At 73.4% G+C, this 56,141-nt stretch carries 49 protein-coding genes and 1 pseudogene (1 of these 50 running past the window's edge); 24 read left to right on the top strand and 26 right to left on the bottom strand.

The features are described 5' to 3' along the window. Both ACIRYZ_RS34585 and mscL read right to left on the bottom strand, forming a co-directional pair. Nucleotides 1-611, bottom strand: the 5' portion of a protein-coding gene (locus ACIRYZ_RS34585; protein WP_393033629.1) for a DUF6643 family protein. The gene continues 184 nt to the left of window position 1, outside the view; 611 of the gene's 795 nt are visible here — the first part of the coding sequence; its start codon is at nt 609-611; its stop codon lies beyond the left edge, outside the window. 459 nt (nt 612-1,070) lie between these two features. Beyond that, a complete protein-coding gene (gene mscL / locus ACIRYZ_RS34580; protein WP_402952049.1) occupies nt 1,071-1,520 on the bottom strand; it encodes a large conductance mechanosensitive channel protein MscL in 450 nt (149 codons plus the stop codon). Nucleotides 1,521-1,957: 437 nt separating this feature from the next. Here mscL and ACIRYZ_RS34575 point away from each other — a divergent pair, with 437 nt between their 5' ends. From ACIRYZ_RS34575 to ACIRYZ_RS34565, 3 genes are all read left to right on the top strand, one after another. Then, nucleotides 1,958-3,163, top strand: coding sequence for a glycosyltransferase family 4 protein (locus ACIRYZ_RS34575; protein WP_402952047.1), 1,206 nt, complete (start codon nt 1,958-1,960; stop codon nt 3,161-3,163). Nucleotides 3,164-3,267: 104 nt separating this feature from the next. Further along, nucleotides 3,268-3,942 carry a thiol:disulfide interchange protein DsbA/DsbL gene (locus ACIRYZ_RS34570; RefSeq protein WP_402952045.1) on the top strand — a complete coding sequence of 225 codons (675 nt, stop codon included), beginning with the start codon at nt 3,268-3,270 and terminating at the stop codon, nt 3,940-3,942. Between the two features lie 73 nt (nt 3,943-4,015). Next, nucleotides 4,016-4,891: an alpha/beta fold hydrolase gene (locus ACIRYZ_RS34565; RefSeq protein WP_402952044.1), complete on the top strand. Its 876-nt coding sequence runs from the start codon at nt 4,016-4,018 to the stop codon at nt 4,889-4,891. 28 nt (nt 4,892-4,919) lie between these two features. On the opposite strand, the gene ACIRYZ_RS34560 is transcribed toward ACIRYZ_RS34565, so the two are convergent. Beyond that, on the bottom strand, nt 4,920-5,666 hold the full coding sequence (locus ACIRYZ_RS34560) for an SAM-dependent methyltransferase (protein ID WP_402952043.1): 747 nt from the start codon (nt 5,664-5,666) through the stop codon (nt 4,920-4,922). Nucleotides 5,667-5,775: 109 nt separating this feature from the next. After that, nucleotides 5,776-6,915: a glycosyltransferase gene (locus ACIRYZ_RS34555; RefSeq protein WP_402952095.1), complete on the bottom strand. Its 1,140-nt coding sequence runs from the start codon at nt 6,913-6,915 to the stop codon at nt 5,776-5,778. 66 nt (nt 6,916-6,981) lie between these two features. Here ACIRYZ_RS34555 and ACIRYZ_RS34550 point away from each other — a divergent pair, with 66 nt between their 5' ends. After that, nucleotides 6,982-7,752, top strand: coding sequence for a glutamate racemase (locus ACIRYZ_RS34550; RefSeq protein WP_402952041.1), 771 nt, complete (start codon nt 6,982-6,984; stop codon nt 7,750-7,752). A 708-nt stretch (nt 7,753-8,460) separates the two neighbouring features. Here the strand turns inward: ACIRYZ_RS34550 and ACIRYZ_RS34545 are convergent. After that, on the bottom strand, nt 8,461-9,591 hold the full coding sequence (locus ACIRYZ_RS34545; protein WP_402952039.1) for a polysaccharide deacetylase family protein: 1,131 nt from the start codon (nt 9,589-9,591) through the stop codon (nt 8,461-8,463). Nucleotides 9,592-9,932: 341 nt separating this feature from the next. Here ACIRYZ_RS34545 and ACIRYZ_RS34540 point away from each other — a divergent pair, with 341 nt between their 5' ends. After that, nucleotides 9,933-10,205 carry a hypothetical protein gene (locus tag ACIRYZ_RS34540; protein ID WP_387629943.1) on the top strand — a complete coding sequence of 91 codons (273 nt, stop codon included), beginning with the start codon at nt 9,933-9,935 and terminating at the stop codon, nt 10,203-10,205. Between the two features lie 278 nt (nt 10,206-10,483). Beyond that, entirely contained in the window at nt 10,484-10,972 is a 489-nt protein-coding gene (locus tag ACIRYZ_RS34535; RefSeq protein ID WP_402952037.1) for an NUDIX hydrolase, read from the top strand. Nucleotides 10,973-10,986: 14 nt separating this feature from the next. Here the strand turns inward: ACIRYZ_RS34535 and ACIRYZ_RS34530 are convergent, their stop codons facing one another. After that, entirely contained in the window at nt 10,987-11,526 is a 540-nt protein-coding gene (locus ACIRYZ_RS34530) for a PTS-dependent dihydroxyacetone kinase phosphotransferase subunit DhaM (protein WP_402952035.1), read from the bottom strand. 364 nt (nt 11,527-11,890) lie between these two features. On the opposite strand from ACIRYZ_RS34530, the gene ACIRYZ_RS34525 reads away from it, so the two are divergent. The 4 genes from ACIRYZ_RS34525 (at nt 11,891) to ACIRYZ_RS34510 (ending at nt 15,028) form a co-directional block, all read left to right on the top strand. Beyond that, complete coding sequence (locus ACIRYZ_RS34525) at nt 11,891-12,121, top strand: DUF397 domain-containing protein (protein ID WP_402952094.1); 231 nt, start codon at nt 11,891-11,893, stop codon at nt 12,119-12,121. Between the two features lie 795 nt (nt 12,122-12,916). Beyond that, nucleotides 12,917-13,411, top strand: coding sequence for a hypothetical protein (locus ACIRYZ_RS34520; RefSeq protein ID WP_380613342.1), 495 nt, complete (start codon nt 12,917-12,919; stop codon nt 13,409-13,411). Nucleotides 13,412-13,489: 78 nt separating this feature from the next. Beyond that, the gene (locus tag ACIRYZ_RS34515; RefSeq protein WP_350526312.1) at nt 13,490-13,573 is read left to right on the top strand and encodes a putative leader peptide; all 84 of its coding nucleotides are present in this window, start codon (nt 13,490-13,492) and stop codon (nt 13,571-13,573) included. Between the two features lie 168 nt (nt 13,574-13,741). Continuing rightward, nucleotides 13,742-15,028, top strand: coding sequence for an acyl-CoA dehydrogenase family protein (locus tag ACIRYZ_RS34510; protein WP_402952033.1), 1,287 nt, complete (start codon nt 13,742-13,744; stop codon nt 15,026-15,028). 58 nt (nt 15,029-15,086) lie between these two features. Here ACIRYZ_RS34510 and ACIRYZ_RS34505 read toward each other — a convergent pair whose 3' ends face one another. Next, complete coding sequence (locus ACIRYZ_RS34505; RefSeq protein WP_402952031.1) at nt 15,087-16,298, bottom strand: phosphotransferase; 1,212 nt, start codon at nt 16,296-16,298, stop codon at nt 15,087-15,089. A gap of 478 nt (nt 16,299-16,776) precedes the next feature. On the opposite strand from ACIRYZ_RS34505, the gene ACIRYZ_RS34500 reads away from it, so the two are divergent. After that, nucleotides 16,777-18,258 carry a hypothetical protein gene (locus ACIRYZ_RS34500; RefSeq protein ID WP_402952029.1) on the top strand — a complete coding sequence of 494 codons (1,482 nt, stop codon included), beginning with the start codon at nt 16,777-16,779 and terminating at the stop codon, nt 18,256-18,258. Nucleotides 18,259-18,315: 57 nt separating this feature from the next. Here ACIRYZ_RS34500 and ACIRYZ_RS34495 read toward each other — a convergent pair whose 3' ends face one another. Continuing rightward, nucleotides 18,316-18,840 (bottom strand): hypothetical protein, encoded by a 525-nt coding sequence (locus ACIRYZ_RS34495; protein ID WP_402952028.1) that lies wholly within the window; start codon nt 18,838-18,840, stop codon nt 18,316-18,318. A 287-nt stretch (nt 18,841-19,127) separates the two neighbouring features. Between ACIRYZ_RS34495 and ACIRYZ_RS34490 the strand changes: the two genes are divergently transcribed. After that, a complete protein-coding gene (locus tag ACIRYZ_RS34490; RefSeq protein WP_402952026.1) occupies nt 19,128-20,627 on the top strand; it encodes a HEAT repeat domain-containing protein in 1,500 nt (499 codons plus the stop codon). Between the two features lie 101 nt (nt 20,628-20,728). Here the strand turns inward: ACIRYZ_RS34490 and ACIRYZ_RS34485 are convergent, their stop codons facing one another. The 3 genes from ACIRYZ_RS34485 to ACIRYZ_RS34475 form a co-directional block, all read right to left on the bottom strand. After that, on the bottom strand, nt 20,729-21,571 hold the full coding sequence (locus ACIRYZ_RS34485) for an undecaprenyl-diphosphate phosphatase (protein ID WP_402952092.1): 843 nt from the start codon (nt 21,569-21,571) through the stop codon (nt 20,729-20,731). A 248-nt stretch (nt 21,572-21,819) separates the two neighbouring features. Then, complete coding sequence (locus ACIRYZ_RS34480; RefSeq protein ID WP_402952025.1) at nt 21,820-22,533, bottom strand: class I SAM-dependent methyltransferase; 714 nt, start codon at nt 22,531-22,533, stop codon at nt 21,820-21,822. 64 nt (nt 22,534-22,597) lie between these two features. Then, a complete protein-coding gene (locus ACIRYZ_RS34475; RefSeq protein WP_402952023.1) occupies nt 22,598-23,149 on the bottom strand; it encodes a PadR family transcriptional regulator in 552 nt (183 codons plus the stop codon). Nucleotides 23,150-23,299: 150 nt separating this feature from the next. Here ACIRYZ_RS34475 and ACIRYZ_RS34470 point away from each other — a divergent pair, with 150 nt between their 5' ends. Both ACIRYZ_RS34470 and ACIRYZ_RS34465 read left to right on the top strand, forming a co-directional pair. Then, on the top strand, nt 23,300-24,070 hold the full coding sequence (locus ACIRYZ_RS34470) for an alpha/beta fold hydrolase (protein WP_402952021.1): 771 nt from the start codon (nt 23,300-23,302) through the stop codon (nt 24,068-24,070). A gap of 59 nt (nt 24,071-24,129) precedes the next feature. Further along, nucleotides 24,130-25,065: pseudogene (locus ACIRYZ_RS34465) on the top strand (aminoglycoside phosphotransferase family protein). A gap of 82 nt (nt 25,066-25,147) precedes the next feature. Here ACIRYZ_RS34465 and ACIRYZ_RS34460 read toward each other — a convergent pair. The 4 genes from ACIRYZ_RS34460 to ACIRYZ_RS34445 all read right to left on the bottom strand — a co-directional run bounded on the left by ACIRYZ_RS34460 (nt 25,148) and on the right by ACIRYZ_RS34445 (nt 28,113). After that, nucleotides 25,148-26,011 carry a biotin-dependent carboxyltransferase family protein gene (locus ACIRYZ_RS34460; RefSeq protein WP_402952020.1) on the bottom strand — a complete coding sequence of 288 codons (864 nt, stop codon included), beginning with the start codon at nt 26,009-26,011 and terminating at the stop codon, nt 25,148-25,150. Between the two features lie 36 nt (nt 26,012-26,047). Continuing rightward, a complete protein-coding gene (gene pxpB / locus ACIRYZ_RS34455) occupies nt 26,048-26,674 on the bottom strand; it encodes a 5-oxoprolinase subunit PxpB (protein WP_402952018.1) in 627 nt (208 codons plus the stop codon). Continuing rightward, a complete protein-coding gene (locus tag ACIRYZ_RS34450; RefSeq protein WP_402952017.1) occupies nt 26,671-27,447 on the bottom strand; it encodes a LamB/YcsF family protein in 777 nt (258 codons plus the stop codon). The genes pxpB and ACIRYZ_RS34450 overlap by 4 nt, the downstream gene beginning before the upstream one ends. A gap of 141 nt (nt 27,448-27,588) precedes the next feature. After that, nucleotides 27,589-28,113, bottom strand: coding sequence for a hypothetical protein (locus ACIRYZ_RS34445; RefSeq protein ID WP_402952015.1), 525 nt, complete (start codon nt 28,111-28,113; stop codon nt 27,589-27,591). Nucleotides 28,114-28,480: 367 nt separating this feature from the next. Here ACIRYZ_RS34445 and ACIRYZ_RS34440 point away from each other — a divergent pair, with 367 nt between their 5' ends. The 4 genes from ACIRYZ_RS34440 (at nt 28,481) to ACIRYZ_RS34425 (ending at nt 36,438) form a co-directional block, all read left to right on the top strand. Further along, nucleotides 28,481-30,037: a hypothetical protein gene (locus ACIRYZ_RS34440; RefSeq protein WP_402952013.1), complete on the top strand. Its 1,557-nt coding sequence runs from the start codon at nt 28,481-28,483 to the stop codon at nt 30,035-30,037. Between the two features lie 132 nt (nt 30,038-30,169). After that, entirely contained in the window at nt 30,170-31,045 is an 876-nt protein-coding gene (locus ACIRYZ_RS34435; RefSeq protein ID WP_387627527.1) for a hypothetical protein, read from the top strand. A gap of 43 nt (nt 31,046-31,088) precedes the next feature. After that, complete coding sequence (locus ACIRYZ_RS34430; RefSeq protein WP_402952011.1) at nt 31,089-35,654, top strand: hypothetical protein; 4,566 nt, start codon at nt 31,089-31,091, stop codon at nt 35,652-35,654. 19 nt (nt 35,655-35,673) lie between these two features. After that, nucleotides 35,674-36,438, top strand: a complete 765-nt coding sequence (locus tag ACIRYZ_RS34425; protein ID WP_402952009.1) for a metallophosphoesterase — start codon at nt 35,674-35,676, stop codon at nt 36,436-36,438. Here the strand turns inward: ACIRYZ_RS34425 and ACIRYZ_RS34420 are convergent. The 3 genes from ACIRYZ_RS34420 to ACIRYZ_RS34410 all read right to left on the bottom strand — a co-directional run bounded on the left by ACIRYZ_RS34420 (nt 36,435) and on the right by ACIRYZ_RS34410 (nt 38,667). Continuing rightward, the gene (locus tag ACIRYZ_RS34420) at nt 36,435-37,349 is read right to left on the bottom strand and encodes a hypothetical protein (RefSeq protein ID WP_402952007.1); all 915 of its coding nucleotides are present in this window, start codon (nt 37,347-37,349) and stop codon (nt 36,435-36,437) included. The two genes, ACIRYZ_RS34425 and ACIRYZ_RS34420, sit on opposite strands and share 4 nt — an antisense overlap. A 49-nt stretch (nt 37,350-37,398) precedes the next feature. Then, nucleotides 37,399-37,788, bottom strand: a complete 390-nt coding sequence (locus ACIRYZ_RS34415) for a hypothetical protein (RefSeq protein ID WP_402952006.1) — start codon at nt 37,786-37,788, stop codon at nt 37,399-37,401. A 183-nt stretch (nt 37,789-37,971) separates the two neighbouring features. Then, nucleotides 37,972-38,667 (bottom strand): FadR/GntR family transcriptional regulator, encoded by a 696-nt coding sequence (locus ACIRYZ_RS34410; RefSeq protein WP_402952005.1) that lies wholly within the window; start codon nt 38,665-38,667, stop codon nt 37,972-37,974. A gap of 252 nt (nt 38,668-38,919) precedes the next feature. On the opposite strand from ACIRYZ_RS34410, the gene ACIRYZ_RS34405 reads away from it, so the two are divergent. Together ACIRYZ_RS34405 and ACIRYZ_RS34400 are read left to right on the top strand one after the other, a co-directional pair. Beyond that, entirely contained in the window at nt 38,920-39,474 is a 555-nt protein-coding gene (locus tag ACIRYZ_RS34405; RefSeq protein WP_402952004.1) for a gluconokinase, read from the top strand. A 73-nt stretch (nt 39,475-39,547) separates the two neighbouring features. After that, on the top strand, nt 39,548-40,945 hold the full coding sequence (locus tag ACIRYZ_RS34400; RefSeq protein ID WP_402952003.1) for a gluconate:H+ symporter: 1,398 nt from the start codon (nt 39,548-39,550) through the stop codon (nt 40,943-40,945). A 64-nt stretch (nt 40,946-41,009) separates the two neighbouring features. Here ACIRYZ_RS34400 and ACIRYZ_RS34395 read toward each other — a convergent pair whose 3' ends face one another. Then, nucleotides 41,010-41,633, bottom strand: coding sequence for a TetR/AcrR family transcriptional regulator (locus tag ACIRYZ_RS34395; protein ID WP_402951996.1), 624 nt, complete (start codon nt 41,631-41,633; stop codon nt 41,010-41,012). A gap of 76 nt (nt 41,634-41,709) precedes the next feature. Here ACIRYZ_RS34395 and ACIRYZ_RS34390 point away from each other — a divergent pair, with 76 nt between their 5' ends. Further along, nucleotides 41,710-42,939 (top strand): amidohydrolase family protein, encoded by a 1,230-nt coding sequence (locus tag ACIRYZ_RS34390; protein WP_402951994.1) that lies wholly within the window; start codon nt 41,710-41,712, stop codon nt 42,937-42,939. 164 nt (nt 42,940-43,103) lie between these two features. Here ACIRYZ_RS34390 and ACIRYZ_RS34385 read toward each other — a convergent pair whose 3' ends face one another. The 5 genes from ACIRYZ_RS34385 to mmuM form a co-directional block, all read right to left on the bottom strand. Further along, nucleotides 43,104-44,699, bottom strand: a complete 1,596-nt coding sequence (locus tag ACIRYZ_RS34385; protein ID WP_387627543.1) for an FAD-dependent oxidoreductase — start codon at nt 44,697-44,699, stop codon at nt 43,104-43,106. A gap of 174 nt (nt 44,700-44,873) precedes the next feature. Further along, complete coding sequence (gene glpK / locus ACIRYZ_RS34380; protein WP_387627545.1) at nt 44,874-46,394, bottom strand: glycerol kinase GlpK; 1,521 nt, start codon at nt 46,392-46,394, stop codon at nt 44,874-44,876. Nucleotides 46,395-46,515: 121 nt separating this feature from the next. After that, entirely contained in the window at nt 46,516-47,244 is a 729-nt protein-coding gene (locus ACIRYZ_RS34375) for an MIP/aquaporin family protein (RefSeq protein WP_402951992.1), read from the bottom strand. 283 nt (nt 47,245-47,527) lie between these two features. Further along, the gene (locus ACIRYZ_RS34370; RefSeq protein ID WP_387627549.1) at nt 47,528-48,292 is read right to left on the bottom strand and encodes an IclR family transcriptional regulator; all 765 of its coding nucleotides are present in this window, start codon (nt 48,290-48,292) and stop codon (nt 47,528-47,530) included. Between the two features lie 169 nt (nt 48,293-48,461). After that, a complete protein-coding gene (gene mmuM, locus ACIRYZ_RS34365) occupies nt 48,462-49,406 on the bottom strand; it encodes a homocysteine S-methyltransferase (protein ID WP_402951990.1) in 945 nt (314 codons plus the stop codon). Between the two features lie 162 nt (nt 49,407-49,568). On the opposite strand from mmuM, the gene ACIRYZ_RS34360 reads away from it, so the two are divergent. From ACIRYZ_RS34360 to ACIRYZ_RS34350, 3 genes are all read left to right on the top strand, one after another. Further along, the gene (locus tag ACIRYZ_RS34360) at nt 49,569-50,501 is read left to right on the top strand and encodes an NUDIX hydrolase (protein ID WP_402951988.1); all 933 of its coding nucleotides are present in this window, start codon (nt 49,569-49,571) and stop codon (nt 50,499-50,501) included. 49 nt (nt 50,502-50,550) lie between these two features. Next, on the top strand, nt 50,551-51,099 hold the full coding sequence (locus ACIRYZ_RS34355; RefSeq protein WP_402951986.1) for an NUDIX domain-containing protein: 549 nt from the start codon (nt 50,551-50,553) through the stop codon (nt 51,097-51,099). 129 nt (nt 51,100-51,228) lie between these two features. Beyond that, a complete protein-coding gene (locus ACIRYZ_RS34350; protein ID WP_402951984.1) occupies nt 51,229-53,292 on the top strand; it encodes an acetoacetate--CoA ligase in 2,064 nt (687 codons plus the stop codon). Nucleotides 53,293-53,392: 100 nt separating this feature from the next. Here the strand turns inward: ACIRYZ_RS34350 and ptsP are convergent, their stop codons facing one another. Together ptsP and ACIRYZ_RS34340 are read right to left on the bottom strand one after the other, a co-directional pair. Next, entirely contained in the window at nt 53,393-55,063 is a 1,671-nt protein-coding gene (ptsP, locus tag ACIRYZ_RS34345) for a phosphoenolpyruvate--protein phosphotransferase (RefSeq protein ID WP_402951982.1), read from the bottom strand. 103 nt (nt 55,064-55,166) lie between these two features. Beyond that, a complete protein-coding gene (locus tag ACIRYZ_RS34340; RefSeq protein WP_393039676.1) occupies nt 55,167-55,616 on the bottom strand; it encodes a PTS glucose transporter subunit IIA in 450 nt (149 codons plus the stop codon). Nucleotides 55,617-56,141: the final 525 nt, after the last annotated feature.

The raw sequence follows: 56,141 nt of genomic DNA, 5'->3' as shown, positions 1-56,141 counted from the left end.
CCGCCGAAGGACTGCTGCCCGCCGAAGCTCTGCGGACCGCCCTGCGGCTGGCCGCCGGGCTGGCCGTGGCCGAAACCGGCCGGGCCGCCGGTCGGCTGCGCGCCGAAGGTCTGCGGGCCGCCCTGGCCGATGAAGGTGTTCTGGCCGCCGAAGCTCTGGCCGCCGGTCGGCTGGTAGCCGCCGCTGGCGGTCTGCGCGAACGCGGGGGCGCCGGGCTGCGGTCGCTGGTACGGCTGGGGGGCGCCGTAACCCGGGACCGCCGGCTGCGGGGCGGCGGCGTACGCCGGAGCGGGCTGCGCCGGGATGTACGCCGTGGCGGGGCCGGCGGAGGGGCCGCTGCTCGGGCCGGGGCCCAGGGCGAGGCGGGCGGGCGGCAGCGCGGGGAGGTTGCTGCCGGCGCTCTCGTACCCGTTGCCGTACCGGTTCTCGTAGGACGGGCCGACGCCTGTTCCGTATCCGGACGACAGCGCCGGTGGCAGGGCGGCCGGCACGTTGATGGGTGCGATCTGGGGGACGCCGCGCTCAGCCACAAGGCTGTCGTAAATCGGCGTGCCGGAGGAGAAGGACGGAGAGGGGTAGCCGACTCCGTCGTAGGAGCGGGGCGAGGTCATGGGGCATACGGTAAGCCCACAATGCGCCTGCTGAGGAGAGTGGGAGGGGGAGCAGTTCGAGTGTTTACACAGTCTTCGCTCGCACAAAGGTTTCGAAAGTAGGAAGAACGGACATATCGGCATCCAGTTCCGGACAGCTCTGACACCCCGTCAGTGATCGAACAGCACCCGGACGCGGCCGCCACGGGACCTTGTGGTTACCGGGCGGTAGACGGCTGTGGACGCTGCGGAGAAACTTTTGCGGACGGGGCGTGCGCCGGCGCATTCGAGCCCCTGTCGGCGGCAGGACGGGGGCTCGTGAATGTTTCGGGAATAAATTTCCCGTCAGAGCCCAGAGCGGGCGATCCGGACGTCGATCCGGGGGCGGGCCGGACGTCGATCCGGGCGCCCGGACCTTGATCCGAACCTCGATCCGCAGGGTGAGCCGGGCTGATGAGCCGGACGACGCCTGCGGGGCCGTCAGCGCGACTGCAGCGCCTGGCTCTGCGCGGGCAGGCCCGGCCGGGCGGCGACCTCGGAGGTGCAGAAGGAGCAGCGGATCGCGGCGGCCGGGATCGAGCTCAGGCACTCCGGGCAGTCCACCTTGGCGGCCGGCGCGGGCTCGGCCGCCTTGAAGCGCGCCTGCAGCTTGCCGACCGGCACGACCACGGCGAAGTAGATCACCGCGCTGACCAGCACGAACCCGATCAGCGCGTTGACGAAGAGGCCGTACGGGAACTTGGTGCCGCCCACCTCGAAGGTCTTCTGGGTGAAGTCGCCGACCGCCCCGGCGGCGACCCCGACCAGCGGGGTGAGGAAGGCGCTGACGAACCCGGTGACGACGGCGGTGAAGGCCGCGCCGATCACGATGCCGACCGCGAGGTCCACCACGTTGCCGCGCAGCAGGAAGCTGCGGAATCCCTTGAACACCGGGTGACTCCAAAACCGAACGGGGAAGGGGGAGATGGGGCGGCACGGGGCAGCCCCGGCCGGACATCCTGCCGAGCGGTCCGGGTCGAGGTCCAACCGCGTTCACCCGATTCGCGTAACCGGCCGACCTGCCGGGCTCGGCGGCGCCCGGCCGTACCCGGCCCTCCCGGTCGGCGCGCGGGCGGCTCAGCCTTCCGGCCTGTCGGCGTCCGGGACGGTGAACCGGTGGGCGTGAGCCGGTACTTGAGGCGGCGTGCGGCGGAGTGGAGGGCGGTCGGTCGGAGCCGTCGGGGGCGAGACGGGGCGCACAGCGGTCGCAACCGGCGCACGACGGCGGGTCTTCAGCGCACATCGGGTGTACGGGCGCGGGCGCACGGGCCACCGCCAGGTTGCGCGAAGGGGCTGTACCCGGCGTGGTGCTGTGCCAAGGTCTGTCCATGCCCGACCATACGGCGGCCGATTCGGCCGGAGCCCGCCCGCGTGTCCTGCACCTGATCAGCGACTCGCGCCGGGGCGGCGCCCAGAACTTCGCCCGTGACCTCCACCGGGAACTGCGCCGCCGGGGTCAGGCCTCCGCGCTGTGCGCCCTCGCCCCGCACCCGGCCTTGCCACCCGCCCGGCCGGGTGCGGCCGCTCCGGGAGTGTGCGCCGCGGGCACGGCCCTTCCGGGGGACTGCGGCGAGGAGTGCCCCGACACCGCCGGGCTGCGCGCCGCCGCCGTCCTCGGCCCCGGTCGGCTGCGCCCGGGCACCCTGCGGGCGCTGCGTTCCGCCGCCCGCTCCGCCGACGTGGTGCTCGCCCACGGCTCCGACACCCTGGCCACCTGTGCCCTCGCGCTGGCCGGTACCCGCACCCCCTTCGTCTACGTCTCGGTCGGCCACCCCCGCTACTGGACCGCCAACCGGCTGCGCAGGCTGCGCGGCGCCACGCTGATGCACCGCGCCGCCGCCGTCACCACCCTCACCGACGAGGCGCGCGAGGTCCTGGAGGAGCAGTTCCGGCTCCCCGGGGGCAAGGTCCGGGTGATCCCCAACTCCCGTGCCGCCGAGAGCTATCCGCCCGCCGACGGCCGGGCCGAACGGCGCGCCGCCCGGCACGCCCTGGGCCTGCCCGCGGACGTCCTGCTGGTCGCCTGGATCGGCGCCATAGCGCCGGAGAAGCGGCTCGACCTCGCCCTCGACGTGCTCGACCGGCTGCCCGACGTCCGGCTCGCCGTCGCCGGGGACGGCCCGCTGCGCGAGACCCTGGCCCGCCATCCGGCCGCCGCCCGCGCCCACTTCCTCGGCCCCCTGCCCGACCCCGTCCCGCTCTACCGGGCCGCCGACGCGCTGCTGCTCACCAGCGACAGCGAGAGCGTGCCCGGCGCGCTGATCGAGGCGGCGCTGGCCGGGGTGCCCGCCGTCGCCACCGACGTCGGCTGGGTGCGCGAGGTGGTCCGGGACGGCGCCACCGGCGCACTGGTCGCCCCCGGGGACCCGCTCGCCCTGGCCGAGGCGCTGGCCAAGGTACTCGCCTGCAACCGCGCGGGCCTCGGCGCGGCCGCCCGGGCGCACGCGCTGGAGCACTTCGAACTGGGCGCGGTGGTGGACGACTGGCAGCGGCTGGTCGCCGAGGTGTGGACCGGAGCTCCCACCTCGCACTGACGGGTGGCTCCGACGTGGTCCGAGCTGCGCCGTCCGGGCGAATCCGGGCCCGCCGACCCCTGACGACTCGTCGGTAACGAGCCGTCACCAGCAGACTTCCCGATGTGAACTCGAAGTCGCTGCTGCGGTCCACCGTCCTGCTCGCCGTCGCCGCCGGGATCGCCGCATCCCCCGTCCAGGCCGGAGCGGTGTCCCACCAGCCCCCGTCCGAGGGGGTCCAGTTCGTCAGGCTCGACCACCCGCAGCCGGTGCGTGAAAGTGCCCGCACCGAGGCGGTCGAGTTCTTCTGGTACGACTGCGGCCACTCCCAGAAGTTCGAACAGCCGTTGCAGGCCTGGACCGAGAAGCACCGAGCGGACGTCGCGCTGCGCCGCGTCCCGGCGATCTGGCCGGGCAGCTCGGACGAGGGTGCCCAGCGTGCCCACGCGCGCCTGTACTACACGCTGGAGCGCCTGGGTCTGGTCGAGCGCCTTCAGGCCGGCGCATTCCGCTCGATCCACGACGACCGGGCCGACCTCACCACCGAGTCGGCCGCCGCCGACTGGGCGGTGCGTCACGGTGTCGACGCCCAGCTGTTCGGCCGGACCTACCGCTCCGCCGAGGTCGGGCAGTCGGTGGACGACGCGGCCGCCCAGTTCGTCCGGTACGGCATCAACGAGCTGCCCACCGTGGTCGTCCAGGGCGAGTACCGCACCTCGCCGACCAAGGCCGGCGGCGTCGACGCGATGCCCGAGGTGCTGGACTACCTGGTGCAGCAGGAGCAGCTGCCGAAGCACTGAACTCCTCCTCGCGTCGGTGATGCATGGTCAGCTAGCCCTTGACTAACCATTTAAATATCATTTAATGGTTAGTATGAGCGAGCTGACAATCCCGCACGTCCACCACCGCCACATCGACCTCGACGGCCTGCGCGTCTTCTACCGCGAAACCGGTCCGGCCGACGCCCCCGTCCTCCTGCTGCTGCACGGCTTCCCCTCCGCCTCGCACCAGTACGCCCGGCTGCTCGACGCACTCGGCGCCCGCTACCGGCTGATAGCCCCCGACTACCCCGGCTTCGGCCACAGCGACAGCCCCGCGCCCGACGCCTTCCACTACCGCTTCGACACCCTCGCCGACGTGGTCGAACGCTTCTGTCTCGCACTCGGCTTGGACCGCTTCGCGCTGTACGTCTTCGACTTCGGTGCACCCGTCGGCCTGCGCCTGGCCACCCGCCGGCCGGAGTGGATCACCGGCCTGGTGGTCCAGAACGGCAACGCCTACGAGGAGGGACTCTCCGACCAGGCGCGGGAGTTCATCGCCAACAAGCGCGGCGTCCCGGGCGCCGGGGACGTCGCCCGCTCGATCCTCACCCTGGACGTCACCCGCAGCCAGTACGAGGGCGGCACCGGCGACCCGAGTCTGGTCGCCCCCGACGGTTGGACGCTCGACCAGCACTTCCTCGACCTGCCCGGCCGCAAGGACATCCAGGTCGAACTGGCCCTCGACTACTTCTCCAACGTCGAGCTCTACCCCGAGTGGCAGGCCTGGCTGCGTGCCAATCAGCCGCCCACGCTGGTGCTTTGGGGGCTTGGCGACCCGTTCTTCACCGAGGCCGGCGCCCGTGCCTATCTGCGCGACCTGCCCGAGGCGGAGCTGCACGTCTTCGACACCGGGCACTTCGCACTGGAGGAGAAGCTGCCCGAAATCGCCCCGCTGATCGACGACTTCCTCGCCCGCACCCAGAAGTAGGCTGAAGTAGCGCTCTCCGTGCAGTGGTTCAGTCGCGGCGCAGCAGGTAGGTGACGAAGCCGAGCATCCCCCGGTACCCGTGCAGCCACTCGGCGCGGTGGCGGTCCGCGGCCTCGCGGGCGGCCACCGCGCCCGGGTCGTCCGGGTGGTCCAGCGCCCACTCGGCCAGCGAACCCGTCCAGGAGAACTCGTAGTCGTCCCACTCCCGCGCGGTACTGACGTGTCCGAACACCGGGGTCCAGCCGTCGGCGAGCACCCGGTCCGTGGTGGTCGCCAGGTCCGCGAAGTCCTCCCGGACGGCACCCAGCCCGTCCAGCGCGGCCTGGGACGGCTCGCGCTCCCAGAACCCCTCGCCGACCAGCAGCCGGCCGCCCGGGGCCAGCAGTTCCCGGGCGGCCGCGAGCGTCGGCAGCAGCCCGTCGAATGCGTGGGTGGCGCCCACGCACAGCACCAGGTCGAAGGGCTCCTTGGCGGTGAACTCCCGGGCGTCCAGGTGGTGCAGGCCGATCCGCCGGACCACGCCGAGCGCGGTGGCCGTCTCCCGGGCCCGGGTCAGCGCCTCCGCATCCAGGTCCACCCCCACCGCCCGCCAGTCCGGCCGGGCGGCCAGCGTCCGCAGCAGCCAGGCACCCTCGCCGCAGCCCAGGTCCAGCGCCCGGCCGGACTCCTGCCCGGCGAGCGCGCGGTCCAACAGCCGGGCCACCGACCCGTCCGCCAGCGGTGCCGCGATCGGGTGGTGGGCGTGGGCGAGGCGGGAGAGCTGCTGACGGTCCATCCGAGCAGTATGGATCCGTCCGGCCCGGAGCGCCCGGGCTTTCCTCATGCCCGCTCCTCGCGCCCCCGACACCCGTGCCGGCTTCTCACGCGCTTCTCACGTCCGCTTCTCACGTCCGCGAGTAGGTCCGGCCCTTCCAGGCCGCGCCCCGGCCGCGCCAGTGCTGCACCGCCGAGTCCACCGTCATCAGTAGGTACAGCGCGGCCGTGAACGGCAGGAGCAGCACGGCCGCGGCCGGCTGCCCGTAGTACCGGACCATCGGCAGGTACGTCCCCGCCATCAGCGCCCAGGCCGCCCCGCCCGCCGCCGTCACCGCCGGCGCCCCGGCCACCAGCCCGGCCACCGCCGCCACCGGCGGCACCAGGTACACCAGCGTCAGCCCCAGCACCGTCCCGAGCAGCAGCGGCGGCGAGTGCTTCAACTGGGCGTACGCGCTGCGCGACACCATCCGCCACAACTGCTCCAGCCGCGGGTACGGACGGACGCTGTCCACCTCGTCGGCCAGACCCAGCCAGGTCCGCCCGCCCGAGGACTTCACCGCCCGGGCCAGCGACACGTCGTCGATCACCGCGCCTCGGATCGCCGCCACCCCGCCCGCGCGCTCCAGCGCCTCCCGCCGCACCAGCGAGCAGCCGCCGGCCGCGGCCGCCGTCCGGGAACCAGGTCGGTTGCTCCAGCGGAACGGGTAGAGCTGGGCGAAGAAGTAGACGAAGGCCGGGACGATCAGCCGCTCCCAGCCGGTCGCCACCCGCAGCCGGGCCATCTGCGACACCAGGTCGAGCCCGTTGCTCTCGGCGGCGGCCACCAGCTCGGCCAGCGAATCCGGGCCGTGTGCGATGTCCGCGTCCGTCAGCAGCAGGTACTCGACGTCCGGACCGACCAGGTCCACCCCGTGCCGCAGCGCCCACAGCTTGCCCGTCCAGCCCGGCGGCAGCGGGGGAGGGGCGGTCACCGTCAGCTCCAGCCCGTCCATCGTCCGCAGCCCCGCGGCCAGCGCGCCGGTGCCGTCCGAGCTGTGGTCGTCCACCAGGATCACCCGCGCCCGCCCCGGGTACTTCTGCGCCAGCAGCGTCGGCAGGCTCAGGGGCAGCACCGCCGCCTCGTCCCGGGCCGGCACCACGACCGCCACCTGCGGCCACCGCACCGGCGGACGACGCGGCGGCAGCCGTACGTCGGTGCGCCAGAACAAGCCGTGGCAACACGCCAGCCAGAGCCAGACCAGCAGGGAGAACGCGGCGATCCACAGCAGGGCGGTCACCCCGGCAGTCTGCCGCAGAACCGGCTCCGGCGGGCGCATCGACTAAAGTCTTGCCCTGTGAAGATCGCACTGATGGACTCCGGAATTGGTCTGCTGGCCGCCGCCGCCGCCCTTCGGAAGCTGCGCCCGGACGCCGATCTGGTGCTCTCCTCCAACCCGGCCTCGATGCCGTGGGGACCACGCACGCCCGAAGAGATCACCGAACTGGCCCTCGGCTGCTGCCGGGCCGCCGCCGCGTACGAACCCGACGCCCTGGTGATCGCCTGCAACACCGCCTCGGTCCACGCGCTCGCCGCCCTGCGCGCCGAGCTGGAGCCCGGACTGCCCGTCATCGGCACCGTCCCGGCGATCAAGCCCGCCGCCGCGCTCGGCGGCCGCGTCGCCATCTGGGCAACCCCGGTCACCACCGGCAGCGCTTACCAGCGCGGCCTGATCCGCGACTTCGGCGGCACCGCCGAGGTCACCGAGGTCGCCTGCCCGGGCCTCGCGGACGCCGTCGAGCACGGGGACGACGACGCCATCACGGCCGCCATCGCGGACGCCGCCGCCCGCACACCGGTGGGCACCGACACCCTCGTCCTCGGCTGCACCCACTACGAACTCGTCGAGGACCGCATCCGCGCCGCCGTCGCCCCCACCGCCTCCCCGGCCCTCACCCTCCTCGGCTCCGCCGACGCCGTCGCCGCCCAGGCCCTCCGCCGCATCGGCGACCCCACCGGCGCCGGAACCGGCACCCTCACCGTCCTCCACGCCGGCAGCCCCGCGACCCTCCCCGCCGCCGCGGCCCTCTACCCCCAGGGCCTCACCCTCGCCACCCTCATCCCCTGACCGAAAGCCGCCCAGGCCGACGTCTCGTGCAGCGCAGACCTCTCGCCCGGCGCCTGTCGCCCAGTGCCTGAGAGCGCTCAGGAAGTCGGCCTGATCGACTTCCTGCGCGAGGTGGTTTCTCCGTCCGTGTCCGACACCGCGCGGAAGCGGGCGCTGCCCGCACGCGGGGCCGCTCGGGCGCGGCCCCGTGGCTGAGCGGCACCACCGTCCGGCTTCCGCCCCGCACGGACGGCACCCGGTCGGGCGGACCCTTCTCGCTGTGGCTCCCCAGCCGGCCGGCAGGTCCTCGACCACTCGCGCGGGCCTTCTTCAGTGATGCTCGGGGCCGCGCCGACCTGGCTCTCCTCCAGGCATGGCCGTTCGGGCCCAGCCTGTGCCCGAGCGGCACAACCTCCGGGGCCGGCTGCCCGCCACCGCGCGCAGGAGTGGCACAGCCGAGCCTCCCCGACGGGCACCGGAAGTCGGCCCGGCCGACTTCTCATGTAGTGCCAGAACTCTCACCCAAGGCCTGAGACGGCACGGGCGTCCTTGTCCTGCCGCCAGCGGCGCTTACCACTCGCGAGCGCGTAGAAGTCGGCCCGGCCGACTTCCTGGGCGGCCGGTGGCCGTAAGCGGATTGCCTGCCCGGCAAGGTGCGTGCCAGGGCGAGGCGGGCGCGTCGGGTGGGGAAGCCGGTCCCCGGGGCTTTCCCACCCGACGCGCGTGTCGTCAGGCGACCGCTTGGCGGCGCCAGCGGCGGTAGGCGGGTTCGAGGCCGGAGAGGATGGTGTCGAAGCGGCGGATGCTGGTGGTGGAGTCGACCTGGAGGCGGCTGATCTGGAGGGGGTGGGTGGGGAGGCGGGGGCCGAGGCGGTGGTCGGAGAGGAAGCCGAGGCGGTAGCCGAGCTCCTGCAGGACGGTTTCGGCACGGGGGTCGTGGCCGCCGTCGGGGTAGGCGAAGGCGGTCGGGGGTTCGCCGAGCCAGTGGGTGAGGGCCTCGTGGGCGCCGGTGATCTCGGCACGGACGGTGGCGTCGTCGCAACGGCCGAGGCACGGGTGCCCGTGGGTGTGGTTGCCGATGGCGACGCCGCCGTCCCGCAGGGCGAGCAGGTCGGCGGGGGTGAGCTGCTCCTGGCGGGGTGGCCGGCGGTCCGCGCTGACCCGCAGTTCGTGCAGGCTGCGGCGCCGGTCCGGGTCGGGCATGGCCTTGAGCCGGGGGAGCAGCTGGGAGGGGTGGCCGCAGTCGAGCGAGCGGGCGCGGCCGCCGTGGCGGGCGAGGAAGTCGGCCTCGTGCCACCAGAAGGGGCGTTCGGTGCCGATGAGCTCGGAGATGACGAAGGCGGTCGCGGGGATGCCGCGCGCGTCGAGGGCGGGCAGGGCGTGGGTGAGGACGCTTCGGTCGGCGTCGTCGAAGGTGACCAGGACGCTGCGCGGCGGCAGCGGCCGCCGCTCGGTGACGGCCTGGAGCACGGCTTCGAGCGAGACGGGGGTGGCCAGTCTCCGCAGCCGGTCGAGCTGGGCGCCGAAGGATCGGTGGTCGGTCACCCCGTGGTAGGCGAGGACGGCGAGTCGCTGGGCGGCCCGGGCCCGGAACAGGGGTTGCACGGGGGCGAACCGCAGCCATTCGCCCCGTGCGTCCTGGTGTTCCGTCTCGGCATGCTCCGCGGTGGCGGACGCCTGGTGCCGGTCGGTGCCGTGGTGGTCGGCGCCGTGTCGGTCGGCCACCTGGTGATCGGCCCCCCGGCGGCCGGTTCCGTGGTGGTCGGCCGCCCACCCGGTGGGCGGCGGCAGCGCCCGCACGCCGGGCACGGGCCTGGCGCGGGCGATGGAGATCGGTGTGGTGGACTGGGTTTGCGGCAACGGTTCCCCCTCGGTCGCCGAGCGGCGTGGCGGTCCCGCCGGAGGACGGAGCCCGGCCTCCGACTCCAGGGGGCGGCGGCTCCGTCCCCTGGATATTCCGGTTCTCGGTGGGGGGTTCTCACCCGTCCCGAGAACGGCTCCTGGATCACTCGATGCCATTGAGACCGCTGCCCTACCGGGATGGTTGTACCGGGGGGACGAGGATTTTTCGTGGACTGATTGTGGAGCATGAACACGCGGGCCGCAGGCAGGAGGACCCGCGTTCGGCCGGTTGCCCCGCGTGCCGTAATCCTCACTCGCCGCGGGCTGCCCGCCGCGCGTGCCCGGGGTACCTTGGGCTCATGGCAGATGCGGACCGTGATCCCGTCCACCCACACGGCGCGACCCGGATGGCCCGCGCATGCAGCGGCGGAGCCCTGGTCACCCACCAGATCCCGCTGGCGGTGGTCGGCTTGGCCTGTCTGGCGCTGGGCATCGTCGTGGCCGTGATCGTTCCGGACAGTGACGGACCGGCCTGGGCGATGGCGGTGGCCGGCTGCCTGGCGGCCGGCGTTCTGCTGCTCGGCCGGATCGCCTTCGGCGTGTTCCGCGACCGGCGCCGCGCCGCGCTCTAGCGGGAAGCGAGTGGGAGGCCGGCGGTAACTGCCGAGCGATAGATCAACAGATCGAGTGAAATTGGTCAGATCGACCGAATTTCGTCCTGTCCGACAATCTCCCGCCCTTCTTTCACGATTCCCGGACAATCGCTTCATCCTGCCCTTACTGTGAATACATCCTTGTGGCTCGGGGCGCCACGGAGGCGGGCGATGAGTGGTGGCGCCCGTACCTGGACTGCTCCTACGGAGACTGCCCCCACGGAGACCGGCCGAGGTGGCCCGCTAGGCTGCGCCGCATGGCCATTCCCCCCTTCCTCGCCGAACTCCGCTCCGTGGTCGGCACCCGGCCGCTCTGGCTGAGCGCCGTCGTCGCCGTCGCCGTGGACGACCAGGGCCGGGTGCTGCTCGCCCGCCGGGCCGACGACGGCCGATGGGCGCCGGTCGGCGGCATCCTCGACCCGGGTGAGCAGCCCGCCGACGGTGTGGTGCGCGAGTGCCTGGAGGAGACCGGCGTGGTGGTCGTGCCCGAGCTGCTCGCCTCGGTCACCGTGTCTCCGCAGGTCACCTACCCGAACGGCGATGTGACGCAGTACCTGGTGCTGACCTTCCGCTGCCGGGCGGTCGGCGGTGAGGCGCGGGTGAACGACGACGAGTCGCTGGAGGTGGGCTGGTTCGGACTGGACGAGCTGCCGCCGATGATCGACACCGAGCACGAGCGGCTGCGCCACGCCCTGGAGTGCCGGGGCCCGGCGATCTTCAGCTGGGACGGCAAGGAGCGCCCTTAGGGCTTGTCGGCCCCTCAGGCCTTGCCCTGCCGGTAGGCCTCCTCCGCCGCGTCCAGCACCGCCGCCAGGTCCCCGCCCGCCGTGGCGGTCGCCGTGGCGGCCACCGCGCCCTCCACGAACGGCGCGTTCGCGAAGCGGACCGGGAAGGGCAGGCCGTGCTCGTCGGCGTCCGAGAGCAGGGCCCGGACGGTGTTGACCGCCCCGCCCAGGTCGGCGAGCACCACCACCCCGTGGCCCTGGTCGACCCGGCGGGTGGCGGCGGCCACCAGCACCGCGCTGATGCCCGGTCCGTCGGCCGGATCGCCACCGGTCGCGGCGACCGGCGCGGGGGAGTCGGATCCGGTCAAAGCGAGTGCCAGGTTGCGTACGGCGGTGGCCAGTTCCTGGCTGTGCGAGACCAGGACGATCCCGACCCGGCCGTGCCCGGACGGCCGGGCGGGGGTGGGCCGGGGCAGCGGGGAGGGGGCGGGTGGGGTGCGTGGCGCCGGAGGATGGGCCGAGGGGGCGTCGGAGATGGGGATGACGTCGGCGCGGGTTCCGTCCCGGCGGCTCATCGGCTGCTCCTTAAGGCTGGGTCGTGGACTGGGGGCTGGGTTCGGGGCCGTACGCGCGCCCTGGCAGCACTCTGGCAGCTGCCCCCGGCGCCCGCCGGTCGGGACACGCCTCGGCCGCGTCCTGGACGAGTCCGGCGGAGCCGCTGTGACGCCCCGGGGCCCCTCCGCGCCGCGGAGCTTCTACGTCGCCCTGAGGCCCCTCGACCGTTCCTCCGGCCGGCCTCCTCCGAGGCCCGCCTCCCCTCCCGGAGGGAGTCCTCGTCAACCCGCTGACCGGGCCCGGGAGGTATGGCTAGGCTGGCTCCGGAATGCCGTCGGGAGGAGATCGTCAGTGGCAGTCAACAGCGGTACGGACACCGAGGTAATCGGCGCGCAGCCGGAGCTGGCGCCGAGCGGGAAGCCGAAGGTGGACTTCACCGGGGCGGAGTGGCTGTGCAGCAGCCAGGGCGTCGGAGACGTCCAGATCGCGTTCGTGGACGGGTACATCGGGATGCGCGACGGCCGGCAGGAGGACGGTCCGATCCTGGTCTTCACCCCGGCCGAGTGGCGGGCCTTCGTGCTCGGCGCCCGGGACGGCGAGTTCGACCTCACCTGAGAGCCCGGCTCCAGCCCGGCGTCGGGCCTCACCTGAGCCACCGGCGCGTACCCGCGGAGCGGACCCGTCCGGCACGGAAGTGCACGGCGGACGGGTCCGCTCCGCGGTGGTTCAGCAGGCGATTTCCGTACCGAACATCACAACTGATGATCTTTTGAGCGTGCCCCGTCAGAATTTCTGTTGACTGTTAGACAAACGCAGCTCAGAGTATGAGCACAGGCAGACGCCGTGCCCACCGCCCCCACGCGGCCAGACACGGCGCCTGCTGTGCGGCCCGGCAGCATTGCCAGGCCATCCTCCCAGTCATCCCCTGCGCACCGGGGTGCGTCGGCCGGTCCCGGCCCACGAGGGGCCGGCAGTCGCCGGGAGGCTGGCGCCGAATCCGAGAGCGACTCGGACAACGGCACCTTTTGCTCGGGACCCGCACGCCCCCACGCGGCGGCGTCCCGAGCAGATCCACGGGAGCGACGGGCCGGGGCCCCGCGGATCTGGCTCTTGTTGCATGTGATGCATGGAACTGTTGGCTTGTGTGTTGTGCGGTGTGCGATGACGAAGCTGGGTGCTCGGCTTTTCGGCACGACAAGTGCACAGTGAGGGATACGCGTGTAGGGCCGCGTTGCGACGTGCCGTCCCCCCGAAGGGTGAAACCCAGAACGGCTGTCGTGCTGAACCGAACGTAGCCCGGACGGTTGCTCAGAGTCAACATTGGTCTCTGAGCGTCGATCTCCCGCCGGTCCCGAGTCGGCGCCCCACCCACCTCGCGAGCGCGGTGTGCCGGGCACGTACGATGTTCCCATGTCTTTTCTCCGCCGTCGCTCCGGACAGCCCGCCGGCCCGGACTTCGACGTGCTCGCGATGGACCCGGGCGACTGGCCCGGCGACTTCGGTGCGGCCATGATGACCGGCCCGGACGGCTCCTGCCAGGGGATTTTCCTGCGCTACGACCTGTTCGGCGGCAGAGGCCCGGCGATGTTCATCGGCAATCTCCCCGAGGGCTCGCCCGCCCGGGAGACCGGCGACAGCGTGCCCTTCGAGGTGCGGCAGTTGCTCGCGGCGCTGGAGAACGACGAGCCGGTCGAGTTCGTCTCGGCCGAGGACTTCCCGGTCATGCTCGGGGACGACCTGCTGATCGTGAAGAAGGTCAAGGTCAGCGAGGAGCGCGTGTTCTGCGCCCAGTTCGGCCGCAGTGACGGCGTCCTGGTCACCATCGCGTCGTGGGACCGACCGATTTCGGACGACCTGTATCAGCTGCTGAAGCCGCTTCCGGCCGACATGTTCCAGCAGGGCTGATTCCGGCGCGGCCGACCGGTCCCCCGGGGTCTGGACGCTGCTTGACGGTTTCGATCACCGGTTCGTACAGTCGCGGACATGCCGTGCCGTCTCCCGCTGCTGACCCGTCGCAGGCATCTCGACCTGCGGCGGACCGCCAGCGCGGCGTGTCCGGGCCGCTGAGGGGGTTTTCGCCCCCGTGGCGGCGGGCAACCGGCCTGATCCGGTCGGTGCCGAACCCGGGGGCGGGCCGCGTGTCGACCTCCGGGGCCGCCAGCCGGTTTCGCACGCCCGTGCGGCGTGCCGTCCGCACTCGCTGAGCCCATGCTGCCGCCCGGAGGCACCAGCACCATGACGACCACCGCTGCCAACGATCGTCCCTCGAACGATCGTTCTCGAACCGAGTCATCGGGTCCCGGCCGCTCGACTTCACGCCAGTCGACTTCCGGCCACACCGTCTCAGGCCACCCCACGTCGCCCGCGCCCGACCGCGCCGCGGTCGAGGCCGCCCTGGCCGGACTGCCCCGGGTGGTCGACCTGCTCGCCGCCCGCGCCGAGGAGCACGACCGCGACGCCACCTTCCCGTACCAGGGCATCGAGGCGGTCCACGAGGCCGGGCTGCTCGCCCTGACCGTCTCCCCGCGGTACGGCGGACCGGGCGGTTCGCTCACCGACACCGTCCGGGTACTGGCCCAACTCGGCCGCGGCGACGCCTCGGTGGCCGTGGTCACCGCCTTCACCCTGCTCCGGCACGCCGAGCAGGCCCGCCGCGCCGGCTGGCCGACGGCCGGCTACCGGCGACTGCTCACCGAGTCCCGGCGCGGGCCCGCGCTGGTCAACACGCTCCGGGCGGAGCCCGTGGGCGGGCCGGACGGACTGCCCGGGACGGTGGCCCGACGGGACGGCGGCGGCTGGCTGCTGACCGGCCGGAAGATCTACTGCACCGGCGCCGAGGCACTGGCCTGGATGGCGGTCACCGCACGGACCGACGAGCCCGAGCCGAGGATCGGCACCTTCCTGGTCCGCGGCGAGAGTGAGGGCCTGGAGATCGACCCGACCTGGGACCAGCTCGGCCTGCGGGCCAGCGCCAGCCACGACGTCGTCCTCGACGGGGTGCGGGTGCCGGCCGAACTCGCGCTCGACCTCGGCGCCCCCGGGCAGGAGGACCGTGCGGAGGCCGAACTCTCCCGCGCCTGGCAGGACCTGGCCCTCGCCGCGGTGGCGATCGGCGTCGCCCGGGCCGCCGAATCCTGGCTGGTTCGTTTCCTCGGCCAACGCACTCCGGCCAATCTGACCGAACCGCTCGGCACCCTGCCCCGTTACCGCTGCGCCCTCGGCGAGATCGAGGCCCAGCTGATCGGCGCCGAGGAACTGGTCGAGGGTCTGGCCCCCCGGGTGGACCGGGGCGAAGCGGACGCCGTGGCCCGGACCGGTCCGGCTCAGCTGCTGGCCACCCGGGCCGCCACCACGGCGGTCCAGCAGGCCGTCGCGCTCACCGGCAACCCGGGACTGAGTCGACGTCACCCGCTGGAGCGTTACCTGCGGGACGTGCTCAGCAGCCGGGTGCACCTCGCGCCGGAGGAAACCGTCCTGGAGGCCACCGGCCGGGCCGCTCTGGAACGCGGCGCCCGGCCGTAGCCCCCAGGACGCACCGGCCGGGGCACCCCAGGGCGCACCCGCTGCGGAACCCCGGCCCTCAGCGCGTCCCGACCGCGGCCCGGACGGCCCGACGGGCCAGCGCGGCGTCGTCGTAGAGCCGGCGGATCATGATCCGCTGCTCCTCGCCGGCGCCCGGCACGTCGTACAGCCGGATCTCCCGCATCAGCACCAGCACCAGGTTCACCAGGAACGCGTCCCGGGCCAGCGTGCCGCCGCTCTGGGCGAGTTGGCTGATCTGGCGGCGGGCGGCGGTGTCGCCGGAGAGCACGCTCCACAGCACCGCCAGGTCGTAGCCCGGCAGGTACCAGCCGGCCTGCTCCCAGTCGACCAGCACCGGCCCGGACGGCGCCAGCAGCATGTTGCTGAGCAGGGCGTCGCCGTGGCACAGCTGCAGCGGGGTGTGGCCGAGGCCGTGCAGCAGGCCGCGCAGGTCGCCGGCGTCCCGGTCGGTGAGCTGGCCCACGGAGTGGTAGCGGGCGATCTCCAACGGGTAGTCCAGGCGCGGCTGGAACACGTCGCTCGGCGGCCGCCACAGGTTCAGCGTCCGGACCGCGCCGAGCAGCGCCCGCACCTCGCCCGGGGTGGGTGCGTTGACCGGGTGGCGTTCCCGGGCGGCCGGCCGCCCGGGAACGCGCTCCACGACCAGCACGCAGCGGTCGTGGTCGGCCGCGACCAGCCGGGGCAGCCGCACGGGCGGGCGGTGCCGGACGAACGCCCGGTAGACCGCGACCTCGTGGTGGAAGTCGGCCACCAACTGCTCGAAGTACTCACTCCGCACCGCCTGCGGCGCCAGGCACTTGGCGACCACCGGCGCCCGCCCGATGGTGCCCGCCACCAGGATGTGGCGGCTGCCCTCGCGCAGGACCTGGCGCGGGGTGAACGCCGGACATATCCGCGCGACGCTCGCCAGCGCGGCCCGTACCGCCGGGGTCTGCAGCGCCGACGGGTCGATCCGGTCGGGTCCGACCGGCTGGCCGGGCCGTCGGGCGCGCAGCACCTGGCCGTCGGCCTGGCGGGCGAGCGGGAGGCGGTGGCCGGGCGGCGGGGTGACCTCGGGGCCGCGCAGTCCCAGCGCCGTACGGCCGGCCGGGACCCGGGCGTCCGTGGACCGGCCCTCGGTGCCGCGCGGAGCCACCGGACGGCTCGCCGGGGGCACCTGCTTCGGGCCGGGACGGCCGGCGGCTGCGGTGGGGGGGCGCAGCGCGGTGCGGGTCGCGGTCGGCGTGGGGGTGGTCGCTGAGGAGTACATGGGCTGAGGGTGGTCCCTTCCGGTCCGTCGGCGGGTTCTCCCCGCGGGGGCGGGGGCGGGGGAGGGCCGGTGCCGTGTGCTTCCTGGTGCGACGGCGGCCCTGCTTCGGTCGGTGGGTGGTGCGCGGGCGCCGGGCACGGACGCGGGGTCGGAACCCCTGTTCGGCAGTGCTCCGGCCGTCCGCATCCTGGGGAATGCGGTCGGCCGGATCGCCGTGGCCGTGCCCGGCGCTCCCGCGCCACCCGGCCGCGCCACCCCCTCGGGTGAGGACCGGGAACGTCCCGTGCCACGGTCGGGGGAATGCCCCGACCCTGGTGGGACGCCGCCCGACCCGAGGGGCGAGGTGACGCACCCCTACAACACACCCGTCGGGCACTGGCTTAGTAGTCTGGCGGGCCCTGGCGAACGGTGGCGAATGCTCGCCTGGCACTTGCCCGAGCCTCTAGCCTCGGAGAAGCCGAGGAACCTGGGGGCTTCATTGAGCAGGGAACCCAACACCCGACTCGCCGATCTGTTCGTCCTGACCGGATGGTCCAAGGGCGAGTTGGCGCGGCTGGTCAACCGTCGAGGTGCCGCGCTGGGGCAGCAGCAGCTGTCCACCGACACGTCGAGGGTACGGCGTTGGATCGAGCAGGGGGAGATCCCGCGCGATCCGGTGCCGAGGGTGCTGGCAGCCGTGTTCACGGAGCGGCTCGGCCGTGTCGTCACCACTGAGGACCTCGGTCTGGAACGACACCGGCCCACCAGGTCCGGAGCGGAGCCGTCCGCAGCAGTGCCATGGTCGCCGGGTCGAACAGCCGCGGTCCTCACCGAGTTCACGGGAATGGACCTCATGCTGAACCGACGTGGATTGGTGGGCGCTGGAGCCGCGCTCACGGCCGGGGCGGTCATCGCCGACTCGCTGAAGGGCTGGCTGGGCGGGGACGCCGTCGCGTACGCGGCCTCGGTGCCCGGACCGCGCCAGGTGGTCACCGGGGGCGGAGCGCGCCCGATGGTGGACGTGTACGACGCGGGCCCGGTCGGGCTCGACGAGGTGGAGTCGCTGGAGCGCTCGGTGCAGGTGTTCCGGGCCTGGGACGCGGCGCGCGGCGGCGGGCTCCAGCGCAAGGCGGTGGTGGGTCAACTCAACGAGGTGGGCGGCCTTCTGACTGGTAGCCACAATCCCGTGGTGGAGCAGCGGTTGTGGCTGGTCGCGGCCAACCTCGCGGTGCTCGCGGGCTGGATGTCGCACGACGTGGGCCTGGAGCCCACCGCCCAGCGCTACTTCATGATCGCGGCCGAGGCGGCCAAGGAGGCCGGCGACCGGCCGCGGGCCGGCGAGGCGATCTCCCGGGCGGCGCGGCAGATGGTGCACCTGGGCCGGGCCGACGACGCGATCGACCTGATGTCGGCGGCCAAGGCCTCGGGCGGTCGGCTGCTGCCCAGAACGCGTGCGATGTTCAACACCGTCGAGGCCTGGGCGCACGCCTCGATCGGCCACTCCCAGGACACCTACCGCCTCCTCGGCGAGGCGGAGGAACTGTTCGCGGAGGACGCGCAGGAGCCGGCGCCGAACTGGATGCAGGTCTTCGACGAGGCGGAGCTGCGCGGCATGCAGGCCCTGGTGCTGCGCACGCTGTCCGAGCACGACCAGTCGGCGGCTGCCCTGGCCCAGCGGCACGCGGAGCGGGTGATCACCCTGCGGGAGGGCACCGGGCAGCTGCGCTCGGCACTGTTCGACCGGATCACCCTGGCCTCGGTGCACTGGATCACCGGGGAGCCGGACGCGGCGGAGTTCCAGGCCAAGATGGTGATGAACCTGATCGGCCAGAACTCCTCGCACCGGACCTGGGACCGGCTGCGTGAGATGTACCGGCTGACCGCGCGGTACCGGGGACTGCCGGTGGTGGACGAGCTGCGGGCGGAGCTCGGGCGGGAGCTGCGGGCGGCGGACGCCAAGAACCGGCCGCGGCTGTCGTGATGCGGGCGGTTCGCGCGAGCCGTTCGAGGAGGAGCGGGGCCGTGGGGCCGCGGTGGCTCAGGCCGGCCGCAGCAGCATCCGCAGCGCGGTGACGGTGCCGTCCGTGCCGAGCACGGGTTCGCCCGCGCACTCGACGCCGTCGTGCCGTCCGTCGGTCCGGCGGATCCGCAGGGTGCCGGCGGCCGGGCGGCCGTGCACCAGGGCGTCGGTCATCATCCGGCGCAGCACCGGCCGGTCCGCCTCGGGGAGGCGGTCGGGCAGCCGGTCGAGGCTGAGCGGGCCGTGGCCCGGGTCGCAGCCGAGGAGGAGGTAGGTTTCCGCGTTCCACCGGATGCCGTCGGTCAGCAGGTCCCACTCGGCCGAGCCGACGATCCGGTCGTCGGTGCCGCCGTTGTCGAGGTGGGGACCGGACGGCTCCTGCGCCGTGCCGTCCACTCTGCCGTCCGTTCCGCTGTCGGCGCCGTCGCCCGTCTCGTCGCGGGCGCGGTCCGTGCCGCCCGCGGAGCCCGGGCCGTCCGCGCCCGCCGGGCCGTCCACCGCGGCGGTGTCCGGCGGGCGGGTGGCGCCTAAAGGCATGTTCATGACGGGTCCATCGCTCGGTGCGACCAGCCGTGTGCGGGTCGTTGGGGTAGTGAGAAGACTGTCGCACAGCGTCCTCATCGCTGTGGGCGATTTGGACAGATCGAAGGCAAAATTCCCCTGGCATATGCCACTGTGGCAGCAGCCTTCGTCGCCCTGTGTGCGGAAGGGAGCCCGAGGCGGTAACCTTCGGTGATTCCGGCGCCCGGGCGCCCACCGCAGTACCGACCAGAGACCCCGGCGACGGAAATCCCGTTGCCACTACGACCGCCGCAACGGATGCTGACCTCATGTTCGAGCCAGTGATAGCACCCAGTGCCAGCCTCCTAGGCCTCCTGCAGCGAGGCCGTGGTGACGGGCAGCTCCATGCGCTGGCCGCCGACCGTGCCGAGGCCATCGCCGCGCTGGAGGAGTGCGTCACCAGGGATCCGCGGGCCGACTGGCAGGTCGAGAGCCGCTCCCTCTACTACGCCCGCCTCTACATGGAGCTGGAGGCCTCCCTCGACGGGATCGAGGACCACCTCCACTCCGCCGAGGACCTCGTCAGCGACGACGAGAACCGCACCGGTCTCGCTCTCTCCGTCCTGGGCCACCTCGCCGCCTACGGCCGGCGCGACGCGCTGCTGATGCTGCGCGAGTACGCCGCCACGGGCGCCAACTGGGCCTGGGCCCTGGACGAGCTCGCCCTGCGCGACGACGACCGCGGCCTGCTGCTGCTCGGCACCGCCGTGCTGGACCGCTTCCCGCCGGGTCCCGAGGGCGACGCCGAGCTGCGCGACTTCATCCGCAACGCGTACGAGCCCCGGCCCTGGCGGCTGTGGGCGGCCTACCACCCGAGAGTCGCCGCGGCGAGCGAGCAGTCACCCTTCGACCTCTGGCAGCGCCAGCTGAACCGCAGCGGCGTCACCCCGGGCTGGTCCACCGCCGACGTGCTGGCCTGGGCCGACCAGGGCGAGCTGGGCGGCCTCGGCGCCGGCGCCTTCCTGGCCCGCCCGGAGCCCGAGCGGGCCGAGGACGACCCGTCCGCGCCCGACGCCGTGGACCGCCGTGCCGCCGCGGCCGCCCGCTGCCTGACCGCCGTGGTCCGGCCCGAGGACCGTCCGGTCCTGCTGGAGGCCGCCCGCGACGGCCTGCCCGGCGCTCGCCGGGCCGCCCTGCGCTACCTGGTCGACCAACGCGACCCGGTCGCCATCGAACTGATCGAGGCTGCCGCAGCTGATGTGGACGAGCGGATCGTTCGGGCTGCGCTGGAGCTGTTCGGCCGGATGCGCGGCCCCGAGGTGCTGGCGCAGGCACGCCGCTGGGCCGACCCGGCCAGCGGGGGCGCCGACAGCGCGCTCGGCGAGGCCGCCGTCCGATTGCTCGCCGACGCCGGGGAGCCGGCCGACGCGCCCCTGGTGGTCGCCGGGCTGCGCCGCTGGATGTCCGTGCGCGGGGTCAGCGGTCCCGGGCTCGGTTCGCTGGTCGACGGTGCGGGGCGGCTGGCCGCCGCCGACGCCGTTCCGGTCCTGCGCCACATCTACGGGGAGGCCGCCTCCTCCGAACTGCGCGGCCGCGCCGCCCGGGCGCTCGCCGCCACCGATGTGCACTTCCCCGAGGGGCCCGCCGTCGAGTGCCTCTGGGACTGCGAGGAGTCCACGCGCGAGCTCGCCGCGCGCCATGTCGCCACCACGGGCGATGCGCGCGTGCTGGAGCGGCTGCGAAGGCTCGCCGCCGACCCGGCCGAGGAGGCCGAGGTCCACGCCGCCGTCCGCGGCCGATTGACCGCCGCCCGGGAGTTCGGGCGCTAGGTCCTCAACGTTCAGTGGGCCGGGACACCGTGACGGTGTCCCGGCCCACTGCTTTTCAGGCGTGCTTCCGCGGACCGGCGTTCGGCTTGTGGAACGGCGTTCTACTTGATCGCACCCGCGTCCGGGGCCAGCACGCCGCCCGCCACCAGGCCGATGATCAGGATGCCGAGCAGCACCCGGTAGACCACGAACGGCACAAAGCTGTTGTTCGAGATGTACTTGAGGAACCAGGCGATCGCCGCGTAGCCGACCACGAAGGCGATCAGGGTGGCCAGGACGGTCGGCCCCCAGGCCGGGGCCGGGCCCTCGCCGATCTTGAACAGCTCCAGCGTCCCCGAGGCGAGCACCGCCGGGATCGCGAGCAGGAAGGAGTAGCGGGCCGCCGCTTCCCGGCTGTAGCCGAGCAGCAGGCCCGCGCTGATCGTGCCGCCGGAGCGGGAGACGCCGGGGATCAGCGCCAGCGCCTGGGCGAAGCCGAAGCCGGCCGCGTTCGGCAGGGGCAGGTCGGTGATCGGACGGGCATGGCGGACGGCGCGGGTGCGGTCGGCGACGGCCAGGATCAGACCGAAGACGATCAGTGTGGTGCCGATGATCCGGAGATCGCGCAGATGGGTCTCGATGGTGTCCTGGAACAGCTTGCCGAGGATGCCGATCGGCAGGGTGCCGATGATCACGAACCAGCCCATCCGGGCGTCCGGTTCGGAACGCAGCGCTGGGCGGACCAGCGACAGTGCCCAGGTCCGGACGATCGCGGCGATGTCCCGGCGGAAGTAGATCAGCACCGCCGCCTCGGTGCCCAGCTGGGTGACGGCGGTGAAGGCCGCTCCCGGGTCGTTCCAGCCCAACAGGGCGGAGAACACCCGCAGATGCGCGCTGGAGGAGATGGGCAGGAACTCGGTGAGCCCCTGGATCAGGCCGAGAACGGCCCCGTGGAACCAGTCGATCACCAGGCACCCGCCAGGGGTATCGGACGGGCGTCGTGCTGGTGCGGCATGGCGGGTCCTTGCGGGTCGGAGCGGGCGTGCGGACGACCGCGACCCGCGCGGACCAGGCCGCGCGCGGGCCCGGCGCGCGGCCGATGGTACGGGGTGAAGGTGACATTTCTTTGTTCACCCTTTAATCCGTCTTTGCGCTCCTCGATTGTGCTCTCTGCTCGCGTTCTCCGGGGCCCCGTGCTCCGGGTCGCCGCGGCTCAGCCGTGCGGCCGGGCCCTGACCCAGGTGCGGTCCTCCGTCAGGTACCTCTCGACCCGCAGGTCGGCGTCCGCCAGAGCCTGTTCGAAGGCCTCCGTGCTGAGCGGGCGGGAGAGGAAGGTCTGCGTCCAGGTGCCGTCCGGGAATTCGTACTGCGCGTGGACGGAGTTCACCCCTTCACCCACCGGTGTGGTGGAGAGGATCCGGGCGATCCCGTCCGTCCCGATCCGGCTCTCGCGCGGCACGTTCAGGTGCCAGTCCTCGCCCTCGCGCTGCACCAGCACGCAGCCGTCCTCGGCGACATGGCGGCGACAGGTCTCCAGCAGGCCCCGGCGGACGGCCACATCGCCCGCGTGCACCAGGAAGGAGGCGAGCATGACGACGTCGAAGCGCTCGCCGAGGTCCAGCCGTTCGATCGGGCTGCGCACGGTGCGAATGCCTTCGCGCACGCGGCCCAGCATCTCGGCGGATTCGTCCACGGCCGTCACGGTGAAGCCGCGGTCGACCAGCGGATGGGTCATCCGGCCGACGCCGCAGCCCAGTTCGAGGATGCGTGCGCCGGGCGGGACGGCGGCCTCGATCACGTCCGGTGCGTCGCCCACCGGGAGGCGGGTCCACACCTCGACCGCGCAGCCGTCGGGGGTGATCGCGCCCGCGCCCGTGCCGTCGTAACCCTTGCGTCGTTCGTCGTCCAGGTGAGTGTCGTTGCCCATGGGGCCATCGGAACACGGGCGGGGTCCGCTGGGAAGGACGGTTCGGCGTCTTTCGGTCAGTTCGTCAGTTCGTTGCTCCGCCGGTTCGTTCGGCCTCCGCCAGCTCGGCCAGGGTGGCGCGCAGCCAGGAGAGTTCGGCCTCGGTCGTCGCGCGGGCGGTCAGCAGCAGGCCGCGCCGGAACGGATCGGCGAACTCCTCGGCGCTGCGCGGACGGTCGCCCTCGTAGTAGAAGCTGGCCGGCTCGGAGAGGAAGTCCAGCCGGCGGCGGAGTACGGCGGCCTGGGCCGCCGGGTCGTCGAGGTGGCGCAGGAAGGACAGCAGGGTGGCCCAGCGGTTGCCGTCGCTGATGTCCAGGGACTCGGGCTCGCGCAACCGGTCGAGCAGGGCGGTGCGGCCGGCCTCGGTGAGGTGCAGCGTGTGCCGGGGGGCGGCGGCGCTGCCGGGCTCGGTCTGGCGGACCAGCATGCCGTCGGCCTCCAGGCGCTTGATCGCGGGGTAGAGCGTGCCGTCGCTGATCGGGCGGATGTGGCCGGTGAGCCCGGCCAGGTGGCGGCGCAGCTCGTAGCCGTGCAGCGGCCGGTCGTACAGGAATCCGAGGATCGCGAGCTTCAGCATGGGGCCACTCTCTCAGATCAGTGACTCGGGGCATGGGTATATCGATGCCGCGATACCTCGATTCCGAGGTATGCTCTTGGCGATTTCCTCGAACCACTCGAACCACTCGAATCATTCGAACGAGCCACTTCGAACCAGGAGCGTGCGCGCATGCGTGAAGCCCTCGTCACCCCGAACGGCGACCGGATCCGCTGGGTCGAGCTGCCCGGCGCCGAGCCCGCCAGGCTCTACCTGCACGGGCTGGGCGCCAGCTCGCCGGCTTACTTCGCCGCCGCTGCCGCCCACCCGCTGCTCGCCGGGCGCCGCTCGTTGCTGCTCGACCTGCTCGCCTTCGGCATCAGCGACCGGCCCGCCGACTTCGACTACACCCTGGAGGCGCACGCCGACGCGGTCGCGGCGGCCGTCGCGGCGGCCGGGTTGAACCGGGTCGAGGTGGTCGGCCACAGCATGGGCGGCGCGATCGCGATCGTCCTGGCGCACCGGCATCCCGAACTGGTCGCGCGGCTGCTCCTGGTGGACGCCAACCTGGACCCGATCACCCCCAGCCGCCAGCGGATCGGCAGCAGCGGGATCGCCGGCTACACCGAGGCGGAGTTCCTGGCCGGCGGGCGCGAGGAGGTCGCCGAGCGGGTCGGACCGTTCTGGTGGTCCACGATGCGGCTGGCCGGCCCGGAGGGCCTGTACCGCAGCGCCGTGCACCTCGCCCGGGGGAGCGAGCCGACCATGCGCGAACTGCTGCTCGGGCTCGACATCCCGCGCACCTTCCTGCACCCGGCGGCGGACGGCGAGCCGGAGGGCGTCGACGGGCTGCGTGCGGCGGGCGTGCGGGTGGTGGCCGTGCCGGACTGCGGGCACAACATCATGCTCGACAATCCGGAGGGCTTCGCGTCGGCGGCCGCGGCGGCGCTGAGTGCGGATTGAGCCCGAACCGGTTGAGCGCGAACTGGGCTGGGCGGGACCGTCCGAGAGGAGTCCGTCCGATGCCCGTCGAGGTCCCCGAAGTCCCGCCCGCGCCGGCCCGGTCGCTGGAGGAGTTCCTCGGTGTCGAGGGGCGCGCCTGGGCGTCCTGACTGCCCGCCCTGGCAGGTGAGTTGCTGGACCGCTGGGAGCTGCGCCCGGACGGGCCGACGGCGCACGGCGTGGCAGGGCTGGTGCTGCCGGTGCGGCGGGCCGACGGAACGCCCGCGGTGCTGAAGCTCCAACCTGTGGACGAGGAGACGACCGGCGAGCCAGACGCCCTGCGGGCCTGGGGCGGGCGGGGCGCCGTCCGCCTGCTCGACCATGAACCGGCCTCCGGCTCCGTGCTGTTGGAACGGCTGGACCCGTCACGCTCGCTGCTCGGCCTGCCCGACCACCTCGCGGCGCTGCGTGTGCTCGCCGAGCTGATGCGTCAGTTGACGGCGCATCATGCACCCGCTCATCCGCGGACGTTGACCTGCCTCGCGGACGGGCTGCTGGTGCGGGCCCCGGCCGCGGCCACCGCCCTCGCCGACCCGGACGAGCGACGGCTGCTCGCCGACTGCGTGGCCGCCCTGCGCGAGGTACGGGCCGAGTCCGGCGACCGGCTGCTGCACTGGGACCTGCACTACGGCAACGTCCTCGCCCCGCTGCCGGGCAGCGGCCGCGGGCCCTGGCTGGCCATCGACCCCAAGCCGCTCGCCGGGCACCCCGGCTTCGAGCTGCTGCCCGCGCTGCGCAACCGCTGGGACGACCTGCGGGCCGGCGGCGCCCCCGACCGGGCGCTGCGGCTGCGCTTCGACCTCCTGCTGGACGTACTGGAGTTGGACCGGGAGGTGGCGGCGGCCTGGACGCTGGCCCGGGTGCTGCAGAACGCGGTCTGGGCGGCGGAGGAGGGCGAGACGGCACTCGACCCGGCCCAACGCACCATCGCGGAGCTGCTGTTGGGCCGGGCGTGAAGCTCCCGGCGCTCCCGGCCTGAGCCCTCCCGGCCTGAGCCCTGTCGGTCTCAGGCGGTCCCGCCCTCGATCCTTCCCGCCCTCACTTCTCCCGCAGCGGCACGAAGCGCACCGGCGTCCCCGGCCGGGCCTGGGCGGCCGCCGTCAGATCGTCGGCCGGCACGACGCCGATCACCGGATAGCCGCCGGTGGTCGGATGGTCGGCCAGGAAGACCACCGGCTGCCCGTCCGGCGGGATCTGTACCGCTCCCAACACCATGCCCTCGCTGGGTAGTTCGCCCGCCCGGGTGCGGCCCACGACAGGCCCCTCGGTGCGCAGCCCGATCCGGTTGCTCGCGGCGGAGACCCGGTAGCCGTCCCGGGCCAGCCGGTCCACCGCCGAGGGCGCGAACCAGTCCGCGCGCGGGCCGATCCGCAGCCGCAGCACCAGTTCGGCCGGGGGAGCGGGCAGCGGCACCAGGTCGGCCCGGTCCCGGCACGGCGGCGGCGTGCCGACCGGTAGCCGGTCGCCTGCGGCCAGTGGGGCGGGTCCGAGGCCGGAGAGCAGGTCGGCGGAGCGGCTGCCCAGCACCGGCGGGACGGCGATCCCGCCCGCCACCGCCAGGTAGCCGCGCACCCCGGCGGTCGCCGCGCCGACCTCGACCACCGCGCCGGCCGGCACCGCGACCGGCGCGCCCCAGGCGGCCGCCCGTCCGTCGACCGTCACCGGTGCCGGTGCGCCCGTGACGGCGATCAGCACCGGCCCGAGGGCGCGCAGTGCGACCCCGCCGAGCGTGGTCTCCAGCCCGGCCGCCGCCGGACCGTTGCCGATCAGCCGGTTCGCCGCCCGCAGCGCCGGTTCGTCCAGCGCGCCCGCCCTGGGCACCCCGAGGTGGGCGACACCGCGTCGCCCGAGGTCCTGGACAGTGGTCAGCGGTCCGGGTCGCACCACCTGCAGTTCGCTCAACTCGGCCCGCCCCCAAGACTGTCGCCGGATCCGTTTCTAAGCCCGTTCCGCCGTGAACCGTACCCGCACCCCCGGCGCCAGCAGTGCCGCGGGCTCGCGCACCGGGTCCCAGAGCGCCAGTGCGGTGCGGCCGATCAGCTGCCAGCCGCCGGGGGAGGGGCTCGGGTAGACGCCGGTGTACTGGCCGGCCAGGGCGACCGAGCCGGCCGGGACGGAGCTGCGCGGGGTGTGCCGGCGGGGCACCTCGTACCGCTGCGGCAGCCCGGTGAGGTAGCCGAAGCCGGGTGCGAAGCCGCAAAAGGCGACCACGTACTCCGGTTCGGTGTGGATCCGCACGGCCGCCTCCTCGGAGACCCCCCAGAGCGCGGCGACCTCGGCCAGGTCGGCGCCGTTGTAGACGGTCGGGACCTCCACCAGCGGCCCGCTCGCCGCCGCGGCCGCTCGTGGACGGGCGGTGCGCAGCAGCGCTGCCACCGCCGGGACGTCCGCGACGCCGTCCAGCAGCACCGTGCGCGCGGCGGGCACCAGTTCCTCGATCTCGCCGAGTTCCCCGGCCTCCTGCCGCTCGCGCAGCCAGCCGTACAGCGCGGCGACCTCGGCCGTCCCCGGGAGTTCGACCAGCAGCGCCCGCTCGCCGACCCGCCGGACCGCGCCGACCGTCACGTGAACGCCTCCACCCGGACCCCGGCGGAGGCGAGGGCGCCGCGGATCCGCCAGGCGAGCTGGGCGGCGCCGGGGGTGTCGCCGTGGACGCACAGTGAGCGGGCCTCGACGCCGATCCGCTCGCCGCCGACCGCCTCCACCGTGCTGTCCCGGGCGATGCCGACGGCCCGGGTGATCACCGACTCGGGGTTGTGCACCACCGCGTCGGGCTCGCGGCGCGGGACGAGGGTGCCGGCCCAGGTGTAGGCGCGGTCGGCGAAGGCCTCGCTGACCACCGGGAGTCCGACGCCCTCGGCGACGTCGAGCAGCCGGGAGCCGGGCAGTCCGAGGACGGGCAGCGGTCCGTCGCAGACCGCGCCCGCCCGCAGTACCCCGGCCACCACGGCCTCGGCCTGTTCGGAGTCGGCGACCACCCGGTTGTAGAGGGCGCCGTGCGGTTTGACGTAGGCGACCCGTGAGCCGGCGGCGCGGGCGAAGACCTGGAGGGCGCCGATCTGGTAGGCGATCTCGTCGGCGAGCTCCTCCGGGGGGACGTCCATCGCGCGGCGGCCGAAGCCGGCCAGGTCGCGGTAGGAGACCTGGGCGCCGATCCGGACGCCGCGTTCGGCGGCCAGTGCGCAGACCCGGCGCATGGTCGAGGGGTCCCCGGCGTGGTAGCCGCAGGCGACGTTGGCGCTGGTCACCACGGACAGCAGTGCCTCGTCGTCGGTCAGGCTCCAGCGCCCGAACCCCTCGCCGAGGTCCGCATTGAGATCGATCACCGCATCGGCCACGCCCGTCCGCCTCCCAGCAGCTGTTGAGCCAGATGGTAGGGCCTGCGGGTGAAGCCCGGTGTCCGTGACCCGGGCCCCCGGAGGGGCCACCGGCGCGCGGTCTTCGCTCGCGCGCCTCGGGGCGGCTCCGGGGTCGCCGACTTAGCTCGCGGCCAGGCGTTCCTGGAAGGAACGTTCCAGCGGACGCAGGGAGCGCAGCACGATCAGCAGCGGAATGACGCCGAAGATCCCGAACGACATGTCGATAAACTGCCACGCCACCGGAATCCCGCGCAGCGGTCCGCAGATCAGCGCCAGGGGGATCACGGCACCGCAGGCGAGCGCGGACCAGCGGATCACCCAGATGTTGCGGACCGGGTCCTTGAGCGGCCCCCAGAAGGCGGCGGCGATCACCAGGTGGGCGAAGGCCAGCCAGTCGGTGCCGTACGCCAGGAAGGGGTAGCGCTCGTCGGTCTCGGTGATGCCCCGGTGGACCCGTTCGAACCAGGCGAGGGCGGCCGGGAAGTGGTCGGTCAGCGGAGCGGCCGGGCCGGAGGCGAAGTCGACCAGCCAGCGGGTCTCGGTCTCCAGCGGGAAGGCGGTCAGGCCGCTGAGCACCAGGCAGACCACGAAGAACCGGAGCCACCGCCGGGCCCGCCGCAGGATGACCGCAGGGTCGCCGTCCATCTCGCACACCTCCCGCGCGCGCCGAGCGCGCGCACATGCCGAAAGTGCAGGCGGGCTTTGTCCCGTCTGCGCACGGTCGACTCTAGACCCTTGATTTGAACGTGTTCAACATCCCCCCGGGGTCCCGGATGCACCGATGCCCGGGCACCGGACCGGCACCCGGGCATCCCGTGGAGCAGCGGCCGGCTAGGTCGTGTACGTGTACGTCACCGGTGCGCTGATGCCGCCCGCGCCGGTTCGGGAATGGCGGAATCCCGTCGAAACCCCGCTTTGAATCCGGCCCGCACACCGCCGCCCACCTGCCGTCGGGCCCGCCCGCAAGGTCCGTTTCGGTCGATGTCGGTGCGAACCTCTAATCTTGTCCACCGTGACCGCCATCGCTGACCCGCCCACCGAGCACGGCCTCCGGCCCCCCGCCGGGCCCGCCGCCCCCGCGCGGCCCGCGCCCGGCCCCGCCGCCGACGAAGGCCTGGCCCGCCGGCTCAAGGCGCTGGCCTGCACCGCCCCGCTGCACGACCTGGACAACCGCAAGGTCAACCTGGCCGGCGAGTTCGGCGGCTACGCGATGGCCGAGGTCGGCCTCGCCGCGATCGACCTGGTCACCCTGCACATGGACTTCGACACCGGGGCCGACCGCGAGATAGTGCTCGCCCGGCTGCTGCCCCGGGTCGCCGCCCAGGCCCCGACCCGTCACGCTGCCGAGCACGAGCGGGTCGCCCGCTGGGTGCTGGAGTCGCTGATCAACGTCGGCAGCGTGGACCGCGGCTTCCGCGCCGTCTACGGCACCTTCGGCGCGGACGGCGAGTACGTCCGGCGCGACTACGACTTCAAGCTGATCGAGGAGGTCCCCGGCCCCGACGGCGGCGTCTACCTGCGCACCACCGACGAGGCCGTCAACGTCCTGGTCGGCGCGCTCGACACCGACGTCACCTCGGCCCAGATCGCCGCCGAGGTCAAGCTGGAGGTGCTGATCCGCCGCGGCCGGCTGGCCGACGCCCAGCTCGCCGCCGAGCAGGCCCGCTACCGCACCGTCCAGTACGCCGAGACGCTGCGCCGCGCCCTCGACGCCACCCGCCGCAACGTCCGGGCCGTCGACTGGATGCGCGCCGTCCCGGACCTCATCGACGAGGCGCTGGACCACATCGCCGACCGCTACCGGCACGAGAACGCGATTCTCACCAACATCCGCAAGGCCCGCGACGAGGCCGAGCCCCACACCCCTGAAGGGGCGGAGCACAAGCGCCGCGCCGCCGAGCTGCTCGACATCGTCAAGGACTGCATCCGCCGCCACACGAAGCTGCAGACCCGCCTGCTGGAGGCCGGCCCGCTGTTCCGCGCCGAGCAGGACCGCCAGGCCTTCGCCACCCCCGGCGCCCGCAGCGGCATCGACCTGTACGGACAGCTGCTCGCCCCCGTGCTGCGGCTGCCGGTGGAGCAGGCCGTCCGCCCCACGGGCGCCTTCTTCACCCGCGGCGCCGGACTGCGCACGCCCGTCTCCGTCCGGGTCGCCGACCTGGTCGACCTGCTGCTCACCCCGCCGGTCGAGCGCGAGCACCTCGGCGCCGAACTGCCCGACCCGGACCTGGTCGCCACCCCGGACGACAGCCGCTTCTCCGAAGCCCAGCTGGAATCCGCCCTGGAGCTGCTCGACCTGCCCCCGGACGCCCCCCGCCGGCTCTCCGGCCTGCTCGCCGACGCCCGCAAGCGGGACCCGGAGCTCCCGTACCTGGTCGCCCTGCTGGCCGTGCACGCGGCCAGCCCGCCGGTCGGCACCGCCTACCGCCAGGGCGAGGAGCGGCTGCTGTTCGCCGTGGACGACGGCACCCCGCTGCGCGACCCGGAGTTCGGCGGCGCCGACCTGATCGTCGGCAGCGCACTGCTCGACGCGGTCGGGATGGCGGCCGACCGCAAGGACGCCGGCTGACCGGCCGGGCAGCGGCCCTCCAGGTGCCCGACCTCCCGGGCACCCGACTTTCCAGGCATCGAGATTCCAGGCACCGACCGTGACGCACCGCCAGAACACCAGCAACAGCAACCGCCCCGAGGAGCACCGCCCGTGACGACCCACCACGACACGTCCTGGGCGGCGGAGACCGAACCCGCGGCCCCCGCGCCGATCACCCCCGCCGACGTCGCCGACGCCGCCCGGCTGGTCTCCTTCGGCCTCCAGGCCAAGCTGCTCCCCGCCCGCGACGCCGAATACGCCGAACTCGTCCGCCGCCACCGCGAGGACCCGCCGTTCGCCCGCCTCGCCGACGCCATCGCCACCGGCATGGGCCTGGTCGTGCTGGAGGTGTCGCCGCGGGCCGGCATGGCCGTCGCCGCCGCCGAGGACTCGCTGTTCGCCGTCCGGATGGGCGACTACTCGCGCCGCGCCGCCTCCGAGTCCACCGACCGCTTCCTGCACGGCCTGGCCCACCTCGCCGTCGCCGCCATGGCCTTCCCCCGCCCCGAGGACCTCGCCGACGACGGCTACCTCGGCCGGATCACCGTCAACGGCGTCGACTCCTTCGTCCGTCAGGCCTGCCGCCGGCTGGAGGAGCAGGCCGACGCCGAGGGCGCCAACACCGACCCGGCCTCCGACGCCCCCGGTCTGGAGGCCGCCTGGCGGGTCTGGGCCCGGCGCACCGCCACCGGCGCCACCAAGGACGCCCGCCGCCTCTCCGGCTCCACCATCGGCATCGTCGCCAAGGCCGTCATGTTCCTGGTCGACTCCGGCTTCCTGCAGAAGGTCTCCGACGACTCCGGTGGCACCTACCGCACCACCGCCCGCTACCAGCTCCAGGTCCGCGACCTGGCCGGCAGCGCCGCGATGGCCGAACTGCTCGACCTCGGCATCGTCCCGGTCTCCGACGGCACCGCCAGCCTGCTGCCGCCGGACACCGGCGACGAGCTGGTCGCCGACGCCGGCCTGCCGTTCCACTCGCTCTGACAGCCCCACAGACGCCCCATAGACGCACGGAGAACCGCCGCACATGTACGAGCTCAACCGGGTCCGCCTCTACTCGATCGGACCGGCCGGCGCCCGCTACGCCGACACGGTGCTCGACCTGCGCGGCGTCGGCGAGCCCGTCGCCGACCCGGCCCCGCAGCAGATCGGCCTGTTCGGCGAGGACACCGACGGGCCGGTCCGCCGCCCCGCCCCGGCCGGCGTGCTCTTCCTGGAGAACGGCGGCGGCAAGTCCGTCCTGCTCAAGCTGATCTTCTCGGTGATGCTCCCCGGCCACCGCAACACCCTCGGCGGCGCCAGCTCCGGCGTGCTGCGCAAGTTTCTGCTCGCCGACGACTGCGGCCACGTCGCCCTGGAGTGGCAGCACACCGTCACCGGCGAGCTGATCGTGGTCGGCAAGGTCAGCGAGTGGCGCGGCCGCCAGGTCTCCTCCGACCCGCGCAAGTTCGCCGAGACCTGGTACTCCTTCCGCCCCGGCCCCGGCCTCACCCTCGACTCGCTGCCGGTCGCCGAACGGGTCAGCCTGGCCGGCGACCAGAAGGCCCGCGGCCGCCGCCGCACCATGAAGGGCTTCCGCGACGCCCTCACCGAGGCCGGCAAGGCCCACCCCCACCTCGACCTGGTCTTCGAGGACGGCCACGACCGCTGGACCGAGCACCTCGGCGAACTCGGCCTCGACCCCGAACTCTTCCGCTACCAGCGCGAGATGAACGCCGACGAGGGCGAGGCGGCGGGCCTCTTCGCGGTCAAGCACGACAGCGACTTCACCGACCTGCTGCTGCGTGCCGTCACCGACACCCGGGACACCGACGGCCTCGCCGACCTCGTGCACGGCTTCGCCGCCAAGCTCGGCCGCCGCGCCGAACTCACCGCCGAACGCGACTTCACCGCCGGCTCGCTCGACCTGCTGGAACGCATCGTCGAGGCCACCACCGCCCGCGAGACCGTCCGCGAGGCCCACCGCACCGCCGAACGCCGTACCCGCCGCCTCGCCCATGCCCTCACCTCCCGCGCCGCCGCCGAACGCGACCGCGCCCAGGACCTCGCCATCGAGGTCGCCGCCGCCGCGAGCGCCGTCACCGCCGCCGAGGCCGACCGCACCCGGCACAGCCTCATCGCCGACGAACTCACCCACCGGCACGCCACGTTGAGCCTCGCCGCAGCCACCGCCGAGGCCGCCGCACTGCGCCGCGAACTCATCGACGCCCGCACCCTGCACTCCGCCTGGCAGGCCGCCGAAGCCGTACTGCGCCACCGTGCCGCCGCCGACCGGGTCGCCCGGGTCGCCGCCGCCATCCGCGAGGCCGAGCTGGACGCCGCCCCCGCGCTCGCCGCCCGCGCCGCCGCCGCCACCGCGCTCGCCCGCGCCCTGGAGGCCGCCGCCGCGGCCGCCGAGTCCCGCGCCGACACCGAGGAGCAGCGCGCCGGCGAGCTCCAGGCGGACGGCGCCAAGGCGCAGTCCGACGCCACCGAGGCCGCCACCGCCGCCCAGAAGGCCCGCAGCGAGGCCGAGCACCTGCGCCAGCGCCTCACCGAGGTCGAGCAGGAGACCGCCGCCGCCGTCGAGGCCGGCTTCATCGACGCCGACGGCGACGTGGACCCGGCCCGCGCCGCACTGCACGCCGCCGATGTCGAGAAGGCCGCCTCCGCTGCCCTCGCCCAGGCCCGCACCGCCGCCGAGGCCTGCGCCGCCCGGTTGCGCGAGGCTGCCGCGGCCACCTCGCGCGCCGAACTCGCCGCCGAGCGGGCCGGCGACGCCCGCAAGGGCGCCGCCCGGGCCCTGGCCGCTGAACAGCGCACCGCTGCCCTGCTCGCCACCGAGCAGCGGCTCGCCGACCTGCTCTCCCTGACGCCCTACCAAGAGGGCGCCGAGGAGGACGCCGGCTTCCTCACCCCCGCCGTGCTCGACCGCAACGCCGAGTACCTGCGCGAACTCCTCGACGAGGCCATCGCCACCGCCGAGCGCACCCTGTTCGACCTGCGCACCGCCGCCGCCGACGACTCCCGCATCCTCGCCGCGCTCGGCGACGGCGGCCTGCTGCCGCCCGGCCCCGACGTGCTGGCCACCGTCGAGTACCTCGCCGAGCACGGCATCCCGGCGCTTCCCGGCTGGCGCTACCTCGCCCAGTCCGTCGACCCGGCCGACCACGAGGCGATCCTCGCCGCCCGCCCCGAACTGGTCGACGGCGTCGTGGTCACCGACCCCTCCTCGCTGGAGCGCGCCCGCGAGGCCCTGCGGGCCGCCGCCCTGCTGCCGCGCTCCACCGTGGCCGTGGGCGCCGCAGCCTCGCTGATCGCCCCGATCACCGCCGAGCCCGCGTTCTTCCTGGTGCCGCCGAACCCGGCCATGCACGACGAGTCCGCCGCCGACGACGAGCGCCGCGAACTGCGCGCCCGCGCCAGTGCCCGCGAGGAGCACATCCGCGAACTCGCCGGCCGCCTCGGCGGCGACCGCGCCCTCGCCGCCCGCCTCGCCTCCTGGCACGCCAGTTGCCCGCCCGGCACCCTCGCCGAGCTCGCCGCAGCCGCCGAGGCGGCCCGCGAGCACGCCGAGCAGTCCGCCGCCGCGCTGGCCACCCTGCGCGCCGACCACGACGAGGCCGAGACCGACCACGCCACCGCCGCCTCCGCGCACGAGGAGCACCGCGAGGCCGCCCAGCGCGCCCGCCGCCGCGCCGACGCCCTCTCCGGCCTCGCGTTCCGACTGCGCGAACGCGCCAACTGGGCCCGCCGCCAGCGCGAGTTGGGCGAGGACGCCACCGAGTGCGACCGCCGCCAGGCCGTCTGCGCCGAACGCGCCCGCACCTGCGACGAGGACCGCCGCGCCGCCCAGCGCGCCGCCGACGACGCCCGCCGCACCGGCCGCGCGCTGCGCGCCGAACGCGCCGAGATCCCCGCCGCCGAGCAGTCCGACGAGCCCGCCGAGCAGACCGCCCCCGCCGCACTGCCCGCCCTGCGCGAGGCCTACCGGGCCGCCTCCCAGCTCTACGAGAAGGTCGGCGTCGGCGCCGACCTGCGCGCCGAACAGGCCCGCGCCGAGGGCGACGAGGCCGGCGCCGCGGCCGAACTCGACCGCCTCACCAACAAGGTCCGCACCCGCGCCGAGGAACTGCTCGGCAGCCCCGACGGCGCCGACGGCCCGGCCCGCCAGGCCGCCGCCGCCCGCGCCGAGGAACTGGTCGCCACCATCGAGGCTCGCTCCGCCGCCGCCAGCGAGCAGCTCGGCCGCCTGCGCGGCGAGGCCGAACGCTCCGCCCCCGCCGACGGCGAGGCGCACACCGAGCTGCCCGAGGACCTGGTCCCCACCGACCCCGAGCACGCCCAGACCCTGCTGCGCACCGCCACCAGCCGGCTCGCCGAGTGCCGCGAGGCCGTGGACGCCACCCGCACCGCGCACACCGACCTCCAGCGCACCTACGACACCGCCCAGTCCGCCGCCGCCGACTTCGACGAACTGGCCGGCCAGCTGCGCGACGGCCTGCGCGACCACCAGGAGGACGCGGACGACCAGGCCGAGCCGTACCTCGGCTCCCTGGCCGAGGCCCGGACCACCTCCACCGAGGCCCGCCGCACCCTCCGTACCGCGGCCGGCGAGCTCTCCTCCGCCGAACTCGCCGTCCGCGACGCCTCCGACGCACTGGTCCGGCACGCCAACGCCGCCCGCTACGAGGCCGTCCGCACCCCCGCCCGCCAGCAGATCCGCGAACTGCCCGCCTCCGCGCTGCCCGAGCACGCCGCCGCCTGGGCCGCGGCCTTCGCCCCCCGGCTGCGGGTACTCACCGACGAACTCGCCCAGCTGGAGAAGAACCGCGGCTCGATCGTGGACCGGCTGCGCGGCCTGGTCGAGTCCTCGCTGACCACCCTGCGCGCCGCCCAGCGGCTGTCCCGGCTGCCCGAGGGCCTGGGGGAGTGGTCCGGCCAGGAGTTCCTGCGGATCCGCTTCGAGGACCCGGACCACGCCACCCTGGTCGAGCGCCTCGGCGAGGTCATCGACGAGGCCACCCGCGCCGCCGTCAAGAAGAACAGCGACCTGCGCCGCGACGGCATGTCCCTGCTGCTGCGCGGCGTCGCCGCCGCGATCGGCCCCAAGGGCGTCAGCGTCGAGATCCTCAAGCCCGACGCGGTGCTGCGCGCCGAGCGGGTCGGCGTCGGCCAGATGTCCGACGTCTTCTCCGGCGGCCAGCTGCTCACCGCCGCCATCGCGCTCTACTGCACGATGGCCGCGCTGCGCGCCAACGACCGCGGCCAGTCCCAGCTGCGCCACGCGGGCACGCTGTTCCTGGACAACCCGATCGGCCGCGCCAACGCCACCTACTTGCTGGAGCTCCAGCGGGCCGTGGCCGACGCGCTCGGCGTCCAGCTCATCTACACCACCGGCCTGTTCGACACCACGGCGCTCGCCGAGTTCCCGCTGGTGATCCGCCTGCGCAACGACGCCGACCTGCGGGCCGGCCTCAAGTACATCTCGGTGGAGGAGCACCTGCGCCCCGGCCTGCCGGCCCAGCCGGACCCGGACGGCCCGACCATCCACGGCGAGATCACCGCCACCCGGATGTTCAAGCGCCCTGCGGAGGTTCCCGCACAGTCCTGAACTGACTAGCGTGATCACCATGCTGACGATCGCGCACCTCAGTGACATCCACCTCGGCCAGGACCACCGCCGGGACCGCGGCAAGCGGGCCCGGCGGCGGGCCGAGCAGGTGATGGCGTACCTCAACGCCCTGCCCGGCCCGCTGGACGCGGTGCTGGTCACCGGCGACCTCGCCGACCACGGCCTGCCCGCCGAGTACGAGCAGGTGGCCAAGGTGCTGACCTCCCGGCACCCAATACTCACCTGCCCCGGCAACCACGACATCCGGGCGCCGTACCGGGAGGTGCTGCTCGGCGAGGAGCCGGGGGAGGAGCCGGTGAACCGGCTGCACCGACTGCCCGGCGCCGACGTGCTGATGCTCGACTCCTCGATACCCGAGCAGCACGACGGCCTGCTGGACGACCGCACGCTCGACTGGCTGGACGCCCGACTCGCCGAAGGCCGCACCGAGTTGCCCGCCCTGGTGGCCTTCCACCACCCGCCTGTCGAGCTGCACATCCCGTTCGTCGACGGGATCCGCCAGTTCGGCGAGGAGCGTCTGGCGCAGGTGCTGGGCCGCCACCCCCGGGTCGTCGCCCTGCTCTGCGGCCACTCCCACACCCCCGCCGCGACCACCTTCGCCGGGCTGCCGGTGCTGGTCGCGCCCGGCGTGGTCTCCACCATCACGCTGCCCTGCGAGGGCGGGAGCGGTATCTCCTTCGACCACCCGCCGATGCTCGCTTTCCACGTCCTGGACGGCGACCGGCGGCTGACCACCCACTACCGGGCGGTCCCGCTGGACTAGCTGTCCTTCAACCGGCGCAGGATCGCCATGAGTTCGGCGGGCGGCGCGATGGAGAAGGAGCGCTGGGCCTCGTCGATCCGCGTCAGGTTGGTCACCGCGCCCTGGTGCCACCAGTAGAGCCGGGGTGAGAGCGGCCCCGGGCTCTCCGAGTGGACGCGCAGTGCGATCGAGGCCAAGTCGTTGACGGCGCCCGCCACTTGCGGCTCGGCCAACGGATGGAAGAACAGGTAGTTCCGGCTGGGCGCGGTGAACAGGGCTCCGTCCTGCGGGAGTTCGTGTCCGGTCACCGCGCGGGCCAGTTCGTCCAGCACCAGCGCCTTGCTGGCCGTGAACATCGAGTCGCCGGTCACCGCGTACAGGGTCGAGCCCTCGGTCGGGCCCTCCAGGACGTCGAACTCCACCGGGTCGGCGATCAGGTTGGCCCGCCCGGCGGCCCGCAGCCGCTCCAGGCCGACCTCGGCGACGAAGCGGTCGTCCAGCGTCCGTACGGTGTCGGGCAGGTCGAGGCAGAGCGCCTCCATCAGGCCGGTCGCGACCGGCCGGAGGTAGCTGAAGGAGGGTGCCATCTCGGCCGGGATCGCGTCGTCGGCGATCAGCCGGAGGTAGGCGCAGCGGAGGACGTCGTCCTGGCCCTGCGGGGTGGACTCCCCGGCGCCGGCCAGGGCGCGGAAGTGGCGCTCCACCAGCTGGGGCCACTCGCCCGGCTCGGCGCGGCGGCAGAACTCGGCGAGGTTGTACAGGTTGCTGGCGCCCTCGGCCCGCTGGACGAACTGGCCGGTGACGGTCGCCCGCACACCGACGCCCGCGTGGTACTGCCGGACCAGCTCGCGCAGGTGGTCGGCCTGGTCGGTCGTCAGGGCGGTGAGGTCGGGGTCGTACTGGGGTGCTGCCTTGGAACGGAAGAACTTCATGCGCCCGACTCTAGGGGAGCGCCCTGACGCCGGGTCGGGTGCCGCCCGGCTACGCGGTCGGCACCCGGCGCTGGTACGGCTGTTGCGGCGGGTGCGGGTACGGCTGCTGCTGCGGCGCGCCGCTCGGGCGGGGGAGCGGCCTGGCGGCCAGCGGATCGGGGGCCACCCGGCTGCCCGCCATCGGGTACGCGGAGTTCGGACCGCGCATCCGCTGGGCGGCGACCTGGCGGGAGATCAGGATCTCCAGCAGGCACCACATCGTGCCGAACACCCCGAGCCCCATCGCCATCAGCGCGGGCGTCATCAGCCAACTGCCCGCGTACGAGGACAAGGTCGCGACCACCACGCCCACCAGGGTGAAGGCCAGGCAGAGCACCGCCCGGACTGCGGCGGCGCGCACCTCGTCGGGCAGGCGGCGACGGCGGCGTGGCACGGACATCGGGCGACCCCCAGGCGCGAATTCGATGGCGGACACGGAACGGGCGCACACAAAACGCGCCCCCTTGCCTCACTCTGCCCCACCGAACCAGGACTATGCGTCCGAATCCACCGAACTGCCGCCAAATCGTGCCATCCGGGCATGCGGCAGCGTCCCGTCGGCGCACGCGCCGGGGCAAGGCACTCAGCCCAACTGCTGGTTGAGCTCCTCCAGAGCGCCCGTCACGATCGTCCGCATCGCCGCCTCGGCGTGGGCGGCATCCCCCGCGCAGATCGCCTCCGCGACCTCGCGGTGCAACCGGATCGCGTACGACTCCGGCTGATGGGGCATCAGATGGTACTCGGTCCGCCCGGTGAGCACCGCCCCCACAGTGTCCCCGAGGTGGGCGAACATCTCGTTGCCGGAGGCGCGCAGGACCAGGGAGTGGAAGGCGATGTCGTGCCCGAGGAAGGTGGTCAGGTCGGCGGCCCGCGCGGTGACCGTCAACTCCACGGCCAGCGAGCTGAGTTCGCGCCGGTCGTCGTCGGTGGCGTGGACGGCGGCGAGCGCGGCCGCGGCGGGCTCGACGGCCACCCGCAGTGAGCCGAGCGAGCGCAGCTGGGCCGAGCGGTCCGAGCCGGCCAGCCGCCAGCGGATCACCATCGGGTCGAACACGTCCCAGAGCGACTTGGGCTGCACGGTGATCCCGACCCGTCGCCGGGAGGCCACCAGGCGCATCCCCTCCAGGACCCGCACCGCTTCCCGGATCACCGTCCGGGACACCCCGAACCGCTCCTCCAGCCCCTCCCCGCGCAGCACCGCGCCCTCGGGAATCTCCCCCGACGCGATCGCCGGCCCGAGCTCGTCAAGCACTCGACCGGGCAGCCCCTGGATCTCCATCCGCCCAGCCTAGACGCCCACCGCCCCGAGCCCCACGTCACCCTCCGGTGCGCGCGTGACTCGCCTCACTCACCCGTCGAGCCCCCGCCCCCACCTCGGCCCCCGCCCAGCCTCGCCCTCGGCACTGCAGACACCCCCGCTTCCCGGGCCCCATCCCCAGGGAAGTAAAAGTATGACGATTTGGTTTCTGGCACTTGAATACGTCATATCTTTGAAGCGATAGTGGCGGCCTGCAACGAAGGAGCACCACCCATGGCTCTCAGCGTCGAGAACCACGACCACCCGGTCGCACCCCTCACCGTCGTGGTGATGGGCGTCTCCGGCGTCGGCAAGACGACCCTGGCCCGCCTCCTGGCCGACCGCCTCGATCTCCCCTTCGCCGAGGCGGACGACTTCCACCCGCCGGCGAACATCGCCAAGATGTCCGCCGGCATCCCGCTGGACGACCAGGACCGCGAGCCCTGGCTGCGCGCCATCGGCGCCTGGCTCAAGGGGCGCACCAAGGCGGGCACCGGCGGCGTGGTCACCTGCTCGGCGCTGAAGCACGGCTACCGCGACATCCTGCGCGTGGACGCCCCGGATGCCTTCTTCCTGCACCTCAGCGGCGGGCACGAGCTGGTCGAGGACCGGCTCTCCCACCGCACCGGCCACTTCATGCCGGCGTCGCTGCTCGGCTCCCAGTACGCCGTCCTGGAACCCCTGGGCACGGACGAGCGCGGCGCCGTCCTGGACGTGGGCCAGTCCCCCGAAGAACTCGTCGAGAAGGCCGTGGTGCTGCTGCGGCCCGTCAATGGAGACCTCACGTGAGCGAGCGAAGCGAGCGAGCCATCAGAAGGCGCGTATGGGCGAATGCCCCTGCCGAGCGAAGCGAGGCGGGCGCATGAGAAATGCCCCCACCCTGCTCCTGGCGGCCGCCCCACCGGCCATGCCGCACACCGGCAGCAACTCCCAGCTGCTGATCGCGGTGCTGGTCAGCATCGGCGCGATCGTGCTGGCGATCACCAAGCTGAAGCTGCACCCCTTCCTCGCCCTGACGATCGGCTCCGGCCTGCTGGCCGCCATCGCGGGTGCGCCCTTCGACAAGCTGCTGAGCAGCTTCTCGACGGGCTTCGGCTCCACCGTGGCCAGCGTCGGTCTGCTGATCGGCCTGGGCGCGATGCTCGGCAAGCTGCTCGCGGACTCGGGCGGCGCCAACATCATCGCGGACACCGTGCTGTCCCGGACCGGCAACAAGGCGCTGCCCTGGGCGATGGCGCTGATCGCCGCCGTGCTCGGCCTGCCGCTGTTCTTCGAGGTCGGCGTCGTCCTGCTGATCCCGATCGTGCTGCTGGTCGCCCGCCGCGGCAACGTGCCGCTGATGCGGGTCGGCATTCCGGCCCTGGCCGGTCTGTCGGTGCTGCACGGCCTCGTTCCCCCGCACCCGGGCCCGCTGGTGGCCATCGACGCCCTGAAGGCCGACCTCGGCGTCACCCTGGCGCTCGGTCTGCTGATCGCGATCCCGACCCTGATCATCGCTGGTCCGCTGTTCGCCCGGGTGGCGGAGCGCTGGGTGGGCCCGCTGGAGATCCCGACCGCCATCGCGCCCGAGGAGACGGGCAAGCGCGAGCGCACTCCGTCCTTCGGCGCGGTGCTGGCGACCATCCTGCTGCCGGTCGTGCTGATGCTCGGCAAGGCCCTGGTCGACGTGGTGATCGATGACCCGAAGGCGATGGGCCAGCGGGTGTTCGACTTCATCGGCTCCCCGCTGATCGCGCTGCTCGCCGCGACCCTGCTCGCCATGCTCACCCTCGGCAAGGCGGCCGGCTTCGACAAGGCCCGGATCTCCGACACCGTCGGCAAGTCGCTCGGCCCGATCGCGGGCATCGTGTTCATCGTCGGCGCGGGCGGCGGCTTCAAGCAGACCCTGATCGACGTGGGCGTCGGCGACATGGTCAGCCACTGGTCGAGCCAGTGGCACATCTCGGCGCTGCTGCTCGGCTGGCTGATCGCGGTGCTGATCCGCCTGGCCACCGGCTCGGCGACGGTCGCCACCATCACCGCGGCCGGCATCGTCTCCCCGCTCGCCGCCAACATGTCCTCGACCCACTCGGCCCTGCTGGTGCTCGCGGTCGGCGCCGGTTCGCTGTTCCTCTCGCACGTCAACGACGCCGGCTTCTGGCTGGTGAAGGAGTACTTCGGGATGAGCGTCGGGCAGACGCTGAAGTCCTGGTCGGTGATGGAGACGGTGATCTCGGTGGTCGCGATAGCCCTCATCCTGCCGCTGAGCCTGATCATCTAGCCCACGAGGCGCGCACGAAGGGGCGGCACCCGTACCGTACGGGTGCCGCCCCTTCGGCGTTCCGTCAGCGCCCCAGCAGCCCCGACAGCACCGCCGCCGTCGCCTCCAGCAGTTCGTCCGCGGCCGCCCCGCCCGCCGCCGTACGGGCCAGCAGGCCCTCGCGCGCCGCCAGGATCACCGCCGCCGCCTGCCGGGCACTCGCCCCCGGGGGCACCAGCTCGGGCAGCGCCCGCTCCAGGACGTCCGCCGCCGCCCGCACCAGCGTCCGGTCGTGTGCGGCGACCTGCTCGGCCAGCGCCTCGGACCGGGCCGCGACCAGCCGGAACTCCAGGAACAGCAGGATCCACCCGGTCTCCGCGGGCTCGACCCGCAGCAGCGCCTCGACCAGCAGCCGGGCCCGCTCCTGCGGCGCCAGTGCCTCGCAGGCGGCGACCAGTCTCTCCAGCTCGGCCATCCGTGCGGCCGCCTGGTCGTCGAAGAGCGCCAGCAGCAGGTCCTCCTTGTCGGCGAAGTTCGAGTAGAAGGCCCCGCGGGTGTAGCCGGCCGCGGCGCAGACGTCCTCGATGCTGGTGCGCCCGAAGCCGACGGTGAGGAAGAGCTCGCTCGCCGCGGCGAGCAGCCGGGCCCGAGTGTGGACGCGGCGGCGGGGCGGTCGGGGAGCGGCGGTTTCGGCCGGGGGTGGGTTCACGGGAGAACGATACATGGTGTATTCAGTACGAGTCGCATTCAATACGGCTCGTACTGAACTGGAGGGGACGACCGCCATGACCCGACCGACCCGGCTGCTGATCACCGACGCCCACCTGCTCCACCCCGAGGACGGCACCCGGACCGACCGGGGCTGGATCGAGGCCGCCGACGGCCGGATCGCCGCCACCGGCACCGGCCGCCCGCCCGCCGCCGCCGAGGGCGTCCGGGTCCTGGACGCGGCGGGCGCCACCGTCCTGCCCGGCCTGATCGACGCCCATGTCCACCTGCTGGTCACGACCCTCGACCTCGCCGCGGTGGCGAACTGGACCCCCGGCTACCTCACCGTCCGGGCCCTCGCCGAGGCCGAGCGGATGCTGCGCCGCGGTTTCACCACCGTCCGCGACGTGGGTGGTGCCGACCACGGCATGGCCCGGGCCCTGGACGAGGGCTTCGCGCTCGGTCCGCGGCTGATCTTCGGAGGCAAGGCGCTCTCCCAGACCGGCGGCCACGGTGACCTGCGCCCGCTCGGGGACGACTCGGTGCCCTGCTGCGAGTCCCGTCCCGACTTCGGCCGGATCGCCGACGGCGTGGACGCCGTCCGCGCCGCCGCCCGGGACGACTTCCGCAAGGGTGCCGCCCATCTGAAGGTCCTGCTCTCCGGTGGCGTCGCCTCCCCGCACGACGAGATCGCCGCCGTCCAGTACAGCGAGGAGGAGATCCGGGCGGCCGTCGAGGAGGCGGAGAACCACAACCGCTACGTCACCGTGCACGCCTACCATCCGCGCGCGATCGACCGCGCGCTGCGGGCCGGGGTGCGCTGCGTCGAGCACGGCAACCTGCTGGACGACGCCAACATCGGGCTGCTGCTGGAGAAGGACGCGTTCCTGGTGCCCACGCTGGTCGCGTACGCGCGGACGGCCGGGCTCGGCGCCGGCTCCGGCCTGCCGCCGGCCTCCCTCGGCAAGCTGGCCGAGGTCCGCGACCAGGGCCTGGCCGCCCTGGAGCGCGCCCACCGCGCGGGCGTCAACCTGGTGTACGGCAGCGACCTGCTCGGTCCGCTGCACCCGGCGCAGCTGGAGGAGTTCACGCTCCGCGCAGAGGTCCAGCCGCCCGCCGACGTGCTCCGCTCGGCCACCACGACGGCGGCCCGGCTGCTCGGCATGGCGGGGGAGATCGGCACCCTGGCCCCGGGTGCCCACGCCGACCTCCTCGTCGTCGACGGCGACCCCCTGGACGACCTCACCGTCCTCACCCGCCCCGACCGCCACCTGAAGCACGTCATCAAGGCGGGCGCCGTCGTATGACGACGACGGGCGGGCGCTCGGAACCCCGAACGCCCGCCCGTCACGAGCGAGTTGCTTGCCAGACCTTGCGCTTACCGACCCGCGCGCTCCGCCAGGTCGTGCTTACTTGGCTCCATGCTTTGCGAGGCTTTGCCTACTTGGTTCCACGCTTCGCGAGGCTGTGCCTACTTGGTTCCACGCTTCGCGAGGAAGGCCTCGACCTCGGCCCGGATCTCCGGCGTGTCCAGCCCGCGGACCGTCATGGTGGTACGGCGACGCAGCACGTCGTCCGCCGTGTACGCCCACTCGCTGTCGGCCGCGTACGCGACCTGCGCCCAGACGTCCGGCCCGTCCTCGTGGATCGGCCGGCCGAGCTCCGGGTTCTCGTCGATCATGCGGGCGATCTCGAAGGAGAGGGTGCCGTAGTGGCTGGCCAGGTGCTTGGCCACCAGCGGCTCCATCCGCGAGCCCGGTTCACGGTCGATCAGCAGGCGGTGGGCCACCGCGTTCGGCGCGCCGACGCCCGGCAGCGGCACGGTCGGGGCGATCGGGGACATGTCCTCGGCGAGGCTGGTGCCGGGCACGTGGGCCAGCTTCTCCAGCACGGTGCGGCCGATGTGACGGTAGGTGGTCCACTTGCCGCCGGAGACCGACAGCATGCCGCCGCGGCCCTCGGTGACGACCGTCTCGCGCTTGGCGGCGGCGGTGTCGCCCGGGCCGCCCGGCAGCACGCGCAGGCCGGCGAAGGCGTAGGTGATCAGGTCGCGGTCGAGGTGCTCGTCGCGGATCGCGTGCGCGGCCTCGCCCATGATCTGGTCGATGTCCGCGTCGGTGGCCCGGACGTCCTTCGGGTCGCCGGTGTACTCCTCGTCGGTGGTGCCGAGCAGGACGTGGTCCTCCCACGGGATGGCGAAGGAGACGCGGTACTTGTCGATCGGGATGGTCAGCGCGGCGCGCCACGGGGAACGGCGCTTGACCACGACGTGCGCGCCCTTGGAGAGGCGGATCGACGGCGCGGCGCCGGCGTCCTCCATCGTGCGCAGGTGGTCCACCCACGGGCCGGTGGCGTTGAGCACCAGGCGGGCGTTGATGCCGAACTCGTCGCCGTCCAGGCGGTCGCGCACCTCGGCGCCGGTGACCCGGCCGGCGGTGAAGCGCAGCCCGGTGACCTCGGCGTGGTTGAGCACCACGGCGCCGGCGTCGACCGCGGCGCGCACGGTCATCACCGCGACGCGCGAGTCGTTCATCTGGTGGTCGCCGTAGACGGCCACCGAGCGCAGGCCCTCGGTGCGCAGCGCGGGCACCTGCTGGGCGGCGTGCGCGGCGGTGGAGACCCGGCCCATGCCGTCGCGGAAGGCGGACAGCGCCGAGTACAGGAACACGCCGGCGCCGAGCTTGGCCGCGCCGTGCGGGCCGCCCTTGTAGACCGGCACGAAGAAGGTCAGCGGGTTGACCAGGTGCGGGGCCACGTCGGTGGAGAGCGCGCGGCGCTCCTTGTGGTTCTCCGCCACCAGCTTGACCGCGCCGGTCTGCAGGTAGCGCAGACCGCCGTGGACGAGCTTGGACGAGGCGCTGGACGTGGCGCCGGCGAAGTCGCCGGCGTCGACCATGGCGACCTTCAGGCCGGCCTGGGACGCGGTCCAGGCGACGGCCGTGCCGAGGATGCCGCCCCCGATCACCAGCAGGTCGTAGGTGGCCTTGCCGAGCAGCTCGCGGGTCTCGGCGCGGGAGGCGGTGCGGCCGGCGGTGCGCTCGGCGCCCAGGGTCGGGATGGTTGCCATGGTGGTTGTGTACGGCGCGCTGGTCGGGCGGCGCCGTTACTCCTCTCGTGTGCGGTGCGGCCCCTACGGGAGAGGCCGGTCGGCCCGGTGCGGCGGGCCGGTTAAACGCGGTGACACCCGTTGCCTGAACAGCGGGCGGCCGGTGGGGGCCCGGGGCCCCGACCGGCTGGTCGGTCAGTTGTTCTCGTCCTCCTCCACCCAGCCCATGGTGCGCTCCACGGCCTTGAGCCACTTCTTGTACTCGCGCTCCCGGGTGGCCTCGTCCATGCGCGGGGTCCACTCGGCGGCGCGGTGCCAGTTGGCCCGCAGGGTGTCGAGGTCGTTCCAGAAGCCGACGGCGAGACCGGCCGCGTAGGCGGCGCCGAGGGCGGTGGTCTCGGCCACGTACGGGCGCTCGACCGGGGCGTCCAGGACGTCGGCGATGTTCTGCATGAGCAGGTTGTTGCTGGTCATGCCGCCGTCGACCTTGAGGGCGGTGAGCTCGACCCCGGAGTCCTTCTGCATGGCGTCGACGACCTCGCGGGTCTGCCAGGCGGTGGCCTCCAGGACGGCCCGGGCCAGGTGGCCCTTGGTGACGTACCGGGTCAGACCGGCGATCACACCGCGGGCGTCGGAGCGCCAGTACGGGGCGAACAGGCCGGAGAAGGCCGGGACGAAGTAGGCGCCGCCGTTGTCCTCGACCGTGTTGGCGAGGGTCTCGATCTCGGCGGCGGTGGAGATGATGCCGAGCTGGTCGCGCAGCCACTGGACGAGCGAGCCGGTGACGGCGATCGAACCCTCCAGCGCGTACACCGGGGCCTGGTCACCGATCCGGTAGCCGACCGTGGTCAGCAGGCCGTGGTACGAGTTGACGATCTTCTCGCCGGTGTTCAGCAGCAGGAAGGTGCCGGTGCCGTAGGTCGACTTGGCCTCGCCCTCGTCGAAGCAGGTCTGGCCGAACAGCGCGGCCTGCTGGTCGCCCAGCGCGGAGGCGACCGGGACGCCGGCCAGGTCGCCGACGGCCTCGCCGTACACCTCGGCGGAGGAGCGGATCTCCGGCAGGACGGCCATCGGCACGCCCATCGACTCGGCGATGCTCTCGTCCCAGGCCAGCGTCTTCAGGTTCATCAGCATGGTGCGGCTGGCGTTGGTCACGTCGGTGACGTGCTTGCCGCCGTTGACACCGCCGGTGAGGTTCCAGATCACCCAGGTGTCCATGGTGCCGAACAGGATGTCGCCGGCCTCGGCGCGCTCGCGCAGGCCCTCGACGTTGTCCAGCAGCCAGCGGATCTTCGGGCCGGCGAAGTAGCTGGCCAGCGGGAGGCCGGTCTCGCGGCGGAAGCGGTCCTGGCCGACGTTGCGGCCCAGCTCGCGGCAGAGCGCCTCGGTGCGGGTGTCCTGCCACACCAGCGCGTTGTGCACCGGCTCGCCGGTGTGCTTGTCCCACAGGACGGTGGTCTCGCGCTGGTTGGTGATGCCGATGGCGCGGATGTCGTCCTTGGTCAGGCCGGCCTTCTCCAGCGCGCCGCGGACGACCGACTGGACCCGGGTCCAGATCTCGGTGGCGTCGTGCTCGACGTAACCGGGCTGGGGGAAGATCTGCCGGTGCTCCTGCTGGTCGACGGCGACGATCCGGCCGTCGGCGCCGAAGATGATGCAGCGGCTGGAGGTGGTGCCCTGGTCGATCGCGGCGATGTAGTTGCCAGTGGAGGTCATGTGGAGGGTCCTCGGCTCAAGTTCGGGGGTATACGGGGTGGGTGGGTCTGACGCGGCCGTTTCGGATGCCCGGTCAGTCCCCGTGTTCGGCGGGTTCGACTCTGCCCTTGGCGGGAGGCCTTTAGAAGAGGGCGTTGTACACGCCGCCGGCCGCCAGGCCGCCAAGGATCGGGCCGACGACCGGGACCCAGGCGTAGGACCAGTCGGAGCTGCCCTTGTTCGGGATCGGCAGGATCGAGTGCATGATGCGCGGGCCGAGGTCACGGGCCGGGTTGATGGCGTAGCCGGTCGGGCCACCGAGGGAGAGGCCGATGCCGACGACGGTCAGGGCCACGATCAGGGTGCCCATGCCCTTGAGGTCGTTGGCGCCGAGGGTGAGGATCGCCATGCAGAGCACGAAGGTGCCGATGACCTCAGTGATCACGTTCTGGAACGGGTTCCGGATCTCGGGGCCGGTCGAGAAGATGCCGAGGGTGGGCTCCTCGTTGGCCTGGAACTGGCCGAGGTAGGTGAGCCAGACCAGCGTGGCGCCGATCATCGCGCCGAGCATCTGGGAGCCGATGTAGAGCGGCACCTGGCTCCAGTCGCCACTCTTGACCGCGAGCGCGATGGTGACGGCCGGGTTGAGCTGGGCGCCGGACTTGGGAGCGGTCATGTAGGCGGCGATGAGGACCGCGAAGCCCCAGCCGAAGGTGATCGCCAGCCAGCCGGCGTTGAGGGCCTTCGACTTCTTGAGAGTCACGGCGGCGCAGACGCCACCGCCGAGGAGTATCAGGGCGGCAGTGCCGAGGGTTTCGCCGACGAAGACGTCGCCGTTGGAGAACGCGGACACAAAGACTCCCTTGTCCATATGGCCCGGAGGTGCGGGTGGGGGGTGGGCCGGTCGATCGCTGTGCGGGTGAGCGCATTGTGGGAGTGATCTTCCCGGCCGTCGTTCGACAATGTCGACCGTCATGCGGAAGCTTCCTCCCCGGGTCGCCCCCACGTCAAGGCGGGGTTACGCAGCTGTGACCCTTCCCTCGACCTGTTCCCCGAAGTTACCCAGCGGAGCGCTCTGAATCGGGACAAAACGCCAAGGCGCGGACAGGCCTACCGCCCGTCCGCGCCTCAGCGTGACGATTCGACTGCTGTGCTCAGAAGCGCCCGGCGCCCAGATCGCGCGAGATCGCGCGCGCCGCGCTGCGCACCGAGGCGACCAGCGAGGGCTTCACGAAGCCGTCCTCGCAGACCCGTTCCACCGGCCCGTTGACGCACACCGCGCCCACCGGGTTGCGCCGCCGGTCCTGGATCAGCGCGCCGATCGAGGCCACGCCTTCCCAGGTCTCCTCGATCGAGTCCGCCCAGCCGCGCTCGCGGATCAGCGCGCACTCGGCGTCCAGGTCGGTCGCCTCGGTCAACGTCCGCAGGGTGTACGGCTCGTACGGCCCGTCGCCCAACTCCCCACGCGCGACCGGGTCGTAGGCCACCAGCACCTTGCCGAGCGCGGTGCTGTGCAGCGGCTGCATCGAACCGACCTCCAGCACCTGCCGGGTGTCGTCGGGCCGGAACACGTGGTGCACGATCAGCACCCCCTGCTGGTGCAGCACCCCCAGGTACACGGTCTCCCCGGCCGCCCTGGCCAGGTCGTCCGCCCACACCAGCGCCCGCGCCCGCAGCTCGTGCACGTCCAGGTAGCTCTGGCCGAGCCGCAGCAGCTCGGCGCCCAGCTGGTACTTGCCGCTGTCCGGGTCCTGCTCGACGAACCCCTCCTGCTGGAGCGTGCGCAGGATGCCGTGCGCGGTGCCCTTGGCGAGGTCCAGCGCCGTCGCGACCTCGGACAGGCCCAGCCGGCGCTCACCGCCCGCCAGCAGGCGCATGATCGCGGCGGCCCGGGATAGCGACTGGATCGGGCCGGGCATGGGTACCTCCGCGCTGACAGGCGGTCGACAATGTCGACCGCAGTGGTGACGGGACGAGTCTGCCAGGCCGCCGTCCGTCCGTGCACCTTCCCCCTCGGTAACCCGCACTCGGCCGGGTGTTAACCTCCCTGGCCCTTCGGTCGAGTTCTAGCCCTCCACACCACTCCTTCTAGCCCTCCACACCACTTAGCAGTCCCCGCCGCACCGCCACCTCGGCCGCCAGCGCGGCGATCCCGTCCGGCCCGACCCGGCAGCAGCCGCCGACCAGCCGAGCACCGTCCGCCAGCCAGCCGTTAACCCGGGTCGAGCGGAAGGTCGGCTCCCCGCGCCAGCCCCGGCGGTCGGCGTCCCACTCCTCCCCGCTGTTCGGATAGACCACCACCGGCTTACCGGTCACCTCCGCGGCCAGCGCCACCGCCCGGTCCGCGTCCTGCGGCGTGCAGCAGTTGACGCCCACCGCCACCACCTCGTCCACCTCCGCGGCCAGCGCGAAGGCCTCCGCCAGCGGCTGCCCGGCCCGGGTCCGGTCGCCCGCCACGCTGTACGACAGCCAGGCCGGCACCTCCAGCCCGCGCAGCAGCGCCAGCAGCGCCCGCGCCTCCTCCGTGTCCGGCACCGTCTCCAGCGCCAGCACGTCCGGCCGGGCCGCGGCCAGCACCTCCAGCCGCGGCCGGTGGAAGGCCACCAGCTCCGCCGTGCTCAGCCCGTACCGCCCCCGGTACTCCGAACCGTCCGCCAGCACCGCCCCGTACGGGCCCACCGAGGCCGCCACCCAGCGCCGCCGCCCGCCCGGCTCGGCCCGCGCCGCCTCCCGGGCCAGCTCCACACTGCTCGCCAGCAGCCGCGCCGCGTCCGTGTGCCCCACCCCGCGCCGGGCGAAGCCTTCGAAGCTCGCCTGGTAGCTCGCCGTGATCGCGACGTCGGCCCCGGCCGCGAAGTACGCCCGGTGTGCCGCCACCACCGCCTCCGGGTCGTCCGCGAGCAGCCGCGCCGACCACAGCTCGTCCGACAGGTCGTGCCCGGCCGCCGCCAACTGGTTCGACATCCCGCCGTCCAGGACCAGGGGACCGGCCGCCAGCGCCGCGGCGAAGTCCGGCGGGGGAGCAATGGGCATCAGGGCCTCCTCGGGAGCGGTCCTTCCTGGTCACAGCCTAGAAGCCGGAGGCACCCGCCGACCGGGAAAACCATTTGCCGCCGGGGAAGGCAGTCGTTACGTTGTGCTCAGACCGAGAACGACGGCACCAGGTGCCCTGGAGAGCGCGGAGAGGAGCCCGCGATGGCAGCCGACGAACCGTCCCCCCGGCCCGGCGCAGGGCCCGCGGCCGAGCAGGAGTGGCTCGCCGCGTACGACCCGCGCGCCTACGCCCCCGTCGCCGTCACCGTCGACGTCGTCGCCCTGACGCTGCGGCGGGGCAACCTGCACGTGTTGCTGGTCGAACGCGGCGCGCCGCCCTACCAGGGGTGCTGGGCGCTGCCCGGCGGCTTCCTGCGCGCGGGGGAGGAGGGTCTGGACGAAGCCGCGGCCCGCGAGCTCGCCGAGGAGACGGGCCTGCAGGGCGCCTCCGAGGTCGAGGCCCGTCTCTGCCGTCTGCACCTGGAACAGCTCGGCACCTACGGCGCCCCCGAGCGGGATCCGCGCATGCACGTCGTCTCCGTCGCCTACCTCGCCTTCGCTCCAGACCTGCCCGACCCCCAGGCCGGGACGGACGCCGCGGCCGCCGCCTGGCACCCGGTCGCCGACCTCGACCTGGGCCCGCGGTCCTGCGGTTCCACTTCAGCCACCGGTGTGCCCGTCGACACCCACGGGGGTGGCGTCGACGGGCACACCGGACCCCGCCCGATCACCCTCGCCTTCGACCACGCCCGCATCCTCACCGACGGCCTCGACCGGGTCCGCGCCAAGTTCGAGTACAGCCCGCTCGCCACCGCCTTCCTGCCGTACGACTTCACCATCCCCGACCTGCGCGCCGTCTACGAGGCCGTCTGGGACGAGAAGCTCCACCCCGGCAACTTCCACCGCAAGGTGCTCTCCGTCCCCGGCTTCGTCGAGAGCACCGGCGCCACCACCGAACGGGGCGGTGCCCGCGGTGGCCCCCGCGCCCGCACCTACCACGCCGGCGACGCCCGACTGCTCCACCCCGCCCTGCTCCGCCCCACCCGCGAAGAGCCGCCGAGCGACGCCGCCCCGCGCGACGGTCGGGCCCACTGACCACCCCGACCCCGGGGAACGCTGTTGAGAACAGGGCTACGATCCGGCCATGACCACTGACGAAGCGACCCAGACCGTCCACCGGCCCTTCTCCCACTGCCACTTCTGCGGGACCCCCTACCCGCCCGGCACCGACGCCTGGCCCCGCGCCTGCCCCGGCTGCGCCGAGATCAGCTACCGCAACCCGCTGCCCGTCGCGGTCGCCGTCCTCCCCGTCACCCGCCCCGACGCCGACCCCGCGCTGGTCGTCATCCGCCGCACCATCGAACCCGGCTACGGCCAACTCGCCTTCCCCGGCGGCTACATGGACTACGGCGAGAGCTGGCAGCAGGCCTGCGTGCGCGAACTGTGCGAGGAGACCGGCATTTCGGCCGACCCGGCCGAGGTCAGGCTGATCCACATGGCCTCCGACCCCAACGGCCGCTTCGTCATGCTCTGCGGACTCCTCCCTGCCCGCCCGCTCAGCGACCTCCCGCCCTCGCGCCCCACCGACGAGACCGACGGCTGGCTGCTCGCCACCGCCGACACCCCGCTCGTCTGGGACTTCCACAACGGCATCCTCCGCCGCTGGTTCGACGGCGAGTTCGCCCAGAGCTAGGCGTTCGGGCCGCCACCGGCCGACCCTGGCGCGGCGGGCGATCACATGGCATGGTCTGCACCGACAGCTCAACCGGACGGGTTGGCCACGAGCTCTCCCGTCCCCACCACCGGCCGGGAGACCACCACCGTGAGCACCCCACCGCAGGACCAGCCGCTCTGGCGCCCGAACCCCGCTCGCGCCGCCGCCACCAGTCTGGTGGCCTTCCAGGCCTGGGCCGCCGAACACCACGGCGCCCCGGCCGCCCCGCTCGCGCCGGCCGACGACGACCAGCAGGCCGCCCAGCGCTACGCCGACCTGCACGCCTGGTCCACCGCCGATCTCGACCGCTTCTGGACCGCCGTCACCCAGTGGTTCGACGTCCGCTTCACCCAGGCCCCCGAGGCGGTCCTCGCCGACCCCCGGATGCCCGACGCCGTCCTCGCCGACAAGACCCGCACCGGCTCGCAGTGGTTCCCCGGCGCCCGCCTCAACTACGCCGAGCACGTCCTGCGCCACGCCGAGGACCCGGCCAACGCCGACCAGCCCGCCATCCTCTACCTCGACGAGACCGACGAGCACCCGGTCCCGACCAGCTGGGCCGAGCTGCGCCGCCAGGTCCTCGCCCTCGCCGCCGCCCTGCGCGCCCAGGGCATCGGCCCGCACTCCCGCGTCGCCGCCTACCTGCCCAACATCCCGCAGGCCGTCGTCGCCCTCCTCGCCACCAACGCCGTCGGCGCCGTCTGGACCTCCTGCGCCCCCGACTTCGGCGCCCGCAGCGTGCTCGACCGCTTCCAGCAGCTCGAACCCGACGTCCTGATCGCCGTCGACGGCTACCACTACGGCGGCAAGGCCCACGACCGCACCGACGTCGTCGCCGAGCTGCGCCGCGAACTGCCCTCGCTGCGCACCGTCGTCCACGTCCCGCTGCTCGGCGGCCCGGCCCCCGAGGGCGCCCTCGACTGGGCCGACCTCGTCTCCGGTCCGGTCCAAGGGCCGGACGGCGAAGCGGAGTTCGCGCAGCTCCCGTTCGACCACCCGCTCTGGGTGCTCTACTCCTCCGGTACCACCGGCCTGCCCAAGCCCATCGTGCAGAGCCAGGGCGGCATCCTCGTCGAGCACCTCAAGCAGGTCGGCCTCCACCTCGGCCTCGGCCCCCAGGACCGCTTCTTCTGGTACACCTCGACCGGCTGGATGATGTGGAACTTCCTCGTGGCCGGCCTCCTGGTCGGGGCCACGATCGTCACCTACGACGGCAGCCCCGGCCATCCCGACACCGGCGCCCTGTGGTCCGTCGCCGCCCGCACCGGCGCCACCGTCCTCGGCACCTCCGCCGCCTACATCGTCGCCAGCCGCAAGGCCGACCTCCACCCCGGCCGCGACCTCGACCTCTCCGCCGTCCGCTGCATCGGCACCACCGGCTCCCCGCTCCCGCCGGACGGCTTCCGCTGGATCTACGACGAGGTCAGCGAGGACGTCTGGCTCGCCTCCGTCAGCGGTGGCACCGACGTCTGCTCCTGCTTCGTCGGCGGCGTCCCCACCCTCCCCGTCTACCTCGGTGAGATCCAGGCCCCCTGCCTCGGCGCCGCCGTCGAGTCCTGGGACGTCCAGGGCCGGCCGCTCACCGACGCCGTCGGCGAACTCGTCGTCACCAAGCCCCTCCCGTCCATGCCCACCGGCTTCTGGAACGACCCCGAGGGAACGCGCTTCCACGACAGCTACTTCGACATGTACCCCGGTGTCTGGCGCCACGGCGACTGGATCACCGTCACCTCCCGCGGCACCGTCGTCATCCACGGCCGCTCCGACTCCACCCTCAACCGCCAGGGCGTCCGGATGGGCTCCTCGGACATCTACGAGGTGGTCGAGCGCCTCCCCGAGATCGCCGAATCCCTGGTCATCGGCCTGGAGGAGCCCAACGGCGGTTACTGGATGCCGCTGTTCGTGGTGCTCGCCCCCGGCGCCGAACTGGACGACGCGCTGATCGGCCGCATCCGCACCTCGCTGCGCACCGAACTCTCCCCGCGCCACGTCCCCGACGAGGTCATCGCCGTCCGCGGCCTCCCGCACACCCTCACCGGCAAGCGCATCGAGGTCCCGGTCAAGCGCATCCTCTCCGGCACCCCGCTGGAGAAGGCCGTCAACCCCGGCTCCGTCGACAACATCGACCACCTGCGCTTCTTCGAGCGGCTCCGGGTCGACCGCCAGGCCTGACCGGCGCTCGCGACCGGCCCGAGGAACGCCGAAGGGGGGCTCCCCACCGCAGTGGTGGGGAGCCCCCCTTCCCGCATCCGTCCTCTTACCCGCCGGGGAGCTACTCGCCGGAGAGCACCTGCTGCACCGCGGTCCGCGCCTCCTCGGCGCTGTCCGCCGCCCGCGCGGCCTCAGCGGCCCGACGGCACTGCGCCAGGGTGTACTTGGCCAGCGTGGTCCGCACGTATGGGATCGAGGCCGCACCCATGGAGAGGCTGGTGACGCCCAGGCCGGTGAGCACTACGGCGAGCAGCGGGTCCGACGCCGCCTCACCGCAGACGCCGCAGCTCTTGCCCGTCGCCTGCGCGGCCGCGGCGGCCGAGGCGATCAGGTCCAGCAGCGCCGGCTGCCAAGGGTCCTGCAGCCGGGCCAGCGCACCGACCTGGCGGTCCGCCGCGAAGGCGTACTGCGCGAGGTCGTTGGTGCCCAGCGACAGGAACTCGACCTCCTGCAGGATCGACCGGGCGCGCAGCGCGGCCGACGGGATCTCCACCATCGCACCGAACTTGGCGACCAGCCCAGCCTCGCGACAAGCGGCCGCGAAGTCCTTGGCGTCCTTGCGGTCGGCCACCATCGGGGCCATCACCTCAAGGTGTACCGGCAGGCCGTCGGCCGCCTTGGCCAGCGCCTGCAGCTGGGTGCGCAGCACCTCCGGGTGCTCGAGGAGCGTCCGCAGACCGCGCACACCCAGCGCCGGGTTCGGCTCGTCGGCCGGGGTCAGGAAGTCCAGCGGCTTGTCCGCGCCCGCGTCGAGCACCCGGACCACGACCCGGCCTTCCGGGAAGGCCTCCAGCACCTTGCGGTACGCCTCGACCTGCTTCTCCTCGCCGGGAGCCTTCGCCGAGTCGTCCAGGAACAGGAACTCGGTACGGAACAGGCCGACGCCCTCGGCGCCGTTCTCCAGTGCCGCCGGCACGTCCGCCGGGCCGCCCACGTTGGCCAGCAGCGGTACCCGGTGCCCGTCCGAGGTCTGCCCCGGACCGGAGGAGGCGGCCAGCGCGGCCTTGCGCTCGGCGGCGATCGCCCGCAGCTCCTCCTGCTTCTCCTGCGACGGGTCGAGCAGCACGTCGCCCGAGCTGCCGTCCACCGCGACGACGGTGCCCTCGGCGACGTCCGTCGCCCCCGGCAGCGCGACCACGGCCGGCACGCCCATCGCCCGCGCCAGGATGGCACTGTGGCTGGTCGGCCCGCCCTCCTCGGTCACGAAGCCGAGCACCAGCGTCGGGTCCAGCAGCGCGGTGTCGGCCGGCGCCAGGTCCCGCGCGAACAGCACGTACGGCTCGTCGCTGTCCGGCACACCCGGCATCGGCACCCCCAGCAGCCGGGCCACGATGCGGTTGCGCACGTCGTCGAGGTCGGCGACCCGACCGGCCAGGTACTCCCCGGCGGAGGCGAGCAGCGCACGGTAGGCGGCGAAGGCGTCGTACACACCGCGCTCGGCGCTGCTGCCGACGGCGATCCGGCGGGACACGTCGGCCATCAGCTCCGGGTCCTGCGCCATCAGCGCCTGAGCCTCCAGCACGGCCTGCGCCTCGCCGCCCGCCAGGTTGCCGCGGGCGATCAGATCCGCGGCGACCGCCTCGACGGCGGCCTGGGCACGCGCCTGCTCGCGCGGGGCGTCCTCGGTCGGGATCTGTGTGGTCGGGGGCTCCAGGACCGCCGTGCCCATGTGCCGCACCTGGCCGATCGCGACCCCGTGGCTGACACCCACGCCGCGCAGTGTCTTCTGCATGTACCTGATTCTCCGCTGAGAGGAGCGGTCCCGCCGGGAGCCGCTGAAGGCCGAGTCGCCCCGTCAACTCCTACGGGGCGGGTGCGTGTCGGTGATTGAGAGGTCAGCTCCAGCTGAACAGCTTGTCGCCGGCCTGAGCCTCGCCGGCCTCGCGTACGTCGCCGAGCGAGTCGGGGGAGGCCTCCAGCGCCACGATCGGCGAGACCGGCGACTTGCCCGCAGCCTCGACGGCGGCCGGGTCCCAGCGGATGACGGCCTGGCCGCGCACCACCGTGTCGCCCTTGTTGACGAGCAGCTCGAAGCCCTCGCCGTTCAGCTGCACGGTGTCGATCCCCAGGTGGGTCAGCACACCGTGGCCGTCGGCGTCCACGACGACGAAGGCGTGCGGGTGCATGGAGACGACGACGCCGTCCACCGGAGCGACCGCCTCGGTGGGCTCGCGAACCGGGTCGATCGCGGTGCCCGGGCCGACCATCGCACCCGAGAACACCGGGTCCGGCACGCCGGCGAGCCCGACGACCTTGCCGGTCAGCGGCGACGTCACAGTGGTCATGGTGGTGCCTCCCAAGTGCGCAATACATCGAGCGGCCGCGCGATGCGGCACACGATCAACTGAAGCCTAAATCATGTCAACTTCGGACATCTGCTGACATTCACGGGCGAAGACCCGCGCCCCGCCTGCCTGCCGGCCGGCGCCTCGTCGACCCGTGACTGGTCTAGTCCTCTTAGCCGATGCGCCGCACTCTACAGGCATCTTGGCGAATCAGGACCATTGCTGTATATGCTCGCGAGAGCAACAAATCATGCCGCCGTCCGGGCGACACCCGGCGCGCCCCGATTCGCGCTCCGACTGGCGACCCGCTATGGTTGGTCGAGTCGCCGCAACACGGCGGTTAACACCAGATTTCAGATGGAGAAAGCCCCGGTAAACGGAGCGGAAAACATCTGCTAAGCTGGAAACACGAAAGAACGAAGCGCCCGGAGGCCCGCTGGAAGGCGGTCCGAAGGAAGCGTCCGTTCCTTGAGAACTCAACAGCGTGCCAAAAGTCAACGCCAGATATGTTGACATCCCCGGCCT

This window comes from Kitasatospora sp. NPDC101155 (assembly GCF_044768305.1).
Classification (GTDB): domain Bacteria; phylum Actinomycetota; class Actinomycetes; order Streptomycetales; family Streptomycetaceae; genus Kitasatospora.
Note: the sequence above shows the minus strand (reverse complement) of the source record. Positions and strands in the feature narration are given on the sequence as shown.

Coding starts and splice junctions, on each gene's coding strand:
- ACIRYZ_RS34575 (WP_402952047.1), top strand. CDS start 1,958: ATGCCCGACCATACGGCGGCCGATTCGGCCGGAGCCCGCCCGCGTGTC.
- ACIRYZ_RS34415 (WP_402952006.1), bottom strand. CDS start 37,788: ATGTCCGTGCCACGCCGCCGTCGCCGCCTGCCCGACGAGGTGCGCGCC.
- ACIRYZ_RS34340 (WP_393039676.1), bottom strand. CDS start 55,616: ATGACCACTGTGACGTCGCCGCTGACCGGCAAGGTCGTCGGGCTCGCC.
- ACIRYZ_RS34445 (WP_402952015.1), bottom strand. CDS start 28,113: ATGGACGGCGACCCTGCGGTCATCCTGCGGCGGGCCCGGCGGTGGCTC.
- ACIRYZ_RS34560 (WP_402952043.1), bottom strand. CDS start 5,666: ATGGACCGTCAGCAGCTCTCCCGCCTCGCCCACGCCCACCACCCGATC.
- ACIRYZ_RS34420 (WP_402952007.1), bottom strand. CDS start 37,349: ATGAAGTTCTTCCGTTCCAAGGCAGCACCCCAGTACGACCCCGACCTC.
- mmuM (WP_402951990.1), bottom strand. CDS start 49,406: ATGCCCATTGCTCCCCCGCCGGACTTCGCCGCGGCGCTGGCGGCCGGT.
- glpK (WP_387627545.1), bottom strand. CDS start 46,394: ATGACCTCCACTGGCAACTACATCGCCGCGATCGACCAGGGCACCACC.
- ACIRYZ_RS34490 (WP_402952026.1), top strand. CDS start 19,128: ATGTTCGAGCCAGTGATAGCACCCAGTGCCAGCCTCCTAGGCCTCCTG.
- ACIRYZ_RS34475 (WP_402952023.1), bottom strand. CDS start 23,149: ATGCTGAAGCTCGCGATCCTCGGATTCCTGTACGACCGGCCGCTGCAC.
- ACIRYZ_RS34480 (WP_402952025.1), bottom strand. CDS start 22,533: ATGGGCAACGACACTCACCTGGACGACGAACGACGCAAGGGTTACGAC.
- ACIRYZ_RS34400 (WP_402952003.1), top strand. CDS start 39,548: ATGAGAAATGCCCCCACCCTGCTCCTGGCGGCCGCCCCACCGGCCATG.
- ACIRYZ_RS34410 (WP_402952005.1), bottom strand. CDS start 38,667: ATGGAGATCCAGGGGCTGCCCGGTCGAGTGCTTGACGAGCTCGGGCCG.
- ACIRYZ_RS34390 (WP_402951994.1), top strand. CDS start 41,710: ATGACCCGACCGACCCGGCTGCTGATCACCGACGCCCACCTGCTCCAC.
- ACIRYZ_RS34385 (WP_387627543.1), bottom strand. CDS start 44,699: ATGGCAACCATCCCGACCCTGGGCGCCGAGCGCACCGCCGGCCGCACC.
- ACIRYZ_RS34495 (WP_402952028.1), bottom strand. CDS start 18,840: ATGAACATGCCTTTAGGCGCCACCCGCCCGCCGGACACCGCCGCGGTG.
- ACIRYZ_RS34535 (WP_402952037.1), top strand. CDS start 10,484: ATGGCCATTCCCCCCTTCCTCGCCGAACTCCGCTCCGTGGTCGGCACC.
- ACIRYZ_RS34520 (WP_380613342.1), top strand. CDS start 12,917: ATGTCTTTTCTCCGCCGTCGCTCCGGACAGCCCGCCGGCCCGGACTTC.
- ACIRYZ_RS34360 (WP_402951988.1), top strand. CDS start 49,569: ATGGCAGCCGACGAACCGTCCCCCCGGCCCGGCGCAGGGCCCGCGGCC.
- ACIRYZ_RS34430 (WP_402952011.1), top strand. CDS start 31,089: ATGTACGAGCTCAACCGGGTCCGCCTCTACTCGATCGGACCGGCCGGC.
- ACIRYZ_RS34370 (WP_387627549.1), bottom strand. CDS start 48,292: ATGCCCGGCCCGATCCAGTCGCTATCCCGGGCCGCCGCGATCATGCGC.
- ACIRYZ_RS34510 (WP_402952033.1), top strand. CDS start 13,742: ATGACGACCACCGCTGCCAACGATCGTCCCTCGAACGATCGTTCTCGA.
- ACIRYZ_RS34425 (WP_402952009.1), top strand. CDS start 35,674: ATGCTGACGATCGCGCACCTCAGTGACATCCACCTCGGCCAGGACCAC.
- ACIRYZ_RS34515 (WP_350526312.1), top strand. CDS start 13,490: ATGCCGTGCCGTCTCCCGCTGCTGACCCGTCGCAGGCATCTCGACCTG.
- ACIRYZ_RS34530 (WP_402952035.1), bottom strand. CDS start 11,526: ATGAGCCGCCGGGACGGAACCCGCGCCGACGTCATCCCCATCTCCGAC.
- ACIRYZ_RS34405 (WP_402952004.1), top strand. CDS start 38,920: ATGGCTCTCAGCGTCGAGAACCACGACCACCCGGTCGCACCCCTCACC.
- ACIRYZ_RS34470 (WP_402952021.1), top strand. CDS start 23,300: ATGCGTGAAGCCCTCGTCACCCCGAACGGCGACCGGATCCGCTGGGTC.
- ptsP (WP_402951982.1), bottom strand. CDS start 55,063: ATGCAGAAGACACTGCGCGGCGTGGGTGTCAGCCACGGGGTCGCGATC.
- ACIRYZ_RS34375 (WP_402951992.1), bottom strand. CDS start 47,244: ATGGACAAGGGAGTCTTTGTGTCCGCGTTCTCCAACGGCGACGTCTTC.
- ACIRYZ_RS34565 (WP_402952044.1), top strand. CDS start 4,016: ATGAGCGAGCTGACAATCCCGCACGTCCACCACCGCCACATCGACCTC.
- ACIRYZ_RS34505 (WP_402952031.1), bottom strand. CDS start 16,298: ATGTACTCCTCAGCGACCACCCCCACGCCGACCGCGACCCGCACCGCG.
- ACIRYZ_RS34355 (WP_402951986.1), top strand. CDS start 50,551: ATGACCACTGACGAAGCGACCCAGACCGTCCACCGGCCCTTCTCCCAC.
- ACIRYZ_RS34540 (WP_387629943.1), top strand. CDS start 9,933: ATGGCAGATGCGGACCGTGATCCCGTCCACCCACACGGCGCGACCCGG.